At 72.1% G+C, this 56,216-nt stretch carries 51 protein-coding genes (2 of these 51 only partly in view); 31 read left to right on the plus strand and 20 right to left on the minus strand.

The window, feature by feature from the left end; translation table 11 throughout:
- Together BM424_RS19885 and BM424_RS19890 are read left to right on the plus strand one after the other, a co-directional pair.
- Positions 1 to 188, plus strand: the 3' portion of a protein-coding gene (locus tag BM424_RS19885; RefSeq protein WP_175548180.1) for an STAS domain-containing protein. It extends 133 nt beyond the left edge of the window; the window shows 188 of its 321 coding nt (coding positions 134–321); its start codon lies off the left edge, out of view; it ends in the stop codon at positions 186 to 188.
- 36 nt (positions 189 to 224) lie between these two features.
- Positions 225 to 1,424, plus strand: coding sequence for a hypothetical protein (locus BM424_RS19890; protein WP_245775994.1), 1,200 nt, complete (start codon positions 225 to 227; stop codon positions 1,422 to 1,424).
- Here BM424_RS19890 and BM424_RS19895 read toward each other — a convergent pair.
- The 6 genes from BM424_RS19895 to BM424_RS19920 form a co-directional block, all read right to left on the minus strand.
- Positions 1,421 to 2,248 carry a methylenetetrahydrofolate reductase gene (locus BM424_RS19895; protein WP_245775995.1) on the minus strand — a complete coding sequence of 276 codons (828 nt, stop codon included), beginning with the start codon at positions 2,246 to 2,248 and terminating at the stop codon, positions 1,421 to 1,423. The two genes, BM424_RS19890 and BM424_RS19895, sit on opposite strands and share 4 nt — an antisense overlap.
- Positions 2,245 to 2,868, minus strand: coding sequence for an MBL fold metallo-hydrolase (locus BM424_RS19900; protein ID WP_093420294.1), 624 nt, complete (start codon positions 2,866 to 2,868; stop codon positions 2,245 to 2,247). Before BM424_RS19900 ends, BM424_RS19895 begins: the two co-directional genes overlap by 4 nt.
- 105 nt (positions 2,869 to 2,973) lie before the next feature.
- Positions 2,974 to 3,564, minus strand: a complete 591-nt coding sequence (locus BM424_RS19905; RefSeq protein ID WP_093420297.1) for a sarcosine oxidase subunit gamma — start codon at positions 3,562 to 3,564, stop codon at positions 2,974 to 2,976.
- Positions 3,557 to 6,373: a sarcosine oxidase subunit alpha family protein gene (locus tag BM424_RS19910; RefSeq protein ID WP_093420299.1), complete on the minus strand. Its 2,817-nt coding sequence runs from the start codon at positions 6,371 to 6,373 to the stop codon at positions 3,557 to 3,559. The genes BM424_RS19905 and BM424_RS19910 overlap by 8 nt, the downstream gene beginning before the upstream one ends.
- Complete coding sequence (locus BM424_RS19915; protein WP_093420302.1) at positions 6,370 to 6,633, minus strand: sarcosine oxidase subunit delta; 264 nt, start codon at positions 6,631 to 6,633, stop codon at positions 6,370 to 6,372. Before BM424_RS19915 ends, BM424_RS19910 begins: the two co-directional genes overlap by 4 nt.
- 11 nt (positions 6,634 to 6,644) lie before the next feature.
- Positions 6,645 to 7,874 (minus strand): sarcosine oxidase subunit beta family protein, encoded by a 1,230-nt coding sequence (locus tag BM424_RS19920; RefSeq protein WP_093420304.1) that lies wholly within the window; start codon positions 7,872 to 7,874, stop codon positions 6,645 to 6,647.
- A gap of 434 nt (positions 7,875 to 8,308) precedes the next feature.
- Here BM424_RS19920 and BM424_RS19925 point away from each other — a divergent pair, with 434 nt between their 5' ends.
- From BM424_RS19925 to BM424_RS19940, 4 genes are all read left to right on the plus strand, one after another.
- Positions 8,309 to 10,774 (plus strand): GcvT family protein, encoded by a 2,466-nt coding sequence (locus tag BM424_RS19925; RefSeq protein WP_093420307.1) that lies wholly within the window; start codon positions 8,309 to 8,311, stop codon positions 10,772 to 10,774.
- A gap of 111 nt (positions 10,775 to 10,885) precedes the next feature.
- Positions 10,886 to 12,238: an L-serine ammonia-lyase gene (locus tag BM424_RS19930; RefSeq protein WP_093420310.1), complete on the plus strand. Its 1,353-nt coding sequence runs from the start codon at positions 10,886 to 10,888 to the stop codon at positions 12,236 to 12,238.
- Between the two features lie 10 nt (positions 12,239 to 12,248).
- On the plus strand, positions 12,249 to 13,082 hold the full coding sequence (gene purU / locus BM424_RS19935; protein WP_093420313.1) for a formyltetrahydrofolate deformylase: 834 nt from the start codon (positions 12,249 to 12,251) through the stop codon (positions 13,080 to 13,082).
- A 45-nt stretch (positions 13,083 to 13,127) separates the two neighbouring features.
- Complete coding sequence (locus BM424_RS19940) at positions 13,128 to 14,276, plus strand: aromatic ring-hydroxylating oxygenase subunit alpha (protein ID WP_093420316.1); 1,149 nt, start codon at positions 13,128 to 13,130, stop codon at positions 14,274 to 14,276.
- Positions 14,277 to 14,327: 51 nt separating this feature from the next.
- On the opposite strand, the gene BM424_RS19945 is transcribed toward BM424_RS19940, so the two are convergent.
- Positions 14,328 to 15,758 (minus strand): MFS transporter, encoded by a 1,431-nt coding sequence (locus BM424_RS19945; RefSeq protein ID WP_093420318.1) that lies wholly within the window; start codon positions 15,756 to 15,758, stop codon positions 14,328 to 14,330.
- 328 nt (positions 15,759 to 16,086) lie between these two features.
- On the opposite strand from BM424_RS19945, the gene BM424_RS19950 reads away from it, so the two are divergent.
- Both BM424_RS19950 and BM424_RS19955 read left to right on the plus strand, forming a co-directional pair.
- Positions 16,087 to 16,434: a bifunctional 3-phenylpropionate/cinnamic acid dioxygenase ferredoxin subunit gene (locus tag BM424_RS19950; protein WP_093420321.1), complete on the plus strand. Its 348-nt coding sequence runs from the start codon at positions 16,087 to 16,089 to the stop codon at positions 16,432 to 16,434.
- Positions 16,434 to 17,597, plus strand: a complete 1,164-nt coding sequence (locus BM424_RS19955; protein WP_093420323.1) for an NAD(P)/FAD-dependent oxidoreductase — start codon at positions 16,434 to 16,436, stop codon at positions 17,595 to 17,597. Before BM424_RS19950 ends, BM424_RS19955 begins: the two co-directional genes overlap by 1 nt.
- An 8-nt stretch (positions 17,598 to 17,605) precedes the next feature.
- Here BM424_RS19955 and BM424_RS19960 read toward each other — a convergent pair whose 3' ends face one another.
- The gene (locus BM424_RS19960) at positions 17,606 to 18,262 is read right to left on the minus strand and encodes a GntR family transcriptional regulator (protein WP_425442040.1); all 657 of its coding nucleotides are present in this window, start codon (positions 18,260 to 18,262) and stop codon (positions 17,606 to 17,608) included.
- A 241-nt stretch (positions 18,263 to 18,503) separates the two neighbouring features.
- Between BM424_RS19960 and BM424_RS19965 the strand changes: the two genes are divergently transcribed.
- Positions 18,504 to 19,430, plus strand: a complete 927-nt coding sequence (locus BM424_RS19965; protein ID WP_093420328.1) for an aldo/keto reductase — start codon at positions 18,504 to 18,506, stop codon at positions 19,428 to 19,430.
- A gap of 37 nt (positions 19,431 to 19,467) precedes the next feature.
- Here BM424_RS19965 and BM424_RS19970 read toward each other — a convergent pair whose 3' ends face one another.
- Positions 19,468 to 20,061, minus strand: a complete 594-nt coding sequence (locus BM424_RS19970; protein WP_093420331.1) for a TetR/AcrR family transcriptional regulator — start codon at positions 20,059 to 20,061, stop codon at positions 19,468 to 19,470.
- 115 nt (positions 20,062 to 20,176) lie between these two features.
- Between BM424_RS19970 and BM424_RS19975 the strand changes: the two genes are divergently transcribed.
- Positions 20,177 to 21,364: an NADH:flavin oxidoreductase gene (locus tag BM424_RS19975; protein ID WP_093420333.1), complete on the plus strand. Its 1,188-nt coding sequence runs from the start codon at positions 20,177 to 20,179 to the stop codon at positions 21,362 to 21,364.
- Between the two features lie 150 nt (positions 21,365 to 21,514).
- Here BM424_RS19975 and BM424_RS19980 read toward each other — a convergent pair whose 3' ends face one another.
- Positions 21,515 to 22,315: a crotonase/enoyl-CoA hydratase family protein gene (locus BM424_RS19980; RefSeq protein ID WP_093420336.1), complete on the minus strand. Its 801-nt coding sequence runs from the start codon at positions 22,313 to 22,315 to the stop codon at positions 21,515 to 21,517.
- 144 nt (positions 22,316 to 22,459) lie between these two features.
- Here BM424_RS19980 and BM424_RS19985 point away from each other — a divergent pair, with 144 nt between their 5' ends.
- From BM424_RS19985 to BM424_RS19995, 3 genes are read left to right on the plus strand one after another with little or no spacing between them, the layout of a single operon-like run.
- On the plus strand, positions 22,460 to 23,578 hold the full coding sequence (locus tag BM424_RS19985) for an acyl-CoA dehydrogenase family protein (RefSeq protein ID WP_093420338.1): 1,119 nt from the start codon (positions 22,460 to 22,462) through the stop codon (positions 23,576 to 23,578).
- Positions 23,578 to 24,849 (plus strand): acyl-CoA dehydrogenase family protein, encoded by a 1,272-nt coding sequence (locus tag BM424_RS19990; protein WP_217649768.1) that lies wholly within the window; start codon positions 23,578 to 23,580, stop codon positions 24,847 to 24,849. The genes BM424_RS19985 and BM424_RS19990 overlap by 1 nt, the downstream gene beginning before the upstream one ends.
- A complete protein-coding gene (locus tag BM424_RS19995; RefSeq protein ID WP_093420341.1) occupies positions 24,846 to 26,039 on the plus strand; it encodes a CaiB/BaiF CoA transferase family protein in 1,194 nt (397 codons plus the stop codon). Before BM424_RS19990 ends, BM424_RS19995 begins: the two co-directional genes overlap by 4 nt.
- On the opposite strand, the gene BM424_RS20000 is transcribed toward BM424_RS19995, so the two are convergent.
- Complete coding sequence (locus tag BM424_RS20000; protein ID WP_093420343.1) at positions 26,026 to 26,631, minus strand: class I SAM-dependent methyltransferase; 606 nt, start codon at positions 26,629 to 26,631, stop codon at positions 26,026 to 26,028. The two genes, BM424_RS19995 and BM424_RS20000, sit on opposite strands and share 14 nt — an antisense overlap.
- A 66-nt stretch (positions 26,632 to 26,697) precedes the next feature.
- Complete coding sequence (locus BM424_RS20005; RefSeq protein WP_245775996.1) at positions 26,698 to 27,528, minus strand: PaaX family transcriptional regulator; 831 nt, start codon at positions 27,526 to 27,528, stop codon at positions 26,698 to 26,700.
- Between the two features lie 191 nt (positions 27,529 to 27,719).
- On the opposite strand from BM424_RS20005, the gene BM424_RS20010 reads away from it, so the two are divergent.
- The 3 genes from BM424_RS20010 to BM424_RS20020 all read left to right on the plus strand — a co-directional run bounded on the left by BM424_RS20010 (position 27,720) and on the right by BM424_RS20020 (position 31,949).
- A complete protein-coding gene (locus BM424_RS20010) occupies positions 27,720 to 29,084 on the plus strand; it encodes an alpha/beta hydrolase family protein (RefSeq protein ID WP_093420346.1) in 1,365 nt (454 codons plus the stop codon).
- A 61-nt stretch (positions 29,085 to 29,145) separates the two neighbouring features.
- Positions 29,146 to 30,447: an MFS transporter gene (locus BM424_RS20015; protein WP_093420348.1), complete on the plus strand. Its 1,302-nt coding sequence runs from the start codon at positions 29,146 to 29,148 to the stop codon at positions 30,445 to 30,447.
- Complete coding sequence (locus tag BM424_RS20020; RefSeq protein ID WP_093420351.1) at positions 30,447 to 31,949, plus strand: acyl-CoA synthetase; 1,503 nt, start codon at positions 30,447 to 30,449, stop codon at positions 31,947 to 31,949. Before BM424_RS20015 ends, BM424_RS20020 begins: the two co-directional genes overlap by 1 nt.
- Here BM424_RS20020 and BM424_RS20025 read toward each other — a convergent pair.
- Positions 31,946 to 32,815: a universal stress protein gene (locus tag BM424_RS20025; protein ID WP_093420353.1), complete on the minus strand. Its 870-nt coding sequence runs from the start codon at positions 32,813 to 32,815 to the stop codon at positions 31,946 to 31,948. The genes BM424_RS20020 and BM424_RS20025 overlap by 4 nt on opposite strands.
- 82 nt (positions 32,816 to 32,897) lie before the next feature.
- The gene (locus BM424_RS29760) at positions 32,898 to 33,272 is read right to left on the minus strand and encodes a response regulator transcription factor (RefSeq protein WP_093420355.1); all 375 of its coding nucleotides are present in this window, start codon (positions 33,270 to 33,272) and stop codon (positions 32,898 to 32,900) included.
- Positions 33,273 to 33,531: 259 nt separating this feature from the next.
- On the opposite strand from BM424_RS29760, the gene gad reads away from it, so the two are divergent.
- Complete coding sequence (gene gad / locus BM424_RS20035; protein WP_281248785.1) at positions 33,532 to 34,809, plus strand: glutamate decarboxylase; 1,278 nt, start codon at positions 33,532 to 33,534, stop codon at positions 34,807 to 34,809.
- Between the two features lie 12 nt (positions 34,810 to 34,821).
- Positions 34,822 to 35,754, plus strand: coding sequence for a nitrilase-related carbon-nitrogen hydrolase (locus BM424_RS20040; protein ID WP_093420361.1), 933 nt, complete (start codon positions 34,822 to 34,824; stop codon positions 35,752 to 35,754).
- 1 nt (position 35,755) lies between these two features.
- Here BM424_RS20040 and BM424_RS20045 read toward each other — a convergent pair whose 3' ends face one another.
- Complete coding sequence (locus BM424_RS20045) at positions 35,756 to 36,526, minus strand: LamB/YcsF family protein (RefSeq protein ID WP_093420363.1); 771 nt, start codon at positions 36,524 to 36,526, stop codon at positions 35,756 to 35,758.
- A gap of 168 nt (positions 36,527 to 36,694) precedes the next feature.
- Here BM424_RS20045 and BM424_RS20050 point away from each other — a divergent pair, with 168 nt between their 5' ends.
- From BM424_RS20050 to BM424_RS20065, 4 genes are read left to right on the plus strand one after another with little or no spacing between them, the layout of a single operon-like run.
- Positions 36,695 to 37,597 carry a 5-oxoprolinase subunit B family protein gene (locus tag BM424_RS20050; protein WP_093420365.1) on the plus strand — a complete coding sequence of 301 codons (903 nt, stop codon included), beginning with the start codon at positions 36,695 to 36,697 and terminating at the stop codon, positions 37,595 to 37,597.
- Complete coding sequence (locus BM424_RS20055) at positions 37,594 to 38,574, plus strand: 5-oxoprolinase subunit C family protein (RefSeq protein ID WP_093420368.1); 981 nt, start codon at positions 37,594 to 37,596, stop codon at positions 38,572 to 38,574. The genes BM424_RS20050 and BM424_RS20055 overlap by 4 nt, the downstream gene beginning before the upstream one ends.
- A gap of 13 nt (positions 38,575 to 38,587) precedes the next feature.
- Positions 38,588 to 38,827 (plus strand): acetyl-CoA carboxylase, encoded by a 240-nt coding sequence (locus BM424_RS20060; RefSeq protein ID WP_175548181.1) that lies wholly within the window; start codon positions 38,588 to 38,590, stop codon positions 38,825 to 38,827.
- On the plus strand, positions 38,824 to 40,167 hold the full coding sequence (locus tag BM424_RS20065) for an acetyl-CoA carboxylase biotin carboxylase subunit (RefSeq protein WP_093420370.1): 1,344 nt from the start codon (positions 38,824 to 38,826) through the stop codon (positions 40,165 to 40,167). The genes BM424_RS20060 and BM424_RS20065 overlap by 4 nt, the downstream gene beginning before the upstream one ends.
- A 93-nt stretch (positions 40,168 to 40,260) precedes the next feature.
- On the opposite strand, the gene BM424_RS20070 is transcribed toward BM424_RS20065, so the two are convergent.
- From BM424_RS20070 to BM424_RS20085, 4 genes are read right to left on the minus strand one after another with little or no spacing between them, the layout of a single operon-like run.
- Positions 40,261 to 40,920: an alpha/beta fold hydrolase gene (locus BM424_RS20070; protein WP_093420373.1), complete on the minus strand. Its 660-nt coding sequence runs from the start codon at positions 40,918 to 40,920 to the stop codon at positions 40,261 to 40,263.
- 3 nt (positions 40,921 to 40,923) lie between these two features.
- Positions 40,924 to 41,244, minus strand: coding sequence for a biotin/lipoyl-containing protein (locus tag BM424_RS20075; protein ID WP_093420375.1), 321 nt, complete (start codon positions 41,242 to 41,244; stop codon positions 40,924 to 40,926).
- Positions 41,237 to 42,226: an alpha-ketoacid dehydrogenase subunit beta gene (locus BM424_RS20080; protein WP_093420378.1), complete on the minus strand. Its 990-nt coding sequence runs from the start codon at positions 42,224 to 42,226 to the stop codon at positions 41,237 to 41,239. The genes BM424_RS20075 and BM424_RS20080 overlap by 8 nt, the downstream gene beginning before the upstream one ends.
- Positions 42,219 to 43,190: a thiamine pyrophosphate-dependent enzyme gene (locus BM424_RS20085; protein ID WP_245775997.1), complete on the minus strand. Its 972-nt coding sequence runs from the start codon at positions 43,188 to 43,190 to the stop codon at positions 42,219 to 42,221. The genes BM424_RS20080 and BM424_RS20085 overlap by 8 nt, the downstream gene beginning before the upstream one ends.
- A 186-nt stretch (positions 43,191 to 43,376) precedes the next feature.
- On the opposite strand from BM424_RS20085, the gene BM424_RS20090 reads away from it, so the two are divergent.
- The 4 genes from BM424_RS20090 to BM424_RS20100 all read left to right on the plus strand — a co-directional run bounded on the left by BM424_RS20090 (position 43,377) and on the right by BM424_RS20100 (position 48,392).
- Positions 43,377 to 44,990: a PucR family transcriptional regulator gene (locus BM424_RS20090; protein WP_093420381.1), complete on the plus strand. Its 1,614-nt coding sequence runs from the start codon at positions 43,377 to 43,379 to the stop codon at positions 44,988 to 44,990.
- Between the two features lie 2 nt (positions 44,991 to 44,992).
- On the plus strand, positions 44,993 to 46,225 hold the full coding sequence (locus BM424_RS20095; RefSeq protein ID WP_093420384.1) for an NAD(P)/FAD-dependent oxidoreductase: 1,233 nt from the start codon (positions 44,993 to 44,995) through the stop codon (positions 46,223 to 46,225).
- Positions 46,222 to 46,377: a hypothetical protein gene (locus tag BM424_RS28940; protein WP_175548182.1), complete on the plus strand. Its 156-nt coding sequence runs from the start codon at positions 46,222 to 46,224 to the stop codon at positions 46,375 to 46,377. Before BM424_RS20095 ends, BM424_RS28940 begins: the two co-directional genes overlap by 4 nt.
- 209 nt (positions 46,378 to 46,586) lie before the next feature.
- On the plus strand, positions 46,587 to 48,392 hold the full coding sequence (locus tag BM424_RS20100) for a flavin-containing monooxygenase (protein ID WP_093420387.1): 1,806 nt from the start codon (positions 46,587 to 46,589) through the stop codon (positions 48,390 to 48,392).
- Here the strand turns inward: BM424_RS20100 and BM424_RS20105 are convergent.
- Positions 48,389 to 49,615 (minus strand): lipase family protein, encoded by a 1,227-nt coding sequence (locus tag BM424_RS20105; RefSeq protein ID WP_245775998.1) that lies wholly within the window; start codon positions 49,613 to 49,615, stop codon positions 48,389 to 48,391. The genes BM424_RS20100 and BM424_RS20105 overlap by 4 nt on opposite strands.
- A gap of 257 nt (positions 49,616 to 49,872) precedes the next feature.
- Between BM424_RS20105 and BM424_RS20110 the strand changes: the two genes are divergently transcribed.
- The 5 genes from BM424_RS20110 to BM424_RS20130 all read left to right on the plus strand — a co-directional run.
- On the plus strand, positions 49,873 to 51,450 hold the full coding sequence (locus BM424_RS20110; protein ID WP_175548183.1) for a CocE/NonD family hydrolase: 1,578 nt from the start codon (positions 49,873 to 49,875) through the stop codon (positions 51,448 to 51,450).
- Entirely contained in the window at positions 51,447 to 52,421 is a 975-nt protein-coding gene (locus tag BM424_RS20115) for a R2-like ligand-binding oxidase (RefSeq protein ID WP_093420391.1), read from the plus strand. Before BM424_RS20110 ends, BM424_RS20115 begins: the two co-directional genes overlap by 4 nt.
- A 3-nt stretch (positions 52,422 to 52,424) precedes the next feature.
- Complete coding sequence (locus tag BM424_RS20120; protein WP_342742639.1) at positions 52,425 to 53,861, plus strand: MFS transporter; 1,437 nt, start codon at positions 52,425 to 52,427, stop codon at positions 53,859 to 53,861.
- 102 nt (positions 53,862 to 53,963) lie between these two features.
- Positions 53,964 to 55,706, plus strand: a complete 1,743-nt coding sequence (locus BM424_RS20125; protein ID WP_093420393.1) for a fatty acyl-AMP ligase — start codon at positions 53,964 to 53,966, stop codon at positions 55,704 to 55,706.
- Positions 55,706 to 56,216, plus strand: the 5' portion of a protein-coding gene (locus tag BM424_RS20130) for a type I polyketide synthase (RefSeq protein WP_245775999.1). The gene runs 5,951 nt beyond the window's last position; 511 of the gene's 6,462 nt are visible here — the first part of the coding sequence; it begins with the start codon at positions 55,706 to 55,708; the stop codon falls past the right edge of the window. Before BM424_RS20125 ends, BM424_RS20130 begins: the two co-directional genes overlap by 1 nt.

Below are 56,216 nucleotides of genomic sequence, written 5' to 3' on the forward strand. Positions count from 1 at the left end.
ACCTCTCCCACGTCACCTTCATCAACTCCGAGGGCGCGGCCGCACTGGTCGAGGCGCGTCGTCTCGCCGAGGGGCGGCGCACCGAGCTGGTGCTGGTCTCCTCCCGCGCCGTCGACCGCCTGCTGCGGCTGCTCGAGCTCACGGGCCGCTTCAACTACGCGGCCCGCGAGGAGTCGTCGGCCCGATGAGCCATCCTGGAGGGGACGATCACGGAGAGGAGGAGCATGAGCGACCAGGACGACGCCCCGGAGGAGGACGCCGAGCAGGAGGACGCCGAGGCGGTCGACTCCGGACAGGGGGACCAGGACCAGGACGAGGGGGAGCGGCTCGCCGAGCGCGGTGAACCCGAGGAGGGCACCCCGGACCGGCGGCTCGGGCTGATCGCCGACCCGGACATGCCCGAGCAGGTCACCCGGCGCCTGGCCGACGATCTTCCCGAACTGCTCGGCGACGAGCAGCACTCCTGGGCCGTGGAGGTCGACGTCGACCCGGTGACCGCCGGCAGGCGCAGCACCCGCGACATCCTGGCCTCCACCCGCGAGCGGATGGACGAGCACAGCTGGGACCACGCGGTGTGCCTGACCGACCTGCCGGTGCGCGCCGACGGCAAACCGGTGGTCGCCGAGGCCGATGTGGACCGCGGGGTGGCGGTGGTGTCGCTGCCCGCGCTGGGCGGCACGGGCGTGTACCGGCGGGCGCGGCAGGTCGTGCTGCAGATCGTCGACGAGCTCACCGGCCGCCGGGGCGGCGGCGACAACCGCTACGGCCTGGACAGCGGCCCGGCCCGGCTGCTGGCGCCCGTGCTGCGCCGGGAGCTCGATGAGGACCACGAGGCCGACGTCCGCTACAGCACCACCCGCAGGCGCGGCCGAATCCGGCTGCTCAGCGGCATGGTGCGCTCCAACCAGCCCGCGCAGCTGGTGTTCGGGCTGCGCAGCGCGCTGGCGGCGGCCGTGGCCACCAGCGCCTTCGGGTTGTCGTCGAGCACCATCTGGCAGATCGGCGACCAGCTGGGCGTGGTGCGGCAGGTCATCGCCGCGGTGGTGTCGGTGGTGCTGCTGGTGTTCTGGCTGATCAGCGCGCACGGGTTGTGGGAGAAGCCGCGCCGCGGCGGTGATCGCGAGCAGGTGCTGCTGTACAACACCTCCACGGTCGCGACGCTGACCATCGGGGTCGGCGTGATGTACGTCGGGCTGTTCGCGATCAACCTCGCCGTGGCGCTGTTCATCGTCCCGCCGAACCTGCTGGCCAGCAGCCTCGGACACCCCGCCGACTTCACCCGCTACCTCGCCCTGGCGTGGGGTTTCACCACGATGGGCGTGATCGCGGGCGCCCTGGGCTCAAGCCTCGAATCCGACCGGGCCGTCCGGCAAGCCGCTTACGGCTACCGCGAGGAACAGCGCCGCAACGAGCAGGAGCACTAGAGCTTCGCGAGCTGCTTCTGGCGCCAGCGCTCGGTTCCTTCGACGTCGTTGAAGGTGAAGACGTGGAACCCGCTGATGGCGTTGGTGGGGTCGAGGATCTGGTCGGACAGGGCGCCGACGAGCTTGTCCGGGCGGTATCCGCTGGGCAGGAAGAACCGCCAGAACATCGCCGACTGCTTGGCCAGGAACCGCGCGGACTGGCCGAGTCCCAGGCCCGCGGAGACGCGGATCAGCTTCTGCCGGTTCACGCAGCCCGGGATGCCCACCCGCACCGGCGTGGTGATGCCGTCGGCGTGCAGGCGGCCGGCCCAGTCGACGGTGGTGGCCGGGGTGAAGCAGAGCTGCGTGACGATCTCGTGGGCGTGATCGGCCTTGCGCCGCAACGCTTCCGAGATCACCGCGTCCGGGATCGTGCCGTGGCCCTCCGGGTAGCCGGCGATGCCGAGGTGCGCGAAGTCGTGCCCGGCCTCGGCGAGGGCGAGCAGCAGGCTCTCGGCGTCGGGGAACTCCCCGGCGGGCTCGGCGGCGTCCCCGCCGATCACGAACAGCCGCCGCACGCCCGATTCCAGCAGCCGCGCGGCGATCTCGTCGAGCTCCGCGCGGTCGCGCACCAGGCGGGCCGCCAGGTGCGGGGCGGCGGTGTAGCCGTTCTTGCTCAGCCGCACCGCCAGGTCCAGCGTCGGTTCCAGACCCCGGGCCTCGGTGGTGGTGATGGTCAGCGGCACGTCGCAGGGCACGTGCGCGAGCACCTTCTCCTCGGTGCTGCGGAACGGCAGCACCTCGTAGGAGGCGTTGCGCAGCGCGGCCGCCAGCGCCGCGCTCACCGCGCCACCCACTCGTCGAACTGCGCCACGACCTCGGCGATCGTGGTGCTCGGGCCGTGACCGGGGTGGACCCGGGTGCGCGGTGGCAGCGGCAGCAGCCGGTCCCGGATCGAGTCGATGATCGCGTCCCGGTCGGAGAACGAGCGCCCGGTGGCGCCCGGCCCACCGGCGAACAGGGTGTCGCCGGTGAACACGGTCGCCAGGTCCGGGCTGTACAGGCACACCGACCCCGGCGTGTGGCCGGGCGTGTGCATGACCTGCACGCTCAACCGTCCGATGTGGAACGTCTGGCGGTCCACCAGTCGCGCGTCGGGCTGCCGGGCCGGGTGCGTGAGCTCCCACACCGGCCGGTCGGCCGGGTGCAGGTGGACCGGCGCGGCCACGGCGTCGGCCAGGTCCGGGGCGACGCGCACGTGATCGTCGTGGGCGTGGGTGAGCAGCACCGCCACCACCTCGCGGCCGGCGACCAGCTCGCGGATCGCCTCGACGTCGTGCGGTGCGTCGATCACCAGGCACTGGTGGGCGTCACCGACGACCCACAGGTTGTTCTCCACCTCGTGGACCTCGCCGTCGAGGGAGAACTTGCCCTCGACGACGGCGTGGTCGATGCGGATGCTCATCGAAAGGTCACCACCGAACGCAGCTGCACCGCGGTCCGGCTCGTCGAAGACCGCTTCGCGGCCATCCTAAGCGCGGACTCGCACCGTCCGACCGGGGCCGTCACCTCAAGGCTCCCGGTACTCGGCCGCGGCGTCGCAGAGCCAGTCGGCGAGGTAGCGGGCGAAGGAGGCGCGCACGAACACCCAGTAGGACGGCGGTTCGGCGTCGCGGCCGACCAGCAGCACGCCGGTCCGCGCCAGCAGCGTTTGGGCGCAGGAGTCCGGCCCGAACGCCCGCCGGTGCAGGTCCAGCGCGCAGCCCTTCGCCAGCAGCTCGGGCGCTTTCGGCCCGCTGACCTGCAGGATCGTGCGGTGCGCTGAGACGTCGACCACGGCGCCGTGCTCGTCGCCGAGCGCGTCGGTGAGCGTGCTCTCGAGCTGCTCGGTCTCGCCCTCGGGTGCCACCAGCAGCCACTCGTCGGGCCCGAGCCAGGCCACCAGCAGCCGCTCGGTGCGGGCCACCTGCCCGGCCTGGTTGGGCAGCATCACGCCCAGCGCGGTGCCGATGCGTTCCGCGGCGGGGCTTTTCGGGTCGACGCGGAGCGTGACCTGAGTGGTGAAGGCCACTTCCGACAGGGTCAGGGTTGCGGGGACGGAGGCGTCGGCCAGCGCCTCGGCGCGGGCGGCCAGCGGGGATTCGCCGTAGGGCTCAGCCATCGCGGCGGGCTCCTTCCTTGTCGTAGAAGACCGGTTCGGTGATCTCCACGGGCACCAGGCGGTCCCCGACGTGGCTGTAGATCGTCTGCCCGATGCGGTCGCGCCCGCTCTTGACCAGGGCCAGGGCGAAGGGGCGACCGAGCGCGGCGCTGCGGTAGCTGGAGGTGACGTGGCCGAGCATCGGCACCGGCGGTTCCGGCAGCAGCTCGGTCTCCACCAGCTGCGAGCCCTCCGGCACGACGGCCTCGTCGGCCGGCGGCAGCAGGCCCACCAGGTGCTTGCGGTCGGAGCGGGCGGTGTCGGCGCGGCTGAACGAGCGCATCCCGAGGAAGTCGTCCTTCTTCTTCGACACCGCCCAGCTCATCCCGAGGTCGTGCGGGGTGACGGTGCCGTCGGTGTCCTGCCCGACGATCGGGAAGCCCTTCTCGGCGCGCAGCACGTGCATCGTCTCGGTGCCGTAAGGCGTGATGCCGTAAGGGGTTCCGGCGTCGTGCAGGGCTTCCCACACCTCGCGGCCGTACCAGCGGGGCACGTTGATCTCGAAGGCGAGCTCGCCGGAGAAGCTGATCCGGCACACCCGAGCGCGCCTGCCCGCGACGATGCCGTCCTCCCACGCCATGAACGGCAGCGACTCGTTGTCCAGCGCGATGCCGGAGGTCACCTGCGCCAGGACCTCGCGGGAGCGCGGCCCGGCCAGCGCGATCGTGGCCCACTGCTCGGTGACCGAGGTCAGGTGCACCCGCAGGTGCGGCCACTCGGTCTGCAGCCAGTCCTCCAGCCACTCCAGCACGCCGGCCGCGCCACCGGAGGTGGTGGAGATGAGGTAGCGGTGCTCGCCGGTGCGCATCACCGTGCCGTCGTCGAACACCATCCCGTCGGCGGTGCACATCAGCCCGTAGCGGATGCGGCCGACCTTCAGGGTGCTCATCTTGTTGGTGTAGACGAGATCCAGGAACTCGGCGGCGTCCGGTCCCTGCACGTCGATCTTGCCGAGCGTGGACACGTCCTGGATGCCGACCCCGGTGCGCACGGCCTCGCACTCGCGCAGCACCGCGGCCTCCATGTCCTCGCCGGGCTGCGGGTAGTACCAGGGCCGCTTCCACTGGCCGACGTTCTCGAACGGCGAGCCCTGCTGGACGTGCCAGTCGTGCATGGCGGTGACCCGGATCGGGTCGTAGAGGTCGCCGCGGTCGCGTCCGGCCAGCGCCGCGAACGCGACCGGCGTGTAGGGCGGGCGGAACGTGGTGGCCCCGACCTCGGAGAGGTCCACGCCCAGCAAGTGGGCGATGACGCCCGAGGACAGGATGCCGGAGGTCTTGCCCTGGTCGTGGGCGGTGCCGATGGTGGTGAACCGCTTGATGTGCTCCACCGAGTCCATCCCGGCCCCGACGGCCTTGCGGACGTCGGTGACGGTGGCGTCGCGGGCGAGGTCCACGAACTGCTCGGCCTCGTCCACCCCGGTCAACAGCCAGGTGGGCTGCGGCGGGACGGTCGGGCGAGCGACGGCGGTGGGCACCTCGGCGAAGTCGGCGTCGAACCCGGCGTCGCGCGCCGCGTCGCTGCCGGCCTCCGACCCGGTGCGCAGGCAGTCGTAGGTGCCGAGAACGCCTGCGGCGGCGCCGATCGAGCGCACCCGCTCGGCGCTGCGGTCGGGCACGAACGCGCCGATCTCCTCGCTGTAGCGCAGGGTTCCGCGCGACTGGCTGTGCAGGTGCACGGCGGGGTTCCAGCCGCCGGAGACCAGCAGCACGTCGCAGTCGAGCTCGCGGGTGGTGCCGTCGTCGAGGCGCTGCAGCGTCGCCCCGGTGACGCGCTCGTCGCCGGAGGTGCCGATCAGCCCGCAGCGGTGGTGGATGGGGATGCCGCGCTCGACGCAGCGCGCGGCCCACGCCGTCGACACGATCGGCCGGACGTCGACGATCGCGGCGATCTCGACACCGGCGTCGTGCAGGTCGATCGCCGCGGCGTAGGCGCTGTCGTTGGTGGTGAAGGCGACCGCGCGGCGGCCCGGCAGCACGCCGTAGCGGTGCAGGTAGGTGCGGGCGGACCCGGCGAGCATGATGCCGGGCCGGTCGTTGCCGGGGAACACCAGCGGCCGCTCGTGGGAACCGGTGGCCAGCACGACCTCGCGGGCCCGGATGTGCCAGGTGCGCTGCCGGATCGGCGAGTCCTCGCCCTTGTGCTCGACGGCCACCAGGTAGTTGTGGTCGTAGTGGCCGAACACGGTGGTGCGCGGGAGGACCGTGACCTCCGGTGCTTCGGTCAGCTCGGCCACGACGCGGGAGATCCAGTGCGCCGCCGGGCGGCCGGACAGCTCCTCGCCGGAGCCCAGCAGGCTGCCGCCGAACTCGGTGCCTGCGTCGGCGACGATCACCCGCGCGCCGCTGCGGGCGGCGCTGAGCGCGGCGGCCAGCCCGGCCGGTCCGGCGCCGACGATCAGCACGTCGCAGTGCGCGTTCGTCGCGTCGTAGCGGGCCGGGTCGGGTTCGGTCGCCAGCCGCCCCTGCCCGGGCAGCCCGGTGGCGGCCAGGCCGTCGCGCAGCTCGACGGTCGTGGCGGTCAGCATCGGCTCGGGGAACGGCTCGTCGATCTGCACCAGCGCGTTGGGTTCCTCCGGGCCCGCGGCCATGATCCCGCGCGGGCGCCCGTGCTTGATGCTGGTGGTGACCTGGTGGACGCCGTTGGCCAGCAGCGCCGAGGCCAGCGTGTCGCCCTGGTAGCCGGTGTAGTCGCGCCCGTCGTAGCGGAAGCGCAGCACGCTGTCCCGGTCGATCCGGCCGCCTTCGGGGAGCCTGAACTCGTCGCTCACCTCGTCACCGCCCTGTCGTCGTGGAGGATCTCGTTGGTCCGGGTGTCCCGGCGGATGTCGAACCAGCGGCGGCAGCCCGCCTGGTGGTTCCAGCGCTCGGCGAACACGCCCTTGGGGTTGGCGCGGAAGAACAGGAACTCCGCCCAGTCCGCGTCGGACGTCGCGTGCGGCTCGGCGGGGTAGGACACCTCGGCCTGACCGCCGTAGTGGAACTCGGTCTCGTTGCGCGGCCCGCACCACGGGCAGGGGATCAACATCATGGCGGTCTCCTTCAGTGCGCCACGCCGGCGGCGCCGTGCTCGTCGACCAGGGCGCCGGTGGTGAAGCGCTCGAGGCCGAAGGGGGCGTTGAGGGGGTGGGGTTCGTCGTGGGCGATGGTGTGGGCGTAGCACCAGCCGACGCCCGGCGTGGCCTTGAAACCGCCTGTGCCCCAACCGCAGTTGATGTAGAGGCCGTCGAACGGGGTGAGGCCCATGATCGCCGAGGCGTCCGGGGTCACGTCCACGACACCGGCCCAGGTGCGCAGCACGTGCGCGCGGGCGAACATCGGGAACAGCTCCACGGCGGCGGTCAGCTCGCGCTCGATGGTGTGGAACGAGCCGCGCTGGCCGTAGGAGTTGTAGGCGTCGATGCCGGCGCCGAGGACGAGTTCTCCCTTGTGCGCCTGGGAGACGTAGACGTGCACGGCGTTGGACATGACCACCGTCGGGTGCACGGGTTCGAGCAGTTCGGACACCAGGGCCTGCAGCGGGTGGCTCTGCAGCGGCAGCCGCAGCCCGAGCTCGTCGGCCAGCACCGAGGTGTGCCCGGCGGCGGCGAGCGCGACCTTGCCGGTGGCGATGTCGCCGCGCGTGGTCCTCACCCCGACGATCCGGTCGCCGATCCGGTCGAAGCCGGTGACCTGGCAGTTCTGCACCAGGTCGACGCCCATCCGGTCCAGCGCGCGGGCGAATCCCCAGGCGACGTGGTCGTGCTTGGCGATGCCGGCCCGCGGCTGCCAGGTGGCGCCAAGCACGGGGTAGCGCAGGTCGGGGGAGGTGTTGAGGATCGGGCAGATCTCGGCCACCTGCTGCGGGTCGAGCCACTCGGCGTCGATGCCGTTGAGCCGGTTGGCGCCGACGCGGCGGACGCTGTCGCGGACCTCCTGCAGCGAGTGGGCGAGGTTGAGCACGCCGCGCTGGGAGAACAGCAGCGGGTAGTCCAGCTCCTCCTCCAGGCCCTCCCACAGCTTCAGCGCGTGCTCGTAGAGCCCGGCGCTCTCGTCCCAGAGGTAGTTGGAGCGGATGATCGTGGTGTTGCGGGCCATGTTCCCGCCCGCCAGCCACCCGCTCTCCAGCACCGCCATGTTGGTGATGCCGTGGTTGACCGCCAGGTAGTAGGCGGTGGCCAGGCCGTGGCCCCCGCCGCCGACGATCACCACGTCGTAGGACGGTTTCGGATCGGCCGAACCCCAGAGCCAGTCCGGGTGCTCGGGCAGATCGGCACCGGGTGTTCGAGGCATGAGAGCCCTCCGTTCGAGATGCGGGAGCGAGTGCTCAACAAGGGGGAGAGGCGCTGAAAGCCAACTGACATATCAGATGGACACCAAGGTAACAGCGAACGCCGCCCGGTCAACCCCTCGTGCCCCATCCGGTCGAAAACCCCGGTTTTCACGCGTCGAAAACCCCGGTTTTCGCGCGATGGATGTTGCGGTTTTTGACGGGGGTGGGGGTGTTCGGTCGCGGTGGTGGGGGAATTTTCGGGTCACGTGTTGACCGCGGGGGTGTGGGCGCTTACCTTGATGCGCAGTTGATATATCAGTCCTCCATCAGAGGTCGCTGATCCCCTCGTCTCGGTTCCGCCGTCCGGCGGAACTCCCTCTCCCGCAACGTCTTTCCGCCTCGCCGGAGGCGGGACCCCCAGCTTCAGACTCCGCCGCTCCGTTAGGAGATCAGCATGAGCACGAGTCCTCGCGTCGTCATCATCGGAGCCGGGATCGTGGGTGCGAACCTGGCCGACGAGCTCACCAGCCGCGGGTGGAACCAGGTGACCGTCCTCGACCAGGGACCGCTGCCGCTCACCGGTGGTTCGACCTCGCACGCGCCCGGGCTCGTCTACCAGACCGGTCCGTCGCAGACGATGACCCGGTTCGCCACCTACACCGTCGAGAAGTTCCTGGAGCTCGACGACGACGGCGACCGCTGCTTCAACCAGGTCGGCGGCCTGGAGATCGCCACCACCCCCGAGCGCCTCGCCGACCTGCACCGCAAGCAGGGCTGGGCCACCTCCTGGGGCGTGCCCGGCGAGGTCATCGGGCCCGACGAGTGCGCCAAGCTGCACCCGCTGCTCGACGCCGACCAGGTCCTCGGCGGCTTCCACACGCCCACCGACGGCCTCGCCAAGGCCGCGCGGGCCGTGGTCGCGCTGGCCCGGCGGGCCGTCTCGCGCGGGGCGCGGTTCCGCGGCGCGGTGACCGTCACCGGCATCAACCACAGCGGCGGCCGGGTCACCGGCGTCGAGACCGACCACGGCGAGATCCCCGCCGACATCGTCGTGTCCTGCGCCGGGTTCTGGGGGCAGGCGATCGGCGAGATGGTCGGCATGACCGTGCCGCTGCTGCCGATGGCCCACCAGTACGCCAAGACCGCGCCGCTGCCCGAACTCGCCGGGCGCAACGACGAGCGCACCGAGGCCAACCTGCCGATCCTGCGCCACCAGGACCGCGACCTCTACTACCGCGAGCACGTCGACCGGCTCGGCATCGGCACCTACGCCCACCGCCCGATCCCGGTGCGGCTGAGCGACCTGCCGCAGGACGGCGAGACCTCCGAGCGGGCGATGCCGTCGATGCTGGCGTTCACCGAGGAGGACTTCGCGCCGTCCTGGGAGCACAGTAAGCGCCTGCTGCCCGCGCTGGAGACCGCCGAGATCGAGACCGGGTTCAACGGCGTCTTCTCCTTCACCCCCGACGGGGGACCGCTGGTCGGGGAATCCCCGGACGTGCAGGGGTTCTGGGTCGCCGAGGCCGTGTGGGTGACGCACTCGGCCGGCGTCGCGCGGTCGGTGGCGCAGCTGCTCGTCGACGGCCGCAGCGAGATCGAGCTGCACGGCTGCGACGTGCACCGCTTCGACGAGATCGAGACGACGCCCGACTACGTCGAGGAGACCTCCTCGCGCAACTTCGTCGAGATCTACGACGTCAAGCACCCGCTGCAGCCCAAGTTCTCGCCGCGCGACCTGCGGGTCAGCCCCTTCCACGCCCGGCAGAAGGAGCTCGGCGCGGTGTTCCTGGAGGCTCACGGGTGGGAGCGCCCGCACTGGTTCGAGGCCAACGCGCCGCTGGTCAAGGACCTGCCGATGGAGTGGCAGCCGCCGTCGCGGGACGCCTGGTCGGCGATGTTCCACAGCCCGGTCGCCGCGGTGGAGGCCTGGAAGACCCGCACCGCCGTCGCGCTCTACGACATGACCTCGTTGAAGCGGCTGGAGGTCAGCGGGCCCGGAGCGCTGGCGTTCCTCGACCGGATGACCACCAACAAGGTGGACAAGTCGGTCGGGTCGGTGACCTACACGCTGATGCTCGACGAGGCCGGCGGCGTGCGCAGCGACCTCACCGTCGCGCGGCTGGGCGAGCAGCGGTTCCAGATCGGCGCCAACGGCAACATCGACCACGAGTACCTGCGGCGCAACCTGCCCGACGACGGCGGCGTGACGATCCGCGACATCACCGGGGGCACCTGCTGCATCGGCGTGTGGGGACCGCTGGCCCGTGACCTGGTGCAGCCGCTGAGCGGCGACGACCTCTCGCACGAGGGGCTGAAGTTCTTCCGCTGCAAGCAGATCCGCATCGCCGGCATCCCGGTGACCGCCATGCGGGTGTCCTACGTCGGTGAGCTGGGCTGGGAGCTCTACACCAGCGCCGAGTACGGGCAGCGGCTGTGGGACGTGCTGTTCGAGGCCGGGCGCGACCTCGGGGTCGTGGCGGCCGGGCGGGCGGCGTTCAACAGCCTGCGGCTGGAGAAGGGCTACCGCGCCTGGGGTGCGGACATGACCACCGAGCACAACCCGTACGAGGCCGGGGTCGGGTTCGCGGTGCGGATGAACAAGGGCGACTTCGTCGGCCGCGACGCGCTGGCCGGGATCGACCCGGACGCGGTCGAGCGGCGGCTGAGCTGCCTGACCGTCGACGACGGGCGCAGCGTCGTGCTCGGCGCCGAACCGGTTTTCGTCGACGGCGAGCCCGCCGGCTACGTCACCTCGGCGGCGTTCGCGCACACCCTCGGCACGCCGATCGCCTACGCGTGGCTGCCGTCCTCGGCGATGCCGGGGACCCGGGTCGAGATCAAGTACTTCGACCGCATGATCGCCGCGACCGTCGCGGCCGAGCCCCTGGTGGACCCCGAGATGCACCGCATCCGCCGCTGAGTTCCGGGAGCGGGGCAGTTTTTCCTCGAATCACCCATGATCGATATCCGTTTTGTCCGGGTAATTCGAGGAAAAACTGTCTCCTGCCCCCACCTACCCCCGGGAGCACCCATGACTCTGTCCGTCTTCGACTTGTTCAAGGTCGGCATCGGGCCGTCGAGCTCGCACACCGTCGGGCCGATGCGGGCGGCGCACCTGTTCGTCGAGCACCTGCGCGCCACCGGCGCGATGGCCCGGGTCGCGCGGGTGCGCTGCGAGCTGTTCGGCTCGCTCGGCGCCACCGGGCACGGGCACGGCAGCGTCAAGGCCGTGGTGCTCGGGCTGACCGGCGAGCAACCGCACCTGGTCGACCCCGTCGCGGTCGAACCGCAGGTCGCCGCGGTGCGGGAGGAGCACCGGATCAGCCTCGGCGGCGAGCACAAGATCGCCTTCGACCTCGACCGCGACGTCGTGCTGCACCGCCGCAAGCGGCTCGACTTCCACAGCAACGGCATGGCCTTCGAAGCCCTCGACGACGACGGCGCCCGGGTGGTGCGCCGCGAGTACTACTCCGTCGGCGGCGGTTTCGTGCTCGACGAGGACGACACCGGCAACCCGGTCCTCGTCGAGGACGCCACCCCCGTCGCCCACCCGTTCCGCACCGGCGCCGAACTGCTCACCCAGGCCGCGAGCCTCGGCCGCATCAGCGACGTCGTGCTGGCCAACGAGGCCTCCTGGCGGCCCGAGGCCGAGACCCGCGCGCACCTGCTGCACCTCTGGCAGGTGATGCGCGAGTGCGTCGACCGGGGCACGCGCACCGGAGGAGTGCTGCCCGGCGGGCTCAAGGTCCGCCGCCGGGCCCGGGACCTGGCCGCGAGCCTCGACGAGCACGCCGACCCGATGGAGTGGGCGACCCTCTACGCGCTGGCGGTCAACGAGGAGAACGCCGCGGGCGGCCGGGTCGTCACCGCCCCGACCAACGGCGCGGCCGGCATCGTGCCCGCCGTCCTGCACTACGCCCACCGGTTCCTGCCCGGCTTCGACGACGACCACGCGGTGCGCTTCCTGCTCACCGCGGGCGCGGTCGGCGTGCTGTTCAAGGAGAACGCCTCGATCTCCGGTGCCGAGGTCGGCTGCCAGGGCGAGGTCGGCTCGGCCTGCTCGATGGCCGCCGCCGGGCTCGCCGAACTCCTCGGCGGCACCCCCGAGCAGGTGGAGAACGCCGCCGAGATCGGCATCGAGCACAACCTCGGCCTGACCTGCGACCCCGTCGGCGGGCTGGTGCAGATCCCGTGCATCGAGCGCAACGCGGTCGCCGCGATCAAGGCCATCACCGCGGCCCGGATGGCGCTGCGCGGCGACGGCGAGCATCACGTGTCGCTGGACAAGGCCATCAAGACGATGCGCGAGACCGGCGCCGACATGAAGGACAAGTACAAGGAGACCGCGCGCGGCGGACTCGCGCTCAACATCGTGGAATGCTGAGGAGAATCCCGTGACGTTCACCCTCACCCTGAGCTGCCCCAACCGCACCGGCATCGTCCAGGCCGTCAGCTCGTTCCTGTTCGCCCACGGGTGCGACATCGGCGAGTACCGCCAGTTCGACGACCCGGTGCGCGGCCGGCTGTTCCTGCGCGTGCAGGCCACCGGCGAGGACACCGACCACCTGTCGCGCGAATTCGCCTCGGTGGCCACCGATTTCGAGATGGACTACGCCTTCCACCCGGATCGCCCCGCCCGCGTGCTGGTGATGGTGTCCAAGCTCGGCCACTGCCTCAACGACCTGATCTACCGCTGGCGGGCGGGCGCGCTGGGCGCCGAGATCGTCGCCGTGGTCTCCAACCACGAGGACCTGCGCCCGATGGCCGAGGCCGCGGGCCTGCCGTTCCACCACGTGCCGGTCACGCCGGAGACCAAGCCGGAGGCCGAGGCGCAGCTGCTGCGGCTGGTCGACGACCACGCCGCCGACCTGGTCGTGCTCGCCCGCTACATGCAGGTGCTCTCCGACCAGACCTGCAAGGCGCTGCACGGCCGGGCGATCAACATCCACCACTCGTTCCTGCCCGGGTTCAAGGGCGCCAAGCCCTACCACCAGGCCTACGAGCGGGGCGTCAAGCTCGTCGGCGCCACCGCCCACTACGTCACCCCCGACCTGGACGAGGGGCCGATCATCGAGCAGGAGGTCATCCGCATCGACCACACCCACGACCCGAAGGCCCTGCAGACCGTCGGCCGCGACGCCGAAGCGCTCGCCCTGTCCCGCGCGGTGCGCTGGTACTGCGAGCACCGCGTGCTGCTCAACGGCACCAGCACCGTCGTCTTCCCCTGAAACCCCTTCCCGTGCCCCGGAAATCCCCTGCGCCGAGGAGAAACCATGACCACCGGTGAGCTCCCGACCACCGACCTGTCCGACAACGCCCTCCCGGAGAGCCTGCGCGAGACGCTGCCCGGCCACTACTACACCGACGAGGGGATCTTCCGCCTGGAGCAGGCGACGATCTTCGAGTCCGGCTGGTTCTGCGCGGTGCTCAGCGCCGACCTCGACAAGCCCGGCAAGTTCGAGACCGTCCAGATCGGCCGCGAGAGCGTGCTGGTCACCCGCAACCGCTCCGGCGAGATCCGCGCTCACCTCAACGTGTGCCGGCACCGGGGCGCGCGGCTGTGCACCGAGGAGTCCGGCGAGGTGCGGCGGTCCTTCCAGTGCCCGTACCACGCCTGGACCTACTCCTTCGACGGCGATCTGATCGCCGCGCCGAACCTCAACGCGATGGACGACGTGGACCGCACCCAGTACGGCCTGCACCGGGTGCACGTGCGCGAATGGCTCGGCTACGTGTGGTTGTGCCTGGCCGACGAGCCGCCGTCGTTCGACGACACCGTCATCGCCGACGTGAGCAACCGGCTCGGCACCCCGGACGCGATCGTCGGCTACCAGGTCGCGGATCTGAAGCTGGGCAAGCGGATCGAGTACGACGTGAAGGCGAACTGGAAGCAGATCGTCGAGAACTTCATGGAGTGCTACCACTGCGCGACGATCCACCCGGAGCTCACCGAGGTGCTGCCGGAGTTCGCCGACGGGCTGGCCGCGCAGTACTTCGTCGGCCACGGCGCCGAGTTCGGCGAGGACGTCGAGGGCTTCACGGTCGACGGCTCGGCGGGTCTGGCGAAGCTGCCGGGCGTGAGCGAGGAGCAGGACCGCCGCTACTACGCGATCACGGTGCGCCCGCAGGTGTTCATCAACCTGGTGCCCGATCACGTGGTGTTCCACCGGATGTTCCCGCTCGCGCCCGACCGGACGCTGGTGCGCTGCGACTGGCTGTACCTGCCGGAGGTGGTCGACTCCGGCGCCGACATCGACCGCTCGGTGGAGTTGTTCCACCGGGTCAACCAGCAGGACTTCGACGCCTGCGAGCGCTGCCAGCTGGCGATGGACTCCCGCTCCTACGCCTCCGGCGGAGTGCTGGTGCCCAGCGAGCACCACATCGCCGAGTTCCACGACTGGGTGCGCGAGCGCATCGGCTGATCCCGGCCACGAAAGAGGCCCCGCACCTCGGTGCGGGGCCTCTTCGCGCGTTCAGCGGGGGAGTTCCAGCGGGACGCCGTCGTCGGACAGCGGGGGAGGCGGCAGTTCCGCGCTGGAGGTCAGTGGGGCGGCCCCGTCGAGGGGCTTGCCCGCGTGCTCGCGCAGGAAGTGCGTGGCGGCGACGCCGATGACGCCGGCCCCGATGAGGTAGTAGCCCGGCCAGTCCAGGTTGCCGGTCGCGGTCACCGCGGCCTCGATGATGGTCGGCGCGGTCCCGGCGAACAGCGACACCGCGAGGTTGAAGATGACCGCGAGGCTGCTGTAGCGGATCATCGTCGGGAACAGCGCGGGCAGCGTGGACGGCGACACGGCCGCGAAGCACAGCAGGCACAGGCCGATGATGAGCAGGCCGAGCACCTGGGCCACCGGGCCCTCGCGCAGCAGCCACACCGCGGGAAGCCCCAGCAGCACCAGGCCGACGCTGCCGGTCATGAGCACGGGTTTGCGGCCGATGCGGTCGCTGAGCCTGCCCACGCCGGTGATGGCGCACAGCATCACCAGCATGACCGCGACCTGCATCCCGGTGGCCGCGGCACCGGAGGTGGCGTGCTCGCCGTGTCGCTGCAGCGTGCTGGTCAGGTAGGTGGGCGCGTAGTTGGTGAGCACGTAGTTGGTGACGTTCCAGGCCACCACGATCCCGGCCGCCACCAGCGCCGGGGTGCGGTAGTGGCGGCGCACGATCTGCACCGCGCGCCGCGTGGTCATCGTGGCCAGCACGGGGGAGCGCTCCATGAGCTGCCGGAACGCGGGGGTGTCCTCCAGCCGGATCCGCAGGTACAGCCCCACGATCCCCAGCGGCAGGGCGAGCATGAACGGGATGCGCCAGCCCCAGGCGAGCAGCGCGTCGGTGGGCAGCAGCGCGATGACGGCGCCGCAGGTGCCCGCGCCGAGGGCGTAGCCGGCCAGGGTGCTGAACTCCAGCCAGCTGCCGAAGAACCCGCGCCGCCGGTCCGGCGCGTACTCGGCGATGAGCGTCAGCGCCCCGGTGTACTCACCTCCGGCGGAGAAGCCCTGCAGCATCCGCACGAGCAGCACCAGCAGCGGCGCCAGCAGCCCGACGGCGCCGTGGCCGGGGACCAGGCCGAGCAGCACGGTGGCGGCGGCCATCATGAGCACGGTCGCCGAGAGCACCTTGGTGCGCCCGTAGCGGTCGCCGAGGCGTCCGAACACGAACCCGCCCAGCGGGCGCATCAGGAACGCGGCGGCGAACGCGCCGAGCGTGTAGACCCCGGCCCACGGGCCGAAGTCGGGGAAGAAGACCTGGTCGAGGACTCCGGCGGCCAGGTAGGAGTAGATCCCGAAGTCGTACCACTCGGCCACGTTGCCGACGGCTGCCGCGCCGACCGCTCGCTGGACCGTGCGCTCCTCTTGCACGACAGGCGGTCTCAGGCCTCGGCGAGGCCGTCTGGGGCGATCGGTCATGGGGCTCTCCCGGGTGCGACGCAGCGCTGGGGGCCGCGGGTCCTCGTGGCGGCGTCGCGGTTGTGACCGCGATCGACTACTGATATATCTGTTGGCGAGAAGGTAAACCCTCGGCATCGCCGAATCAAGGCCTCAGTCACCCCACCGCTCCGCTGCCGGGGCCGCGACGCTTCCCTCCGCGGTCTCGCGATCACGCGCGCCCGCGTGCTTCCACCTGCGAAAACCTCGTGTTTCCTGCTGGATTTCCCCATTGACGAGCGGCCTGCGGACCCCCATCCTGTTGTTGCGCATAGCACGCGGTGTTCCGCTATCTGCAACAGGAGGCGTCATGATCTTGGTTGGTGAGCTGGTCGACCTGCCGCCGGGGGAGTCGGTTCGCGTGCACGGCGACGTGGCGATCGCGGTGTTCAACGTCGACGGCGAGCTCTACGCCATCGACGACACCTGCTCGCACCAGGACGCGTCGCTGTCCGACGGCTGGCTGGAGGGCTGTGCCGTCGAATGCCCGCTGCACGCGGCCTGTTTCGACCTCAAGACCGGGATGCCCAGCGGGCCGCCCGCCAAGAAGCCGGTCCGCACCCACGCGGTGACCGTCGAGGACGGCGTCATCTACGTGCACGAGTCCACCCGCGTCGAGGCCGGCGCCCCGAGCGCGCCCGCGGAGGAGGTCGTCTGATGCGGCACATCACCGTGGTCGGCGCCTCGCTGGCCGGCCTGTCGGCGATCCGCGCCCTGCGCGAGCAGGGCTTCGACGGCCGGATCACGGCCGTCGGCGACGAGGTGCACGCGCCCTACGACCGGCCGCCGCTGTCCAAGGAGTTCCTCGCCGGGACCGCGAGCGAGGACGACATCCGGCTCACCGACTCCGACGACGACGCGCTGGAGGTCGACTGGCTGCTCGGCCGGTCCGCCGCGGCGCTGGACACCGCCGACCGCGCGGTCGTGCTCGCCGACGGCACGCGCATCGGCACCGACGGCGTCGTGCTGGCCACCGGAGCCCGGGCCCGCACCCTGCCCGGCGGTCACCTGACCGGGGTGCACGTGCTGCGCGGCCTCGACGACGCGCTCGCGCTGCGCGCCGACCTCGTGCCCGGGGCGCGCGTGGTGATCGTCGGCGCGGGGTTCATCGGGGCCGAGGTCGCCTCGACCGCCGTCGGCCTCGGGTGCGAGGTGGACGTGGTCGACAACGGGCCGGTCCCGCTGCGGCGGGCGCTCGGCGCGGAGATGGGCGAGATCTGCGGGCGGCTGCACGCCCGCAACGGCGTCCGGGTGCACCCGCTGGCCGGCGTCGCCGAGCTCGTGGGCACCGCGCGGATCACCGCGGTGAAGCTGGCCGACGGGCGCGAACTGCCCGCCGACGTCGTCGTGGTCGGCATCGGCGCGGAACCCAACACCGAGTGGCTGTCCGGATCCGGCCTCGACGTGGAGCACGGCGTGCGCACCGACGCCGACGGCCGGACCGCGCTGCCGGAAGTCGTCGCGGCGGGCGACTGCGCCCACTCCTACCGCGACTACACCGCGCGCCCGATGCGGCTGGAGCACTGGACCAACGCCCTGCAGCAACCGGCCGCGGCCGCTGCGGCGCTGCTCGGCCGCGAGCACTCCGCGCCCGCGCACCACGCGGTGCCCTACTTCTGGTCCGACCAGTACGGGCACAAGATCCAGTTCGCCGGTCACCGCACCGAGGACTGCACCGTCCAGATCGAGGAGGGCGACCCGGAAACCGGCGACTTCCTCGCCCTCTACCTCGACGCCGCCGAAGAACCCGTCGGAGTCCTGGCCGTGGACCGGGCCCGCCCGTTCGGCCAGTGGCGCCGGAAGTTGGCCAAGCGCTTGTAGGCAGCGGCTCAGACCAGGGAGCGCATCGCCTTGTCGAAGTTCAGGACGTGCTCCCTGGCGAGCTGCTCGGCCTTGTCGGGTTGCTGCGCGGCGATGGCGCGCAGCAACGCCGAGTGCTCCATGACGTGGCTGTCGAAGTCCTGCATCCGGTCGAGGAACACGCAGAAGATCCGGGTGGCGAGGTTGTCGTAGCGGATCAGCGTGTCCTCGAGGTGCGGGTTGCCCGCGACGCGGTAGATCGTGCGGTGCACGTGCAGGTCCCAGCGCATGATCTCGTCGCGCTCCATCGAGCGGAGGTCCACGCCGTCGAGGTGGTCGACGAGCTCGCCGATCTCCTCCAGCTCCGCCTCCCCGGCGACCTCGGCGGCGCGCCGGGCGGCCAGCGGCTCCAGGTTCATCCGGATGTCGGAGATGTAGGCGAGGTCGGTGATGTCCACGGCCGTGGCGAACGTGCCGCGACGCGGGTAGGACACGACCAGCCGGTCGATCTCCAGGCGCTTGAGGGCCTCGCGCACGGGGGTGCGGCCGATGTCGAGCGAGCGGGCCAGCGCCGCGTCGTCGATGGCGGTCATCGGCGGGATGTCCAGCATGATCAGCCGGTCCCGGATGGCCAGGTAGGCCTTCTCGGCCATCGACAGGGCCGGTTGCTCCTCGCTCGCAGTCATCATCGCCTCGACTTCGGCAGAACGCGGTTCTGGCGCATCGCAATTCTGGTACATCAGTAGTATAGCAGAAAGCGGTCCGGAAAAGTTCGAATGATCCGGGTTATGCGATTGAAACCATTGCGCATCGTGATTTCCCGGTGTTCGACAGCGCGATTCGGCGATCCGCGCGTGGCGCTTCCCGCCTCGCCTGCGACCGCGGCGATACCGTCGCGTGGGAGCTGCGACGAGCGGAGGTGGCGAGATGGATGAGCGACGGCTGGGCACCGGCGGACCGGCGCTGTCGGTGATCGGCTTGGGCTGCAACAACTTCGGGATGAAGCTGGAGCTGGAGGATTCGCGCGCGGTGCTCGAGGCCGCGCTGGAGGCCGGGATCACGCACCTGGACACCGCCGAGATGTACGGCGGCGGCCGGTCCGAGGAGATCATCGGCGAATGCCTCGGTTCCCGGCGCGATGACGTGGTGATCGCGACGAAATTCACGCCCCGGCCCAAGGACGAGACCTACCGGCCGGGCGCGCTGGCCGAGCGGATTCGCGAGGCGTGCGAAGGAAGTCTGCGGCGGTTGCGCACCGATCGCATCGACGTCTACTACCAGCACTACCCGGACGCCGAGGCGCCCGAGGACGAGGCGCTGGAAGCGCTCGACGAGCTGGTGCGGGCCGGGAAGGTGCTGCACGTGGCGTCGTCCAACGTCTCGGCGCAGCAGATCGCGCGCTCGCAGGAGATCTCGCAGGAGCGGTCGTGGACGCGGTTCACCGGCACGCAGATCGAGTGGAACCTGCTCCACCGCGAGGTGGAGGCCGAGGTCGTGCCGGCCGCGCGGCGCAACGGCCTCGGGGTCGTGCCGTACTTCCCGCTGGCCTCCGGCCTGCTGACCGGGAAGTACCGCAAGGGCGCGGCCTTCCCGGAGGGCAGCCGGTTCGACAAGCTGAGCGCGCTGGCCGACCGGGTCGTCAGCGACGAGAACTTCGACGCGGTCGAACGCCTCACGGCCTTCGCCGAAGAGCGCGGTCACACGATCCTCGAACTCGCGGTGGCGTGGCTGCTCGCGCAGCGGGACGTCACCTCGGTGATCACCGGCGCCACCAGCCCGGACCAGGTCCGCGCCAACGTCGCCGCGGCGGGGTGGCACCTCAGCGCTGACGACCTCGCCGCGCTCCCGGCCTGAGGTCCGGAATCGCGGGGGTTTCGAGGGGAACCGCTCCTCACGCGCTCGCGATGGAGATCCAGGCGAGGGCCTGCTCCGCGGCCGTGGCGGCGCGCTCGTCGGTGTCGGATTCGCTCCAGGCGACCAGGGCGGCGACGGTCGCGGCCTGGTAGCCGCTGGCCAGGGCCATCGCGGCGGCCCGGGGCATGCCGGGGGTGCGGCCGGCGATGAACTCGGCGAGCTCCTCGATCCACGGGCGGTAGGCGGTGGGCGCGGTGCCGGCGAGCTCGGGTTCGGTGCACACCAGGCGAATCCAGTCCGGACCTGCCGGCGACATCGGATCGTCCGACATGGACGCGACGATCGCGCGGCGCACGGCGTCGTCGACCGGCACGTCGCCCGGCGTCTGCTCCAGCGCCTCGCGGAGCCGCCGGGTGGCGGTCGGCACGCCGACCCATGCGATGTCGGACTTGCGTGCGAAGTGGCGGACCAGCGTGCGGACGCTGACGCCGGTGGCCTCGGCGATGTCCTTCCACCCGACGGCGGCGTAGCCGCGCTCGCTCCACAGGCGGAACGTCGCGGCCGCGATGGCGGGGGGATCGAGCACGGTCGGGCGTCCGCGCTGCGGCGCGGGGGCGTCGCTGGGGGTCACGCGCCCGAGCCTAGTCGATCCCGATGCTGGTCAACGCCCAGCCCGACAATTTTTGGCCAGTAGCGCCAAAACTCTGGTAGCGTCACCTCGCGCAACGCCGCGGGAGGAGAATGCGATGCGCGACAAGGCCGTTCCCGACGTCCTCGCCCCTGCGAAGCTCGGCCCGGTGCGACTGCGCAACCGGATCCTCAAGGCCGCGACCTACGAGAAGCGCGCGCGGCGAGGCCTGGTCACCGACGAGCTCATCGACTTCCACGTCCGGCACGCCGCCGGGGGAGTGGGCATGACCACCGTCGCCTACTGCGCGGTGTCGCCCGAGGGGCGCACCGACGGCCACCAGATCGTGTGGCGCGACGAGGCGGTGCCGGGACTGCGGCGGCTGACCGAGGCCGTGCACGCCGAGGGCGCGGCGATCTCCGCTCAGGTCGGCCACGCCGGGCCGGTCGCCGACTCCACCAAGACGAAGCTGCCCGCGCTCGGTCCGAGCCGGTCGCTGAGCCTGCAATCGCTGCGGCAGGTCAAACCCGCCACCCTCGCCGACATCGACCGGGTCGTGCAGGCGCACGGCGACGCCGCGAAGATGGCCGTGGAAACCGGTTTCGACGCGGTCGAAGTCCACTTGGGACACAACTACCTGACGAGCTCGTTCCTGAGCCCCAAGCTCAACAAGCGCACCGACGACTACGGCGGCGACCTCGCCAACCGCGCCAGGCTCGCGCTGCGGGTGATGCGCGCGGTCCGGGAAGCCGTGGGCGACCGGATCGCGATCCTGGCCAAGCTCAACATGGATGACGGTGTGCCGGGCGGGTTCTGGCTCGACGAGGCGATCACCGTGGCGCGGTGGCTGGAGGCCGAGGGCACGGTCGACGCCCTGGAGATGACCGCGGGCAGCTCGCTGCTCAACCCGATGTACCTGTTCAAGGGCGACGCCCCGGTCCGCGAGTTCGCGGAGGTGATGCGGGAACCGATCCGCACCGGCGTCAAGCTCGTCGGTGGCCGGTTCCTCCGCGAATACCCGTACCAGGACGGCTATCTCCTCGACGACGCGCGTCAGATCCGCGCCGCCATGGACCTCCCGATGATCCTGCTCGGCGGGATCACCCACCGCGAGATCATGGACCGCGCCATGCAGGAGGGCTTCCAGTACGTCGCGATGGGCCGAGCCCTCCTCCGGGAACCCGACCTCGTCAACCGCATCGCCGCCGATTCCGCGACCCGCTCCCTCTGCAACCACAACAACCGCTGCATGGTCACGATCTTCACCGGCTCCCGCTGCGTCCTCGCCCCCGAAACCCCCTCCTGACTCCCGAAAACCCCACCCTCACCCGACCAGGTGGACTTCCTCAAGGCGAATACCGCAGGTTTTGACCCGACGAATACCGCAGGTTTTGACCGGTCGAAACCTGCGGTATTTGACCCGATGAAAACCGGGGTGGTCGACCGGTTGGTGGGGTCAGTGGCCTTGGTAGGTGGCGGGGCGTTTGGTGAGGAGGGCGTTCATGGCTTCCGCGTGGTCCTCGGTGTGGTGGGAGAGGGCCTGCATGGTGGCGGAGAGTTCGAGGACGTGGCGGAGGTCGTTGGTGCGCGACTCCTTGAGCAGGCGCTTGGCCATGCGGGTGGCGTGCGGCGGGTTCTTGGCGATCCGGGCCGCGAGGGCGTTCGCCTCGGTGAGCAGGTCCTCGGGTTCCACGACGTGGGCGACCATGCCCCACTCCAGGGCCTTCCGGGCGTCGACGCGGTCGCCGGTGAGGGCCATCTCGGCGGCCTTCTGCGGGCCGATGGCCTGGGTGAGGAACCAGGCGCCGCCGTCGCCGGGGATGATGCCCAGCTGCACGAAGGACTCGGCGAACCAGGCCTGCGTGGAGGCCACCCGCAGGTCGCACATCATGGCCAGGTCGCAGCCCGCGCCGACGGCGGGCCCGTTGACGGCGGCGACCATCGGCACCTCGCACTCGGTCAGCGCCAGCGGGATGCGCTGGATGCCGTCGCGGTAGCCGTTGCGCATCTCCCACGGGCTGCCGCTGAACATCCCGGCCTTCTCGCGCATGTCGTTGACGTTGCCGCCCGCGGAGAACGCCTTGCCCGCGCCGGTCAGCACCACGCACCGCACGTCCAGGTCCTGCTGAACCCGGCGGGCGTGGGTCTCGAACGCCTCGATCACGTCCGCGCCGGAGATCGGGTTGCGCTGGTCGGGCAGGTTGATCGTCCAGGTCTCCACGTGATCGGCGCGCTCGACCAGCAGCACATCGGACATGAGTGGCGTTTCCTCCCCGCCGTGCGGACTCGGTTCGGCGACACCCTACGTGCGCGGACGCGTCCCGGTCACCAGGAAGGTCCGTTGACCGGGAACGTGCGCACGGGTTACGTGGGAGGAACCCGTCGGAGTGCAGGAGGGTCGATGCCGTCGCTGATGCCGCCACCGGTCCAGGAGGACGCGGCGCTGCTGTCGCTGCGCCGGCAGGTGCGGGAGTTCCTCGCCGAGCAGGTCGGTTCCGGCGGGTTCACGCCGACGGTGGACAGCTGGCTCAGCGGCTGGGACCTGGACTTCACCCGCGCGCTGGCCCGCCGCGGCTGGCTCGGGATGACGGTGCCCGAGGAGTACGGCGGGCACGGCCGCACGTTCCTGGAGCGCTTCGTGGTCACCGAGGAGCTCCTGGCCGCCGGGGCGCCGGTCGCCGCGCACTGGATCGCCGACCGCCAGGTCGCGCCGAACCTGCTGCGCTTCGGCAGCGAGGCCCTCAAGCGCGAGTACCTGCCGCGCATCGTCGCCGGCGAGGCGTTCTTCGCGATCGGGATGAGCGAACCGGATTCGGGCTCGGACCTGGCCAGCGTGCGCACCCGCGCCGAGCGCGACGACGGCGGCTGGCGGGTGACCGGCACGAAGCTGTGGACCTCGGGTGCGCACGTCGCCGACGCCTTCATCGTCCTGGCCCGCACCTCCCCGCCGGGCGAGGACCGGCACGGCGGGCTGAGCCAGCTGCTGGTGCGACTGGACTCGCCGGGGCTGACGGTCCGCCCGGTGATCTCGGCCAACGGCGCGCACCACTTCAACGAGGTGCACCTGGACGGCGTGCTCGTGCCCGACGACCACGTGGTCGGCGAGATCGGGGACGGGTGGCGGCAGGTCACCTCGGAGCTGTCGTTCGAGCGGTCCGGGCCGGAGCGGTTCCTGTCGACCTACCAGCTGGCGCGTTCCCTGCTGGGGAGCCTGGATCCGGCCGAGGCGGGCCGGATCACCGGCAGGCTCGCCGGACTGCACCAGATGTCGCTGTCGGTCGCGGCGGCCCTGCAGCGCGGCGAGCGCGCCGACGTGCCCGCCGCGCTGGTGAAGGTGCTCGGCACGACCCTGGAGGGCGATCTCGCAGAGATCGCCGACCTGGACACGCTTGCCGGTGCCGACGGCGAGCTCGCCGATCTGACCCGCCGGGCCGTGCAGCAGCGGCCGGGGTTCACGTTGCGCGGCGGGACGAACGAGATCCTGCGCGGCGTCATCGCACGCGGATTGGGGATGCGCTGATGAGCACCGACCAGGACCTGCGGGACGTGCTGCGCGACGTCCTCGCGGGTGAGCTCACCGACCGCCTCGACCAGGCCGTCACCGGCGTCGGCTTCGACGCCGAGCTGTGGGCGAAGCTCAGCGACCTCGGCTTCACCGCCCTCACCGCCCCCGAGGCTCACGGCGGTTCCGGCGCCGGCTGGCCGGAGGCCGCCGCCCTGCTGACCGAGAGCGCGGCCGCGGCCCGACACCTCCCGTTCGCCGAGAGCGACCTGCTCGCCCACTGGCTCCTCCGCACCACCGGAATCCCGGACCCCGACCCGACCACCCCACTCACGGTCGCCCTTTTCCACACCGACGGAACCGCCCGATCAGTCCCCTGGCTCGGCCACGTCCCCACCCTCCTCGTCATCCCCCACCCCAACGCCACCTGGACCCTCCACACCCCCGAATCCCCCGGTACTCCGTCACCGGATTCCTCCGGTAGTCGGTCACCGGAATCCTCCGGTAGTCGGTCACCGGATTCCTCCGGTAGTCGGTCACCGGAAAACTCCGGTAATCCGTCACCCGAAAACGGCGGTAATCCGTCACCGGAACACTCCGGTAATCGGGAACCCGAAAACTCCGGTAATCGGGGGCCCGAATACTGCCGTAATCGGGGGGTGGAATACGGCGGTATTCCGGGGGTGGAGCGGTGGAGGGGGCGGGTTTCGCGGTCGGGGTTGCCTCGGGGGGATGCGTTCGGAGTGTCGGTGGGGGACGGGGTGGTCGTGGGGGTGGACGTGGTGGATCAGTTGGTGTTGCGGGGTGCTCTCGCGCGGGCCGTGCAGGTGGTGGGGGCGTTGGAGCGGGCCGTGGATCTGTGCGTGGAGCACGCGCGGACGCGGGTGCAGTTCGGGCGGCCGTTGGCGAAGTTCCAGGCCGTGCAGCACCTGGTCGCCGACGCCGCCGCGGAGGCCGCGCTGGCGCGGGCGGCGGTGGACGCCGCCGTGCTCGACGCCGCCGAGACCGAGCTGACCGGTCCCGCATCGGCGACGAAGGTCGCCGCGGCGCGGTCCTGCGCCGGGCACGCCGCCTCGGTCGTCGTGCGCAACGCCCACCAGGTCCACGGCGCCATCGGCACCACGCAGGAGCACCCGCTGCAGCTGGTCACGCTGCCCGCGCTGGACTGGCGCGGCGAGTTCGGCACCACCCGCGACTGGGACCGGTTCCTCGCGGCGAGCGGTCCGCTGTGGGACGTCGTGCAGGGCGCGCCCGCCGAGCACCCGCCGATCCCGGGAGGACACCGATGAGCGGCGACCTGCTCGCCGGCGTGCGAGTCCTGGACCTGTCGACGGTGTTCATGGGCCCCTACGCCGCCCAGGTGCTCGCCGAGTGGGGCGCCGACGTGATCAAGGTCGAATCGCTGCGCGGCGACCAGGTTCGCGGCATCGGCGACACCTCCGGCAACGGCGTCGGCCCGATCTTCGTCAACGCCAACCGCGGCAAGCGCTCGGTCGCCGTCGACCTCAAGGACACCGGGGCGCGCGAGGTGCTGCGGGCGCTGGTGCGCGGAGCCGACGTGCTGCTGCACAACATCCGCCCACCCGCCGCCGCCCGCCTCGGCCTGACCTGGGAGGAGCTGCGCGAGATCAACCCGGGGCTGGTGCTGTGCGCGTTCCGCGGCTACGGCAAGGACGGCCCGCACGCCGACCGGCCCGCCTACGACGACGTGATCCAGGCGGCCTCCGGCATCGCCGCTGCTCAGGGCGCCGCCGGGGGAGAACCCGAGTACTGGCGCTCGGCCGCCTCGGACAAGATCCTCGGTCTCTACGGCGCGGCGGCGACCTGCGCCGCGCTGCGCGCCAAGGAGGCCGACGGTCGGGGACGGCCGGTGGAGGTGCCGATGTTCGAGGGGATGGCCTCGTTCATGCTCCTGGACCGGCAGGGCGGCTGGCTCACCGACCCGCCCTCGGGCCCCACCGGCTACCCGAGGACGGATTCGCCGCACCGCAGGCCCTACGCCACCAAGGACGGCCACCTGGCGGTGATGATGTACGCCGACAAGCACTGGACGGTGTTCTTCGACCTCATCGGCCGCCCGGAACTGGGCGAGGACCCGCGCTTCCGCGACATCGGCGCCCGCACCCGGCACATCGACGAGCTCTACGCGCTGCTGGCCGAGGAGATGGTCACCCGCACCTCGGCGGAGTGGAGCGAGGCGTTCGCCCGCGCCGACATCCCGCACGGCCCGGTGCACGACGTCGAGGACCTGTTCGCCGACGAGCACCTGGCCGCCACCGGTTTCTTCCAGACCGTCGAGCAGCCCGGCGTGGGGCCGGTGCGGCTGGCCCGCAGGCCGATCGACTTCGGCGAACCCGCGCCCCCGCCGCGACCGGCCCCGCTGCTGGGCCAGCACACCCGCGAGGTCCTGGCCGAGGCCGGGATCCCGGACGAGGAGGTGCAGCGGCTGCTCGACTCAGGTGCGCTCAGCCAGCGCTGAGCACGGCCACCAGGAAGTCCGAGTCCTCGCGCAGCGGGCGCAGGTCCCAGGTGCTCAGCGCCAGGTCGGTCCGCAGACCGGCCTTCTCGGCGTCGGCGAAGAACTCGGCGGGCTCGTAGCCGCGGCCGGTGCCGAAGCCCACCGCCACCCGGCCCTCGGGCGCCAGGTGCGCCCGAAACCGCTCCAGCACGGTGCCGCGGGTGCTGGGCGCCAGGAACGTCATCACGTTGCCCGCGCACACGATCAGGTCGAACGGCTCGGTGACGCCGTGCGCGGGCAGGTCGAGCTCGGCGAGGTCGCCGACGATCCAGCGCGGCCCCGGGTGGTCCTCCTCCGCGGCCTCGATCAGCGCCGGGTCCACGTCGACGCCGACGACGTCGTGGCCCACCGACGCCAGCCACCCGGCGACCCGCCCCGGGCCGCACCCGGCGTCGAGGATGCGGGACCCGCGCTCGGCCATCGCGTCGATCATCCGGGCCTCCCCGGCGAGATCGGTGCCCGCCTCGGCCAGACCCCGCATCCGGTTGATGTACCAGGATGAATGCCCCGGATCAGCCGCGACCTTCTGCATCCACAGACTCTGCTCGACCATGCCCCCATTGTGCGCCGCGCACGCCCCCGCACGGCCGGGGACGCCGAGCGGCGGGATCGCGGCTCGTCAGAGCTCGATCTGGTCGATGGTCGTTTCGGCGAGGTCGGCGGTGGTGTCGTGGTAGTGGTGGGCGAGCTGGCGGAACAGCGTTTCGGCGCGGATGGCCGGCCAGTCGGTGTCGAGCAGGTCGGCGGGCAGGTGCGGGTCCTGGCGGACCAGCTGCAGCCAGTCGGTGTGCAGGACCAGCTGGCGCGCGAGGTCGTCGGGGGCCCAGGGCAGCGGGTGGGGGCTGTCCCAGCGGGTGAGGAACGCGCGGTAGCGGGCGGCGATGGCGTCGAGGTCGAAGGCCTTGCGGACCAGGTCGGCGGATTCGGTGGGCTTGCCCTGCTGCGCGGTGAACACGGTGACGTGGTCGTTGAGGCCGAGCTCGTCGACGATCTCGGTGACGTCGTGCGGGCCGGGGGCGATCCACAGCCCGTTCTGCAGCAGCCCGAACCCGGCCCAGATCAGCTGCGAGCGCAGGTCGTGCCGGTCGCTGCGCCGGGTGTCCGGCAGCGAGAAGGCCACCAGCGTCCAGGTCCCGTCCCAGTCGCGGTTGACGGCGCCGGTGTCCCAGATCCGCCGCTCGCCGTCCTCGAGGACCTGCTCGGCGTGCTCGGTGAGCCCGAAGTAGACGCGGCGGCCCCGGCGGTGGCGGGTGAGCAGGCCGCGGTGCGCCATCCGGCTCAGCGTCGAGCGCACCGCCTCCTCGGAGATCGAGATCCGGCCGAAGACGTCGATGATGCTGCCCGAGTACGCCGCCGAGGAGCGCCCGAGCACGTGCAGGCCCAGGAAGCTCAGCATGAGCGACTGCGGTCGGGCCGAATAGGTCAAAGCGGCGTCGTCGGCGGAACTCACGATGACCAGCGTAGTCGTTCGAATGTTGGGCACAACGTTGACGGCCGTCACTGCGACGCCGTACTTTTTGCCGGGTCGGCACGCTCGTCCACCGAGGAGTTCTCGATGCAGAACGTGCACCACGCCCACTCCCCGCTGCAGCGCGAGATCCTGCTCGGGCTCGGATGAGCCCCGGAACGGGGAGGTTTCGCATGATCACCGCCCGCACGAGCGGACGGCTGGCGGCCCTGGTCGCGGCCGCGCTGCTGGCCGCGTCGGCACCCGCTCTCGCCACCGAGACCCCCACCCACGTCGAGGGCGAGCTCGCCAGCGGCGCGACCTGGGTGATGGACGTTCCCGAGAACTGGAACGGCACGCTCCTGCTGTTCAGCCACGGCTACCAGGCCGCGGGCGGCCCCAACCCGGCCGAGAACGCGCCCAGCGACGAGGCCGCCCGGATCGCGCTGGACGAGGGCTACGCCCTCATCGGCTCCTCCTACGCCACCACGGGCTGGGCGGTCGAGCAGGCCGTGCCCGACCAGCTGGCCACGATCGACGAGTTCACCGCCCGGTTCGGGCCCGCCCGCCGCACCATCGCCTGGGGCCAGTCCTACGGCGGCCTGGTCACCACGACCATCGCCGAGCGCCACCCCGACCGAGTCGACGCGACGCTGTCGATGTGCGGCCTGGTGCAGGGCGGCGTCGCCAACTGGAACAGCACCCTCGACCCCGCCTACGCGGTGAAAACCCTGCTGGCGCCCGAATCCGACTACCCGCTGACCGGTTTCGCCGACGCCCAGCAGGCCTCGCAGGCCGCCACCGCGATGACCGGCGTCGTCGAGCGCGCGCAGACCACTCCGCAGGGCCGCGCCCGGATCGCCCTGGCCGCCGCCCTGCACAACATCCCCGGGCACAACGACCCCGCCCAGCCCGAGCCGGGCGAGCGCGACTGGGAAGCCCAGCAGCGCAACCAGTACGAGGTGATGACCCGGTTCCCGGTCACGGCGATGCAGTGGCGGCAAGAGGCCGAATCCCGCGCGGGCGGGAACATGTCGTGGAACACCGGCGTCGACTACGCCCGGATGCTCGCCGACTCGCCGCACGCCCCCGAGATCGCCGCGCTCTACGACGCCGCGGGCCTGTCGCTGCGCGACGACCTGGACGCGCTGGCCCGCGCACCGCGCATCGAGGCCGACCCCGGCGCCGTGGACTACATGACCCGCCACGTCGCCTTCACCGGGCGGCTGAGCGCTCCGCAGCTCGACATCCACACCACCGGCGACGGCCTGGTGCCCGTGCAGGTCACCAGCGCGCACCGCGACGCCGTCGAGCGGGCCGGAAGCGGCGACCTGCTGCGCCAGGCCTTCGTGGACCGGCCCGGGCACTGCACCTTCACCGCCGGCGAGCAGCTCGCGGCCCTGCACGCGCTGGAAACCCGCCTGGACGACGGGGTCTGGCGCGGCACCGACCCGGCCGAGCTCAACGCCGCCGCCGAGGCCGAGCAGCCCGGCGCCGGCCACGCCTACCTCCGCTTCCGCCCCACCCCCTACCCGCGCCCCTACGACCTAGCCGAGTGATCACTCCGTCCGCAGTGGACGGTCCTCCTGTTCCGCACCCCCAACGACGAGGGCGATCGGCATGACAGATTCGGTCACAGCCGGGAGGCAGCTCCGACGCGCGGTCGCGTCCAGCTTCCTGGGAAGCGTCATCGAGTACTACGACTTCCTGCTCTACGCCACGGCTTCCGCGGTGGTGTTCAGCCAGGTGTTCTTCACCAACCTCGACCCGCTGGTGGCCACCGTCGCCAGCTTCGGCACCTTCGCCACCGGCTACCTCGCGCGCCCGCTCGGCGGCCTGGTGTTCGGCCACTTCGGCGACCGGCTCGGCCGCAAGCGGATGCTGGTGCTGACGATGCTGCTGATGGGCATCGCCAGCTCCCTGATCGGCCTGCTGCCCACCTACGAGCAGATCGGCGCGTGGGCGCCGCTGGGGCTGGTGCTGCTGCGCGTCGTCCAGGGCGTCGCCGTCGGCGGCGAGTGGGGCGGGGCGGTGCTCATCTCCGCCGAGCACGCCCGCACGCGGCGCGGGCTGTGGGCGAGCTTCACCAACGCCGGAGCGCCCTGCGGGATGGTGCTGTCCACCGCCGTGCTCACCGGAACCGCCGCCGTCCTCGGCGAGGAGGCGTTCCTGGGCTGGGGCTGGCGCGTCCCGTTCCTGCTCAGCATCGTGCTGCTCGCACTCGGGCTGTTCGTGCGCCTCAAGGTCGCCGAACCCCGGATGTTCCAGGAGTCGCGGCGCAGCGAGCGGGCCCCGCTGCTGGCGGTGCTGCGGAACCGGCCGCGCCAGCTCGCGCTCGGCGTCGGCGTCGGGCTGGCCGCCTTCGTCGCCCAGTCCACGCTGACCACGTTCGTGCTGGCCTACGGGGTGCAGGCCGGGTTCAGCAGGCAGACCGTGCTCAACGCCATCACCCTGTCCTCGGTGACGGCCGTGGTGGGGATCATCGCCTGGTCGGGCTTGTCCGACCGGCTCGGCAGGCGCCCGATCGTGCTGGTCGGGGCGGTGATCATGGCCGCCTACAGCTTCGCGCTGTTCCCGATAGTCGACAGCGGCAGCGGCGCGCTGCTGGTCCTCGCGCTGGTCCTCGGCCAGGGCGTCGTCCACCCGATGATGTACGGGCCGCTGGCCGCGCTCTACACCGAGCTGTTCAGCACCGAGACCCGCTACACCGGCGCGTCGCTGGGCTACCAGCTGGCCGGGCTCGGCGGCGGGCTGGCGCCGGTGCTGTTCGCGCAGCTGCAGAGCAGCGGCTTCGGGACCACCGCGATCTCCGGGACCATCACCGCGTTCTGCGCGCTGACCGTCGCCTGCGTGCTCGGGCTGCGCGAGACCAGCCACCAGAACCTCGAAACCCCCGACGGCGCACGGGAAGGAGCACGGTGATGCGCGACCTCGGCCTGGGTGCGTGGCCCGCCCGGCGAGCACTCATGACCCCGGACCGCACCGCCTTCGTCTTCGACGGCACCGAGATCAGCTACGCCGAGTTCGCCGAGCGCACCGCGCTGGTCGCCCAGCGGTTGCGCGCCGACGGCGTGTCCCGCGGCGACCGGGTCGCCTACCTCGGGCCCAACCACCTCGCGTTCGTCGAGACGATGTTCGCCGCGCACCGGCTCGGCGCGGTGTTCGTCCCGCTGAACTTCCGGCTCGCCGCACCCGAGATCGACTACGTGCTCGCCGATTCCGAACCCGAGGCGCTGATCTACGCGCCCGAGTGCGCCGGGACCGTCGCGGCGCTGGAGAACCGGCCGCGCCGCCTCGTCGCGCTCACCGACCCGAGCCCGGGCGAGCAGGAGTACGAGAGCTGGCTCGCCGCAAGCACTCCCGAGCCGATCGAGGAGGAGGTGGGGCTGGCCGAGGTCGCGCTGATCCTCTACACCTCCGGCACCACCGGACGCCCCAAGGGCGCGATGCTCACCCATGGCAACCTGGTGTGGAACACCGTCAACCTGCTGGTCGGCGTCGACGTCGCCTCCGACGACGTCACGCTGATCACCGCGCCGCTGTTCCACGTCGCCGCGCTCGACCAGACGCTGCTGCCGACGTTCATCAAGGGCGGCTGCTCGGTGATCGCCCCGGGCTGGGACGTCGACGCCTGCTACGACCACATCGAACGCCGCGGCATCACCTGGATGTTCGGCGTGACCACCATGTTCGCCGAACTGGCCGCCTCACCCCGCTGGGCCGAGGCCGACCTGTCGTCGCTGCGCATCGTGATGAGCGGCGGCGCGGCCATCCCCGAAGCGCTGATCCGCACCTACCAGGAGCGCGGCCTGGTGTTCTGCCAGGGCTACGGCATGACCGAGACCGCGCCGGGCGCCACGTTCCTGGAAGCGGGGGAGAGCCTGCGCAAGGTCGGTTCGGCCGGGGTGCCGGTGTTCTTCACCGGCGTCCGCGTCGTCCGCCCCGACGGCACCGACGCCGATCCGGGCGAGCCGGGGGAGGCGCTCATCAAGGGGCCCAACGTCAGTCCCGGCTACTGGCGCAACCCGCAGGCCACCGAGGCCGCGTTCGAGGACGGCTGGTTCCGCTCCGGCGACCTGGCCACCTTCGACGACGAGGGCCACCTGCACGTGGTGGACCGGGTCAAGGACATGTTCATCTCCGGCGGCGAGAACGTGTACCCGGCCGAGGTGGAGAGCGCCCTGTTCGAACACCCGGCGGTGGCCGAGGCCGCCGTCATCGGCATCCCGCACGAGCGCTGGGGCGAGGTCGGCCGCGCCTTCGTCGTCTGCCACCCCGACACCGCGCCCACCGGCGACGACCTGCGCGAGTTCCTGCGCACCCGACTCGCCCGCTACAAGGTCCCGGTCCAGGTCGACCTCGTCGACCACCTGCCCCGCACGGGCTCCGGCAAGATCCAGAAGTCCGAGCTGCGGAAGCGCTAGCCCTTGCTCGGGTGCACGACCAGCACCGGGCACTCGGCGTGGTGCAGCAGGGCTTGGCTGGTGGAGCCCAGGAGCATCCCGAGGAAGCCGCCCCGGCCGCGGCTGCCCACGACCACGAGCTGAGCGGACCTGCTGCGCTCGATGAGCGTGTCCCGGGGGCGCTCGTTGACGGTCACGCGTTCGACCGGCACGTCCGGGTGCTGCTGCTGGAGGCCGGCCAGGGCCTCGGCGAGGACGCGCTCGCTGGTGGCCATCTCCGGTTCGAGGTGGCCCAGCCCGACCTCGCGGATCGAGGGCTCGCGCGAGGCGTGCACGGCCACCAGACCGACCCCGCGCCAGGCCGCCTCGGCGAAGGCCGCGGCCAGCGCCTCGGTGCTGTTGTCGCTGCCGTCGACACCGGCCACGACCGGACCACCCGGGGCGCTCGGTTCGCGCACCACCGCCACCGGGCAGGCCGCGTGCGCGGCGGCCGACACGGCGGTGGAGCCCAGCAGCATCCCGCCGAAACCGCCGTGCCCGGAGGCGCCCAGCGCGAGCATCCGGGCCTCCTTGGCCATCCGCAGCAGCAGCGCGACCGGCTGCTCCTGCGTGTACTCGGTGGTGAACTCCAGTCCCGAGGCGACCGAGTTCACCCGGTCGGTGGCCGCGCTCAGGTGGGTGCGCGCCAGCTCGTCGATCTCGGCGAACGCGTCGGGCGGCACCGGCATCCCGGCGCCGTAGAACCCGCGGAAGTAGGGCTCGGTCGAGGTCACCAGGTACAGCGACAGCTTCCGGGCCGAGGCCACCGACGCGGCCCACGCCGCCGCGCTGAGCGCCTGGTCCGATCCGTCGATCCCGACCACGATCGCGTTGCTGAGATCCGTCATCGTCGCTCCCCTCGCTCGGGCACCGCTTCGACCATGCCGGAGACGGGCGCCGGGCGCTCGGTGAGCACGCGAAAGGCGTTCGCTAGTCGTGGTGCCCCAACGCCTTCACCACCGCGGAGGTCCGGTCGCCCACGCCGAGCTTGGTGAAGATGTTGCGGAGGTGGTTCTTCACCGTGCGCTCGGAGATGCCGAGGGCACGGCCGATCTGACGGTTGGAGCGGCCGCGAGCCAGGTGGTCGAGGACCTCCTTCTCGCGCTTGGTCAACGGTGAGAGCACTTCGGACAGATCCGGCTCGGAAGGTTTCTCGGGTTCTTCGCCCGAGACCGCGCTGATCCGCGCCGAAGCGAGCTGACCGACCTGGTTGAGGACCTGGCGCATCGCGCGCGAGTGCTCGACGGCCTCGTGCAGCAACGCGGTGATCGCCCGGTCCAGCGGCCGGTCAGGGGGACGGGCCATGAAGCGCCTCCACTCGGGGTTCGTTCCGGGCCACCCGGAACCCGTGGATTCCTACTCTCCATTTCGCCACAGGATTACGCGCGAATTACGACCCAGCCGCCGAATCCCCCGGTAGAGGCGGTTTATAGCCCGGGTGGACCAAGACCCGTCGACGGGACTAGTGCGGAAGGTGTGGGGCGAATTGTTCATGGCGGCCCGGTCCATTGCGGACTTAGCGTTGATCGTGTTCAGCACATCAACAGAACAGGAGCTCCCGACGATGTCTGCTTTACCGGAGGCGTGCGAGGAAACGTCGGTTCTCTCGACGCAACTTCGGGGCGGAATACCACTTTTCGGCATGGACGCGGACACGGCGCTCGACGTCGTCACGGACAAACTGGGGCTCGGCTGCCCGCCCGAGCGCAACCTCGCGACGTTCCTCACCACGTCGATCGAGCCGGAGGCCCAGCGGCTCTACCGCACCTACCTTAACCACAACCTCGTCGACCGCGAGCAGTACCCGTCGATCGACGCGATGCTGCGGGAGTGCGTCGGCATCATCGGGTCGCTCTGGCACGGTGATCCGCGCCGGGTCGCGGGCAGCGCGACCACGGGTTCCAGCGAGGCGGCGCTGCTGGCCGGTGCCTCGATGCTGCGCAACTGGCGGGAACGAGCCGGGGGACAGCGGCCGAACCTGGTCCTGGGGGCCGGGGCGCACGCCTGCTGGACCAAGTTCTGCCGGCACTGGGGCGTGGAGGCCCGCGTGGCCCCCGCGCGCGGCGACTCCCCGTCGCTGGAGCCGGACGCGGTCGAGGAGCTGTGCGACGCGGGAACCATCGGCGTCGTCGGCATACTGGGGTCCACTCTGGACGGGCGGTACGAGCCGATCGCCGGGATCGCCGAGGCGCTGGACGGGGTGCAGGAGCGCACCGGGCTCGACATCCCGATCCACGTCGACGCCGCGTCGGGAGGGTTCCTCGCACCGTTCCTCGACCCGGAGCTGAGCTGGGACTTCCAGCTCCCCCGGGTGGTGTCGATCAACGCCTCCGGGCACAAGTCGGGGATGGTGCCGCCCGGCCTGGGCTGGCTGCTGTGGCGCGACGAGGACGACCGGAACGCGGGACTGGGGGTCCGGGTCAACTACCTCGGCGGTGACGACGCCCATCACGAGCTGACCTTCTCGCGTTCGGCGGCACCCGTGGTGCTCCAGTACTACAACTTCCTGCGCTTCGGGTTCGCCGGGTTCCACGCCGTGCACGCCCGATCCCGCGCCCTCGCGCGGCGGCTGGCCGGCCGGCTGCGGGCGACCGGGCGGCTCCGGCTGCTCGGTGACGGCGAGCAGCTGCCCGTCGTGGCCGTCACCGCGCGGCCCCCGGTGTCGCTGCGGGAACTGGCCGCCCACCTGGCCGAACACCGCTGGGCCGTCCCGGTGTACCACCTGCCGCCGCGCCTGGAGCACGTCGAGGTGATGCGCGTGGTCGTGCGCGGCGACCTCACCCCCGCCTCGGTCGAGGAGCTGGCCTCGATCGTCGAGGACTACGTCACCAGCGTCGAGTGAACAGGAGAACACATGCGTCCCATCCGCATCGTCAGCCGGTTGACCGACCGCGAACCCCCGGAACGGGCGAGCGGGCTCCGCCTCGCGCTCTTCCAGGGCGAGAACCCCTCCGGAACCCCGGCGGCGGTGGCCGAGAACCTCGCCAGGATGGAGCAGGTGGTCGCGCTGGCCGCGAGCTACGGCAGCCAGCTGTGCGCGTTCCCCGAGTGCTTCAACACCGGGTACGCCCTGGACCGCCGGCAGTGCGAGGAACTCGCCGAACCCAGCGACGGCACGTCCGTCGAACTCGCCCGCAAGCTCTCCACCCGGCACGACGTCGCCGTCGTGCTGCCGTACGTGGAACGCGCCGCCGACGGGGCGCTGCACGACTCGGTGGCGCTGGCCGCCGACGGGGAGCTGGTGGCCAACTACCGCAAGACCCACCTCTACGGCGCCGCCGAGCGCGCGAACTTCACGCCCGGGCAGGAGCTGCCGCCGGTCGTGGAGATCAACGGCTTCCCGGTCGGGCTGCTCAACTGCTACGAGTGCGAGTTCCCGCCGCTGTACCAGTACCTGGCGGGCAGGGGAGCGCGGCTCATCGTCGGGCCCACGGCCGCCGACCGGCACTTCACGTTGCGCAGCGGGGAACCGACGCTGGTGGCCTACCCCGACGCGACCGAGCACATCATCCCCGCGATGGCCGCCGTGTGGCGGGTTTTCGTGGCCTACGCCAACCGGCGCGGCTGGGAGAGCTCCGAGCACGGCCAGTGGGAGTACCGGGGCAACTCGGGCATCTGGGCGCCCGACGGCAGTACCGTGGTCACCGCGGGACCGGAGGAGCGCGCGGTGGACTCGCTCCTGCTCGCCGACTGCCTGCCCGACTCGGTGCCCCCGTTCAGCCCGGAGGGCGACCACCGCAGCGACTCCCGCATCGCCGCCGCCGACCGGCTGCTCCCGGCCGGGTGAGTCACCCCCGGGAGTCGGCGACCTCGGCCATCGGCGCGAGACGCACACCGGCGGAGGCGAACCGCTCGCGGATCGCCTCCGCGATCTCGACCGCGTTGGGCCGGTCGCCGTGCAGGCAGATCGTGTCCGCGTCGACCTGCACGGGCACGCCGTTGACCGAGCGCACCTCGCCGCGCAGCACCGCGTCGGCCTGGTCGGCGCAGGCCTCCGGGGACTTCGCCCGCGGGTTCGGCTCGATGATGATGTGCCCGTTGTCGTCGTAGTCGAGATCGGCGAAAGCCTCCCGCATGACGGGAAAACCGCGCTCGGCCAGGCGTTCCGAGACCGGCCCGGCCAGCAGCACCACCCGCACGCCCGGCGCGGCCGTCGCGAAGGCCGACACCACGGCTTCGGCGACGGCCTCGTCGCGGATCGTCAGCCCGTAGAACGCGCCGTGCGGCTTGACGTGCGCGATCGGCACGCCCCGGTGCGCCGCGATCGCCTGCAACGCCCCGAACTGGTACAGGCAGGCCTGCGCGGCCTCGGCCGGGCTCAACGACATGGCGCGCCTGCCGAATCCGGTCAGATCGGGGAAACCCGGGTGCGCGCCGACGGCGGTCCGCCCGTCGCGTGCCAGTTCGACCGAACGGCTCATCGTCGCCGGATCACCGGCGTGCCAGCCGCACGCGATGTTCACCGAGGTCACCAGCGGGATGAGTCGGGCGTCGTCACCCAGTTGCCAGCGTCCGAAGCTCTCCCCGGCATCGGCGTTGAGATCGACGAGAGTGCGCACGGATCACCTCCAGATCGGGCGTCCACCATAGTTTTCGGTGTTTGCGCACGCAGATCACGCAGCCTACTCTCTCACTCGAAAGTGGTCGATTGGTGAACGACGCGCTGCGTCGAACCGTCCCGCAGCGCATTCTCGACGAGCACTCGTCGGTGGCTGCGGAGGTGCGCCGTGACCGTTCAGGAGGTTCAGCTACCGCCCGCGCGGTACGAATTCGGCGGCGACGAGTTCGTCTTCGTCGAGATCGACCGCGAGATGAGCCTGCAGGCCAACCTCAAGGCGATGGCCATCACCGGCGCGCTGCGCGGGGAGAGCATCGACGGGGTCATCGACATCTGCCCGTCGAACGCCTCCTACCTGGTCCGGCTGGACCCGGAGCGGCTGCACCCGGCCGACCTCGTCGAGGAGCTCAAGCGGCTGGAGAGCACGGCCGGTGAGCTCAGCGCCGAGGATGTCGTGCGCACCCGGATCGTCGACGTGCCGGTGCTCTTCGACGACCCGTGGACCCGGGAGACGCTGCTGCGGTTCCGCGACCGGCACCAGGACCCGGAGGCCACCGATCTCGAATACGCCGCGCGGATCAACGGTTTCGACGACGTCCCCTCGCTGATCGAGGCGATCACCGCCGCGCCGTTCCTGGTCACCATGCTCGGTTTCGTGCCGGGGCTGCCGTTCTGCTACCAGATGGTGCCGCGCGAGAAGCAGATCGAGGTGCCCAAGTACGTGCGGCCCCGGACCGACACCCCGGAACGCGCTTTCGGCTACGGCGGCGCGTTCTCGGTGGTCTACCCGGTGCGCGGGGCCGGTGGGTACCAGCTGTTCGGGATCGCGCCCGCCCCGGTGTTCGACCTCGCCCAGCGGCTGCCGGACTTCGCCGACGACATCGCCTTCCCGCGCCCCAGCGACGTGCTGCGCTACCGGGCGATCGACCGCGACGAGTACGACCGCACCCGCTCCGAGGTCGAGGCGGGCACCTTCCGCTACCGGATCCGGGACGCGGAACTGGTTCCCGCCGAACTGCTCGCCGACCCGGACGGGGTCAACGCGCGACTGCTGGAGGTGCTGTACCGGTGAACTCCCTCATCGTGCGCAAGGGCGGGCTGTCCACGACCGTGCAGGACTCCGGCCGCGACGGCCGCTACGCCATCGGCATGCCGCCATCCGGGGCGATGGACCGCTACTCGGCGTTGGCGGGCAACATGCTCGTCGGCAACCCCGACGGCGCGGCCGTGCTGGAGGCGACCTACCTGGGGCCCGAGCTGGAGTTCACCGACTCCCGCACCGTGGCCGTCACCGGCGCCGACACCGCCGTGTCGCTCAACGGCGAACCCGTGCCGCCCTGGCAGGCGGTGGCCGTCTCGGCCGGTGACGTGCTCGCCGTGCAGGCGGTGCGCGCCGGTGCCCGGCCCTACGTCGCGGTCGGCGGCGGCATCGACGTGCCGCTCTACCTCGGGTCCCGCTCGACCTACATGCTCACCGGCATCGGCGGGTTCGAGGGCCGCGCGCTGGCCGACGGCGACCGGCTGCCGCTCGGCGAAGCGCCACCCGCACCGGCCTCCGGCACCGAGGTGCCGGAGGAGCTGCGCCCGGAGCTGCCCGCGACGACCTTGCTGCGGCTGGTCGTCGGGCTCTGCGCCTACCGGCTGACCGAGCGGGCGCTGGCCTCGTTCCTGGGCACCGAGTGGAAGGTGACCAAGGACGCCGACCGCGTCGGGTACCGGTTGCGCGGCGGCGAGCTGGAGTTCATCGAGCGCGAGCAGCCCTTCGGCGCGGGCAGCGACCAGGCCAACGTCGTCGATCTCGGCTACCCGATCGGCTCGGTGCAGGTACCCGGTGGCGACGAGCCGATCGTGCTGCTCAACGACGCGGTGACCGGCGGCGGCTACGCCACCATCGGCACCGTCATCTCGGTGGACCGCGACCGGATGGCCCAAGCCAGGACCGGCGGCGCGGTGGTGTTCGAGCAGGTCGACGTCGAGGCCGCGGTGGCGGCCCGGCGAGAACGACGCGCTCGGCTGGAGAAGGTGCGGGCGGCGGTCGCGACCGCCTAGGAGGGGAGAGCCGATGTCCACAGTGGATGCTCAGATGCCCGGGGTGTTCTACCGGCGCCCGTCGCCGGAGGCCGATCCCTACATCGAGCCGGGCGACGACGTGCGGCCCGGCCAGACGATCGGGCTCATCGAGGTGATGAAGACCTTCAACGAGGTCAAGGCCGACAAGGCCTTCCGCGTCGCGAAGATCCTGCTCGACGACGGCGAGGAGGTCGACGTCGGCCAGTCGATGTTCGAGGTCGACGAGCCATGAGCGGGCTGCGCAGGGTCCTGGTCGCCAACCGGGGCGAGATCGCCGTCCGGATCATCCGCGCCTGCCACGCGGCCGGTCTCGAAGCGGTGGCGGTGTACTCCGACGCCGACGAGCACTCCCGCTGGGTGGCGCTGGCCGACGACGCCGCGCACATCGGGCGTTCGGCCGCGCAGAAGTCCTACCTCGACCCGGACGCGCTGCTCAAGGCCGCGCGCTCCACCGATGCCGACGCCGTGCACCCGGGCTACGGGTTCCTGTCGGAGAACGGCGGTTTCGCGCGGGCCATCGAGGAGGCCGGGCTGGTGTTCATCGGGCCGCGCGCGTCGGTGCTGGAGCGGATGGGCGACAAGGCCGCCGCGCGCAGCGCTGCCGTCGCCGCGGGGGTGCCGGTCGTGCCCGGCACCGAGCCGATCGCCGAGCCCGGGGACGTGGCGCGGCTGGCCGACGAGGTCGGGTTCCCGTTGCTGCTCAAGGCCGCCGCGGGCGGCGGTGGCCGGGGCATCCGGCCGGTGACCTCGCTCGACGAGCTGCGGGACGCGCTGCCTGCGGCGCAGGCCGAGGCCCGGTCGGCGTTCGGCGATCCCGCGATCTACCTGGAGAAGGCGGTGTCGCGGGCGCGGCACGTGGAGGTGCAGGTGCTCGCCGACGACCACGGCGGGGTGGTGCACCTGTTCGAGCGGGACTGCTCGGTGCAGCGGCGCAGGCAGAAGCTCCTCGAGGAGGCCCCGGCGCCGGGCTTGCGGGAGGAGACGCGGCAGGCGATCACGGCGGCGGCGGTGCGGCTGGCCGAGCACGTCGGCTACCGGGGTGCCGGGACCGTGGAGTTCCTGGTGGACGGGTCGGGGGAGTTCTACTTCATCGAGATGAACGCGCGGGTGCAGGTCGAGCACCCGATCACCGAGATGATCACCGGCGTCGACGTCGTCGCCGAGCAGCTGCGCATCGCCGGGGGTGAGCCGCTGTCGCTGGATCAGGCGTCGATCCAGCGGCGGGGTGCTGCGGTCGAGCTGCGGATCAACGCCGAGGACCCGGAGCGCGACTTCGCCCCGACGCCGGGCGGGATCGAGGCGTTGCGGCTGCCCGGCGGTCCCGGCGTGCGGGTCGACACCGGGATCACGCAGGGGGACCGGATCAGCCCGTTCTACGACTCGCTGATCGCCAAGCTCGCCTGCTGGGGCGAGGACCGGGAGCAGGCCTACGCCCGGGCGCGCCAGGCGCTCGCCGAGTTCCACGTCGAGGGGGTGGCGAGCACCGCGGGGCTGCACCGCCGCCTCACGGCGGACCCGGAGCTCATCGCGGGGCCCGTGCACACCACCTGGCTGGAGGAGCGCCTCGGCTGAGGACAGTTTTAGCCATAATCACCCATGATCAACATCCGTTTTGTCCGGTCAATTATGGCTAAAACTGTCCACTGCCAACGACCGTTGACACCGTTACCCGCCGACGGTTCCGGTGTTGAAGAAGTCGAGCGCGGCGGTTTTGAAGGCGCGGCTGGAGACTGCGTTGAGGTGGTTCCGGCGGCCCAGGGAGATGTGCGGGGCGTCCACGGATTCTGCGAAAGCTCGGGATTCCGGGGCTATTTCGTCCTGGTCTCCGGAGGCGAAGAGGACCGGGGCCGGAGGTGGTGGGGTGAGGTGGTGGCCTGCCACGGCGTCGATGCAGGGGGTGAGGTCGTCGGCGGTGAGGGCTCGTTGGACTTCCAGCATCGTGGTGCGGTCGACGGGCCGGCCGTCGAGGCCGCCGAGGGCCATCGCGCGGACTCGGTCGGGAGCCAGGGCGGCCAGGGTCCAGGCCACGAGGCCGCCCATCGAGTAGGCGACCACGTCGGCCCGCCGCACCTCGGCCGCGTCGAGGACCGCCAGGACGTCCCGGGCTAGGTCCTCCGGGCTGTAGCCGGTGTCGGGGCGGTCGCTGCGGCCGTGCCCCCGGAGGTCGGTGACGACGTGCCCCCGGTCGGCGACGGCGCGGAGCCAGCCGGTGCGCTCCCACGTGAGCTCCGCGTCGGAGGCGAAACCGTGCAGGAGCAGCACCGGCCGCGGGCCGGCAGCGGCGTCGTACCAGAGCTTGACGCCCTCGCGCTCGGTGAACGGCACGGCTCAGTCCTCCGGCGGCGTGAGGCGGACGCGGCGGCGCGGGGCGCGCTCCTCGGGCACCGTGCCGACGATGCCGGCCTGGTCGGTGACGGTGAACGTCACCAGCGGGGCGCCCACGTCGAGCTCCTCGTCCTCGCCGACGTGCAGCCGCGACACGCGACCCGTCTGCGGTGACGGGATCTCCACCGCCGACTTGGTGGTCTCCAGTTCCACCAGCGGCGCGTTGCGCTCCACCCACTCGCCCTCGGCGACGAGCCATTCCAGGATCCGGGCGCTGATCAGGCCCTCGCCCAGATCCGGCAGCGGGAAGGTCACCTCAGCCACGGCGGTACTCCAATGCGGTCTGCACGGCGGTCAGGATCCGGTCGACGCTGGGCAGGTACTCGTCCTCCAGCGCCCCCGACGGGTAGGGCACGTCGAACCCGGCGACCCGCTGCACGGGCGCGCGCAGGTCGCCGAAGCAGCGCTCGGTGATCAGCGCCGACACCTCCCCACCGAGCCCGGCGGTCAGCGGCGCCTCGTGGACGACCACGGCGCGGCGGGTGCGCGACACCGACTCGACGAGCCCGTCGGCGTCGATCGGCTTGAGCCAGCGCAGGTCCAGCACCTCCAGCTCCACGCCGTCCTCGGCGGCGAGCTCGGCGACCTGCTCGCAGCGCGACACCATCGCGCCCCAGGCCACCAGCGTCGCGTGCTTGCCCCGGTGCACGACGCGGCTGGAGCCGACCGGATCCGGTTCGACGGGTTCGGCGGGGTCGAAGTCCTCCCGCTGCCAGTAGCGGGACTTGGGCTCCATGAACACCACCGGGTCCGGGTCGGCGATGGCCTGCCGCAGCAGGTGGTAGCCCTCCGACGGCCCGGACGGGGCGACGACCTTGAGCCCCGGCACGTGCGCGAACAGCGACTCCAGGCTCTCGCCGTGGTGCTCGGGAGCCCGGATGCCGCCGAAGCTGGGCAGCCGCAACGTGATCGGCATCCCCAGCGATCCGCGGCTGCGGTAGTGCATCCGGGCGACCTGGTTGACGATCTGGTCGATCGCGGGATAGCCGAACCCGTCGAACTGGATCTCCGGCACCGGCCGCCACCCGGCCATCGCCAGGCCCACCGACATGCCCATGATCGCCGACTCGGCCAGCGGCGTGTCGAACACCCGCTGCGCGCCGAACTTGTCCTGCAGGCCGTCGGTCACCCGGAACACGCCGCCGAGCGCGCCCACGTCCTCGCCGAAGATCAGCACCCGGTCGTCGTCCTCGCACGCGTGGCGCAGCGCGGTGTTGAGGGCCTGCTGCAGCGACAGCTCAGGCATCCTGCGACTCCTTCCAGGCGCGGTGCTGGGCGAGCAGCGCGGCGGTCGGTTCCCGGTGGACGAAGCGGAACATGTCGTCTCCCGCAGGGGTTTTCAGCGCTCGCAGGCCCTCGGTGGTGCGGGCGACGACGGTCGCCGCGTGCTCCTCGGCGTCGGCGATGTCCTCGGCCGACAGCGCCGCCGTCGCGGTGCTGATCGGGTCGCGTTCGGCGCGGGCGCGTTCCTCCTCGGCGCTGCGGTAGCGTCCCGGATCGTCCGATGTGGAGTGCGGGCCCAGCCGGTAGGTCATCGCCTCGACGACGGTCGGGCCGCCGCCGGAGCGGGCGCGGTCGAGGGCCTGGCGGGTCGCGTCGAACACGGCGGTCACGTCGTTGCCGTCGACCTGCACGCCCTCGAAGCCGTAGCCGGCGGCGCGGGCCGCCACCGACCCGCCCGCGACCTGGCGGGAGGTGGGCAGCGAGATCGCCCAGCCGTTGTTCTGGCAGAAGAACACCACCGGGAGCCGGTACACCCCGGCGAAGTTCATCGCCTCGTGGATGTCGCCCTGCGAGCTGGCGCCGTCTCCGAAGTAGGTCAGCGCGGCGCCGCCGGTGCCGTCGAGCTGCGCGCCCATCGCCCAGCCCACGGCGTGCAGCACGGGCCCGCCGACCACGGCGTTCGGCGGCGCCAGGCGCGCGGCGCTCGGGTCGTAGAGGCCGCCGTGCCAGATGTTGAGGTGCATCGCCAGGTAGGCGACGGGGTCCACGCCCATGGCCACCGCCGCGCCCAGCTCGCGGTAGGTGGGGAAAGCGAAGTCGCGGGAGAGGTCCAGCGCGGCCGCGCTGCCGACCTGCGCGGCCTCCTGACCTCGGACGGGGGCGTAGGCGGGCAGCACGCCCTGGCGTTGCAACGCGATGGCCTCCTCGTCGAGGCGCCGCGTCACCAGCATCCGGCGGAAGAGGTCGCGGAACTCTGCGTCGTCCATGGTCGGAAGCGTGCGCATCAGGAGTTGTCTCGTGCAACAGTGCTGTTTTCGACTGCTCAGGTTGTTCGCTCTGCCGATCGTCTTCGGGTCTGTGCTGTGCAGGTTGTCCAGTCGGCGGCGGGCGGTACTCCGTTCGCGTGGCACCCTGCCGCACGGGTTGTGAGCGGTCTGGCCGACGATGTCCGAATGGTCAAGCTGGACCGTCTGATCAACGTGCTCGGCGGCTACGGCGCGCGGCTGGTGTGCGCCCCGCGCAGCCGGGCGACCGAGCTGCGCGCGGTGGCGCTGCACGACCCCGGCGAGGAGCTGCCGGGCGGCGACGAGGTGCTGCTGGCGGTCGGCCTCGACCGGCGCGGTGCCGCCGACCTGCTGGCCCGCACCCGCGCCGTCGTCGTGGTGTTCCGGCTCGACGACCTCGACGCCGACGCCCTGGAGCGGGCCCGGCAGCGCGAGGTCGCGGTGCTGCTGGTCGACCCCGCCGTGTCGTGGGGCCAGCTCGCCGGCGTCGTCTACGGGCTCGTGCTGGAAGGCCGCGAGACCGAGGCCGGTCGCGGCCCGACGGACCTGTTCGCGCTGGCCGACGCCCTCGCCGAGTCGGTCGGCGGGCCGGTCACCATCGAGGATCACCGGTCGGGCGTGCTGGCTTACTCGCAGCGACAGGAGAGCGCCGACCAGGCCCGGCTGGAGACGATCCTGGGCAGGCGGGTGCCGGAGCAGATCCGCCGGGAACTCGTCGAGCGCGGCGTGTTCCGGCACCTGGCGGTCTCTGACGAACCGCTGTTCGTCGAGCCCTCCGGCGCCCGCCGGGGCAGGGCCGTGGTGGCGGTGCGCGCGGGCAAGGCGCTGCTCGGGTCGATCTGGGTGGGCACCGCCGCACCGCTGGACGCCGCGCGGAAGGCCGCGCTGGTGCAGGCCTCCCGCACCGCAGCGGCGCACCTGCTGCGCACCCGCGCCAGCGCGGACCTGGAGCGGCAGGTCGAGTCGGACCTGGTGATCGGGCTGGTCGAGGGCCACTCCGACGTCGCGACCGCCGTGAGCCGCCTGGGGTTCCGCGGCGAGACGTTCCGCGTGGTGGCGGTGCAGGCGCACAACCGCGGCGAGCACGACGCGGCGGCGCTGCTGGCCTTCGAACTGGCCACGGTGGGTTTCGGCTGGTCGCGGCCGGGCCGCAGCGCGCTGTTCGCCAACACCGTCTACACGATCCTGCCCGGCGACGACGGCGAGCAGGCGCGGGAGTGGGTGCGTTCGCTGGCGCGCGAGATGCCCTCCGGCGTCGAGGTCTTCGCCGGGATCGGCGGACCGGCCGGGCCCGACGGGCTCGTCGACAGCCGCCGCGAGGCCGACGAGAGCCTGGCCGTGCACGCCGCGAAACCGGACGGGGCGGCGGCCGTCGTCTACGACGAGTCCTGGCACGAGATCCTGCTCCGCCGCCTCCAGCACGTCGCCGCGAGCGGTCGCGCGCCCGAGCGCGGTCCGCTGGCCCGGCTGCGGGCGCACGACCGCGAGCAGGGCGCTCGGCTGGTGGCCACGCTGCGGGCCTGGCTGGAGGTGCAGGGCGACCTCGGCGCCGCGGCCGCGCGGCTGGAGATCCACCCCAACACCGTCCGGAACCGGATGCGCAAGGTCGCCGAGGTCGGTGCGCTGGACCTGGACGATCCGGACACCCGGTTGGCGCTGATCATCGCCCTGGCCGCCGAGCCGCAGTGGATTCCGCACAACCGGGGCGGGCGCGGTTGTGCCGAATCCACATCGCTCGGGACGTCGGCGTCGCGCATGATTTCGGGCGACGAACAGGAGTGAGCATGGGTGCTGCAGCGAGCGCGCCGCGCACGGCGGTGGTCGTGGGTGCGGGCGTGGTCGGGTTGTCGACCGCCTGGTTCCTGCAGGAACGCGGCGTCGAGGTGACGGTGGTGGACCGGCGCGGGGTCGCGTCCGGCGCGTCGTGGGGCAACGCGGGTTACCTGTCCCCGGCGTTCTGCGTGCCGCTGCCCGAGCCGGAGGTGCTGCGCGACGGCCTGCGCTCGCTGTTCGACCCCGCCGCGCCGCTGTTCGTGCCCAAGACCGTCGACCCCGGGCTGTGGCGGTTCCTGGCGGGTTTCGCGCGCCGCTGCACGCGCGGCCGGTGGCGGCGGTCGATGCGCGCGCTGGCCGAGCTCAACGCCGACTGCCTAGACGCCTTCGACGAGCTGACCCGGGGCGGCGTGGACGCCCCGACCCGGGCGGCGCCGGTGGTGGCGGCGTTCGAGGACCCCGCGCAGTCCACCGGGCTGCGCGAGGAGTTCGCGCGCGCCGGGCAGGGGACCCGCTACCGGGAATCCGACGGCGGCGATGTGCCGCAGCTGTCGTCGCGGGTGCGCACGGTGCTGCGCGTGGAGGACCAGCGCCACGTCGACCCCGGCGAGTTCACCCGGGCGCTGGCGGCGGCGGTGCAGGAGCGCGGCGGCACGATCCAGGCCGGGTTCACCGCCCGCGACGTGGTCCGCGACGGCGGTCGCGTCCTGGTGCGCTCCGACCGCGGCGAGCACGTCTCCGGCGAGAACGTGGTGCTGGCGACCGGGGCGTGGCTGCCGGAGCTGGCGGCCTCGGTCGGGGTGCGCCGCGACGTCCGCGCCGGACGCGGCTACTCGTTCACGGTCCCGACCGAGGAGACCGTGCCGTGCCCGATCTACCTGCCCGCCGCGCGGGTGGCCTGCACGCCGTACCAGGGGGCGCTGCGGGTGGCGGGCACGATGGAGTTCCGCAAGCCCGACGCCGCGCTGGACCGCGCGCGGATCGAGGCGATCGTGCGCTCGGCGAGGCCGCTGCTGCGCGGCGTCGACTGGGACGCCCGGCGCGACGAGTGGGTCGGGCCGCGGCCGGTCACGGTCGACGGGCTGCCGCTGATCGGCGCCTCGGCGATGCCCGGCGTGCACGTCGCCGGTGGTCACGGCATGTGGGGGCTCACGCTCGGTCCGATCACCGGGCGGCTGCTGTCCGAGCAGATCGTCACCGGCGAGCGGCCTGCCGCGTTGAAGCCCTTCAGCCCGCTGCGATGACGGGAGCGCTGTCGGAGTCCGAGCGCGGCGAGCTCGACCGGCTGCGCAAGGAGAACCGCTTGCTGCGGGTGGAGAAGGAGATGCTGCTGCGGATCGCCCGGGAGTACGCCCTGGAGCGGATGCCGCCGCCGGAGCGGGAGAACGGGAGGTGAGGGAGATCCCCATGTCGGACTGGTGCCAGTTCGGGCTGGCCGTGCTGGCCTTCGGCCTGCTGGGCGCGAACCACTGGCTGACCCGGCGGGCCCACGGCCTGCGCGAACGCCGCTGAGCGGGGCGCGGCGAGCGACGTGCTAACTTGGACTAAGTCACATGACTTAAATCCGAGGTGCCCGAGCGGTGGGCGCGCACGAGAAAGGCCGCGATGTCGACTCCTTCGCTCCCCGAGGTCCCCGAGTTCGCCGAGCCGGAGCTGGCCGCGCTGCGCGAGCGCTACCGCGCCGAGCGCGACCGCCGCGTCCGCCCCGACGGTGCCGCGCAGTACCGGCGGGCGGAGGGCGGGTTCGGCTACTACGCGGCGGACCCGTACGCCGAGGAGATCACCCGCGAACCCCTGGCCGACCGGGTCGACGCGATCGTGCTCGGCGGCGGGTTCGGCGGCCTGTGCGCCGCCGCGCGGCTGCGGCAGCAGGGGCTGGAGCGGATCCGGATCATCGAGAAGGGCGGCGACTTCGGCGGCACCTGGTACTGGAACCGCTACCCGGGCATCCACTGTGACATCGAGTCCTACGTCTACCTCCCGCTGCTGGAGGAGGTCGGCTCGGTGTCGCGGTGGAAGTACTCGCCGGGCGAGGAGATCCGGCAGCACGCGCGGGCGATCGGGCGCACCTTCGACCTCTACCGCGACGCCTGCTTCCAGACCGGCGTCACCGAGCTGCGCTGGGACGACGGCGAGTGGGTCGTGCGCACCGACCGCGCCGACGCGATGCGCGCGACCTACGTGGTCGTCTCCCACGGCACCCTCGACCACCCGAAACTGCCCGGGATCCCGGGCATCGAGTCGTTCCGGGGCCACACCTTCCACACCAGCCGGTGGGACTACGGCTACACCGGGGGAGGGCCGGACGGCGGGCTGACCGGGCTGGCCGACAAGCGGGTCGCGATCATCGGCACCGGGGCCACCGCCATCCAGGCCGTCCCGCACCTCGCACGAGACGCCCAGCAGCTCTTCGTCTTCCAGCGCACACCCTCCTCAGTGGACGTCCGGGACAACCGGCCGACCGACCCGGAGTGGGCGGCCTCGCTGGAGCCGGGCTGGCACGCGCGGCGGCGCGAGAACTTCCAGGCCGTCGTGACCGGGCAGCCGGTGACCGAGGACCTGGTCGACGACGCGTGGACCGCGAGCGCCGCCGTCCTCGGCAAGATCATCTCCACCGATGCCCGCGCCGGCTGGGACCCCGAGGAGTGGGAGCGGGCCGAGGAACTGCTGGACTTCGCGACGATGAACCGGCTGCGCGCCCGCGTCGAGCAGGTCGTCGACGACCCGGCCACCGCCGAGCTGCTCAAGCCCTGGTACCGCTACGGATGCAAGCGCCCCACCTTCAGCGACGAGTACCTGCCCGCGTTCAACCGGGACAACGTCACCCTCGTCGACACCGCCGATTCCGGCGGGGTGGAGCGGTTCACCGACGACGCCGTGGTCGTCGGCGGCCGCGAGTACGCGGTGGACTGCGTGATCTTCGCGACCGGCTTCGAGGTCGGCAAGTCCGACGTCATGACCGGCAGGCTGCCGGTCCACGGCCGCGACGGCATCCGGCTGCTCGACGTCTGGCGCGACCGCGGAGTCCGCACCCTGCACGGGTTTTCGAGCAACGGCTTCCCGAACCTGTTCCACCTGGGCCCGTTGCAGAACGCCTCCTCGGTGAACTACGTGCACGTGCTCGACGAGCAGGCGATCCACGTCGCCGAGGTCGTCGCCGAAGCCCGCAGGCGCGGGGTGAAGGCGGTGGAACCGACCGCCGAAGCCGAGCTGGAATGGGTGGAGACGATCACGGCGTCCTCCCCGGACCGAGCCCGCTTCGACGCCGAGTGCACCCCCGGCTACTACAACAACGAGGGGTCGGCCCGCCCCCGGATCACCTTCCCCGCAGGGCCTGCCGCCTTCCAGCGGCTGCTGCGCGAGTGGCGATCCGGGGACGGCATCAACGACGTCCTCGGCGACGAGGGCTAGCAGTTCGGCTCGGGCGGCTTGCCCTCGAACCGGTCGGCGAGGAACTGCCCCGCGTCGGCGTTGCCCGCGAAGATCCCGGCGAGGTGATCGACCGGGTAGGTCTTCCAGGTCACCGGCACGCCCTGGTCGCAGTAGCGGCGGTGCAGCGCCTCGGCCTGCGGCGTGTTCACGATCTCGTCGATCGCGCCGTGGTACTGGAACACCGGGACCCGGATCGGCCTGGTGCCCAGCTCGTTGTCCTCGATGCGGGCCTGCCACCGCGGCGTGGGCAGCGGGTCGCGGTCGGTGTAGTCGCTGATCTTCTTGCCCGGGTACTTCGCCAGCAGCTCGACCACGCAGTCCTGCTGCTTGGCCTCGGCGATCGCCCGCCTGCCGGTGTCGTTGAGGTAGGAGTCCAGGTCCAGGTCGGGATAGGCGGCGTCGAGACCGACGGCGGCGAAGGCCAGGAAGCCGAAACCGGCGTAGCCGTCGAGCCCTTCGGCGACCTCGTTGAGATCGCCCGGAACGCCACCGCCCGCGACGCCGACCAGGTTCAGCTCCGGCGCGTAGGACGGCTGCAGCTCACCGGCCCACATCACCGCGCCACCGCCCTGCGAGTAGCCCTGGAACGCCACCTGCGCGTCCGGCGAGAGCTTCGCCTGCGGGAAGCGCTGGGCCGCGCGGACCGCGTCGATGACCGCCGGCCCCTCGGCGCGCCCGGTGATGTAGGTCGGGGTGGTCTCCGGCGAGTAGCCCTCGTAGTCGGTGACCGCGACCGCGTAGCCCCGGCCGATCAGGTCGTTGACCGCGGGCTGGTCGTAGAGCGTGCCGCGCTCGATCGCCTTCGACGCCGCGCACTTGAACGCCGGTCCCTGCGTGCCGGGCGCGTACCCGACGATCGGGGCCTTCGCCGGATCGGCGCCCTTGGGAACGAGAACCGTTGCGGTGACGGCGTTGCGCTCGCCGCGCGCGTTCGTCGACAGGTACATGACCTGCCACGCGTCGGCGTTGGCGGCGTTGAGCGCGGGTAACGCCGGACGCCACCGGATGACGTCCCCGGGCTCGCCCTCGGGAAGCGTTCTCGGTGGCACGTAGAAGGAATCGTCGAACGGGCCCGGCTGCTGCGCGGCGGCGGAAACCCCGGCGGGGCGCTGGTCGGCGGCGACCGGGGCCGCGGCCGCGGTGACGCCGAGCGCGGCCACCACCAGCGCCACGAATCTGGTGCGATGCGCGAATTCGGGCACGTGCCCACCTCCGTTGTGAGACCTGCTGCGATGGGCGGAGATTAGCGGAGCGAGCCGCGTTGTCGAGTCCTTGACCGATTAGTTGTACGGCGCATGACAAAAACGAGAAGACGCGTTGTCACGGCGTCCGGAACGGAAATTCGAGTCCTTGCCCGGCCCCGAATTCCGTGCTTATGGTTCCGCCCCGTCGCCGGGAGTCGCGAAATGGCGCACAACGAAAGGCGGACGCAATGCACAGCCGCAGGACGTTTGTCTCGATGTCGGCGTTGGCCTGCTTGGTGGCGGCCGCACCGGCCGCGTACGCGGAAACGGGCTTCACCACGCGCTTCGTCGACATCGTCGCCGCCGACGGCGTCGCGCTGAAGGCCATGGTGATGGAGCCGAGGACGCCGGGCCCGCACCCGGTCGCGGTGCTGATCAGCGCGTGGGGCGGTGGGTGCACCCAGAACGTGATGCCCGCCCGCGACCTCGCCGCCCGCGGCTACGTCGTGATCGCCTACGGGGCGCGGGGTTTCGGCGAATCCGGCGGCGAGGTCGACACCGCCGGCCCGAAGGACATCGCCGACGTGAGCACCGTGCTCGACTGGACCACCGGCAACACCGCCGCCGACCCCGCGCGCATCGGCGTCGCCGGGGTGTCCTACGGGGCCGGGATCGGTGTCATCGCAGCCGCTTTCGACCCGCGGATCCGCTCGGTGGTCTCGCTCAGCGGCTGGTTCGACCTGGTGCACTCGCTCTACGGCAACCAGACCCGGCGCGGGCTCGTCGCCCTGATCCTCTACACCTCCGGGTGGGGGCACGGCAGGCTCAGCGCGGAGACCGACTGGATGCTGCGCACCTACTTCGACCCCACCCCGGACCCGGTGGACCGGGAGGTGATCAACGAGTGGGCCCGGGTCCGCTCGCCCAGCCGCTACTTCGACCGGCTCAACGACAACCGGCCGGCGCTGCTCATCGGGCACACCTGGAGCGAGACGGTGTTCCCGCCGGACCAGATGGTCGAGCTCTACGAGCGCTACGACGGGATCAAGCGCATCGACCTGATCCCCGGCGAGCACGCCTCCGCCGAATCCGGCGGCCTGCTGGGACTTCCCAGCGAGACCTGGGACACCGTGCTGCGCTGGTTCGACGCCACCGTCGCCGGCACCGACACCTCGATCCTCGCGGAACGACCGGTCGTGCTGCGCGCCCGCCCCGGTACCCACGACCCCGAGCCCCACCCGGACTGGCGTTCGGCCGAAGGCGAGCCGCGGCGCTACTTCCTCGGCCCCGGGCAGGACGACGGGGTGATCGGCGACGCGCCCCGGCCCGGCTGGCGCGTGGAGATCGACGCCGACCGCGACACGATCGCCACCGGCGGGGTGCCGCTGGCGACCTACAGCTTCGAAGCCCTCAGCGGCGAACCGCCGCGGACCTGGCTGCCGGGGATCGACCGCGCGCACGGCGCGGTGTGGACCAGCCCGGAGCTCCCGGACGGGCTCCGGGTGCGCGGATCGGTGAGCGCGCACCTGACGGTGATCCCGCCCGGCCAGACGGGCACGATCGTCGCCTACCTCTACGACGTGGACTCCACCGGCACCGGGCGGCTGATCAACTACCTGCCGCTGAGCTGGACCGACGCGGTGCCCGGTGAGGCGATGCCGGTCGACCTGCGGTTCTCGCCGACCGCCTACGACGTGCCCGCCGACAACGCGCTGGCGCTGGTGATCGACACCAAGGACCCGCTGTTCCTGGACTGGAACACCGGCGGGGGACGGGTGGCGCTCACCTCGCCGGACACCGATCCGTCCTTCGTGGACGTACCCGTACGACGTGGAGAGGAGTCAGCACGATGACCGGGAACGTGATCGACGCGCGTCCGCGCGGGGGCTTCCACGCGCTGCGGGAAGGCGGGCTGAACTGGGACTCGCTGCCGCTGCGGCTGTTCGACAAGGGCAACGCCCGGTTCTGGAACCCCGCCGAGCTCGACTTCAGCCAGGACGCCGACGATTGGGCCTCGCTCGACGAGCAGCAGCGCTTCGCCGGGACCATGCTCTGCGCCCAGTTCCTCGGCGGCGAGGAGGCCGTCGCCCAGGAGATCCAGCCGTTCCTGGCGGCCATGCGCGCCGAGGGACGCATCGCCGACGAGATGTACCTGACGCAGTTCTGCTTCGAGGAGGCCAAGCACGCCCAGGTGTTCCGGCTGTGGCTGGACGCCGTCGGGCTCACCGGCGACCTGCACCACCACGTCGCCGACAACCCCGGCTACCGCGCCATCTTCTACGACGCGCTGCCCACCGCCCTGTGCCGGCTGCACGATGACCCGAGCCCGGAGAACCAGATCCGCGCGTCGGTGACCTACAACCACATCGTCGAAGGCGTGCTGGCGCTGACCGGCTACTTCGTGTGGAACAAGGCCTGCAAGCACGCCGGGATCCTGCCCGGGATGCAGCAGCTCATCCGGCGCATCGGCGACGACGAGCGCAGGCACATGGCCTGGGGCACCTTCACCTGCCGCCGCCACGTCGCCGCCGACGACGCGAACTGGGCGATCGTGCAGGACCAGATGGACGCCCTGCTGCCGCACGTGATGACCCAGATCCAGCACTCGCTGGACCAGCTCGACGACGACCCGTTCGGCTTCGACCTGGGCGACGTGTTCGGCTACGCCACCGACCGCGCGGCCCGCAGGCTCAGCTCCATCGAGGCCGCGCGCGGCATGGAGCTGGCCGCCATCGACGTCGACTACAGCCCGGAACGGCTGGAGGACCAGTTCGGCGCCGAGGACGACGCCGCGCTGGCCGAGCACGAGAACCCGGAGGGCTGAGCCGTGCTGCCCGGCAGGACCACCGGCCCCGTCGGCCTCGCGCAGCCCCGGGGCGCGGCGGTGCCGACGCTGGTGATCATCGCCCTGGTCGCGTTCGTCACCACGCTGGACAACAACATCGTCGCCGCGGCGGTGCCCTCCATCGGCCGCGAGCTGGCGCTGGGGCTCACCGAGCTGCAGTGGATCAGCCTCGGCTACATCCTGCCCTTCGCCGGGCTGCTGCTGGTCGCCGGGAACCTGGTGGACCGGTGGGGGCAGCGCCGAACCCTGCTGCTGGGGCTGCTGGTGTTCGGAACCGCCGCGCTGGCAGGCGGTTTCGCCCGCGACGCGGTCACCCTCATCGCCGCCCGGGTGGTGCAGGGCTGCGCCGCGGCGGTGCTGGTGCCCGCGACGCTGAGCCTGCTGCGCACCAACCTCGACGTGCGCGGACGCGCGATCGGCGCGGGCATCTGGACCGCGGCGCTGGCCGTGGCGATCGCGGTCGGCCCGGCCACCGGCGGCCTGCTCAGCGAGCACCTGCACTGGAGCTGGATCTTCTTCAGCAACGTGCCCTTCGCGATCGCCGCGGCCGCCCTGACACCCGCCGCGGCCGTGGTCACCGGGCGCTCCGCACCGGGCCGGGTGGACGTGCGGGGGATGCTCCTGGTGACCGCCGCGATGCTGCTGTTCCTGATGGCGCTGGTCGGCACCGGCGAGGACACCCCGGGCCCGGCGGGCCGGTTCGTCCTGGCCGGGCTGGGCGCGGTGTCGCTGGCCGGGTTCGCGCTGGTGCAGCGCCGCTCGCCGAACCCGCTGCTGCCCCGGGCGCTGGTGGCCGAGCGGGCCTTCCTCGGCGGGGTGTCGGTGCAGCTGCTCTGGGGGCTGGGGGTCAGCGGCGTCTTCTTCTTCACGCCGCTGCTGCACCAGGAGTCGCTGGCGCTGACCCCCACCGAGGCCGGGCTGCCGCTGGTGCTGGTCGCCGTCGCCATCGTCGGCGCGACCCCGCTGGTGGCGCCCGCCGTCGAGCGGTGGGGACCCCGCTACACCGTGCTGGCCGGGCTGATCCTGGTCAGCGCGGGGCTGGTGGCGATCGCGGTGATCAACCACATCCCGGCCGTGCCGCCCCGGATCCCGGGCCTGCTGCTCATCGGCGCGGGCTCGGCGCTGACGACCCCGCTGACGTCGTTCTCGCTGGAAGTCGTCGCCGCCCGGGACGCGGGCATCGCCTCCGGCGTGCTCACGGCCTCCCGCGAGCTCTCCAGCGCGCTGGGCGTGGCGCTGATCGGGCTGGTGCTCACCGTTCGCCAGAACGCCGAACTGGCCGGGGGAACGCCCGCTCCGCACGCGCTGGCGTCCGGGTTCACCGCCGGGCTGATCACCGCCGCGATCGTGGAACTGCTGGCGGCGGTGGTGACCTTCGTCTGCTTCCGATCGCGCACCGCTGAACTCGTCGCCGACTGACACAGGCGCGGGAATTCCCCGCCGCCGGAATCGCACTCCGCCGAATCGCGTCCGGGACCGAACGCGCCCGGAAACGCGTTCCGCACGATTGTTGGGAGAACCATGCGAGCGACCGCCGCCGAGATTTCCAACGCCGCGGATTCGTGGCTTCCCGAAGTCGAAGGGGAGACGCTGTCCGCGCTGCTGTCCCGGTGCGGCCGGGACCGCGGGGACCGACTGGCCGTCACCCACCTCGACTTCACCGAGAATCCGGACGGCCTGGCCGTGTCGCTGACCTGGTCCGACCTCGACCGCAGGGCGGGCTCGGTCGCGGTCGCGCTGCGCCGGGTCGCGCTGGACGGGGACCGGGCGGCGATCCTGGTGCCGCAGCGCGCCGACTACCTCGTGGCTTTCCACGGGGCCTGCCGCGCGGGGCTGATCGCCGTGCCGCTGTTCGCCCCGGACCTGCCCGGCCACGCCGACCGGCTCGCCGGCGTGCTCGCCGACTGCGCGCCCAGCGTGGTGCTCACCGTCGCCGACAAGCTCGACGTGGTCGGTGATTTCCTGGTCGAGCGCGGGATCGAGGGCGTCGAGGTGCTCGCCGTGGACGAGGTGCCCGACGCCGAGCACGAGCCGGTGGCCCAGGACCCCGACGAGGTTGCGTACCTGCAGTACACCTCGGGCTCGACGAAGGCGCCCTCCGGCGTCATGATCACCCACCGCAACGTGGTCGCCAACGCGGCCCAGGCCATGTCGGCCTACGAGGCCGACCCCGGCCGCACCCCGACGGTGAGCTGGCTGCCGCTGTTCCACGACATGGGGCTGATGCTGGCGCTGGCCGCGCCCCTGGTCGCCGGAACCCGCACGGTGCTCATCGACCCCGTGGCGTTCCTCGAAAAACCCGTGCGCTGGTTGCGGGCGCTGTCGGCGAACCCGGGCGCGATCACCGCCGCGCCGAACTTCGCCTACGCCTTCTGCGCCGCGCGCGTGGCCGAGGAGGACAAGGTGCGGCTGCGGCTGGACCACGTGCGCGCGCTCATCGACGGCAGCGAACCGGTGCAACCGGCCGCGATCGACCGCTTCCACACCGCCTTCGCCGAGTGCGGCCTGCCCCGCAAGGCCCATCGCAGCTCCTACGGCCTGGCCGAGGCCACCGTGCTCGTCTCCGCCAGCCCCGCCGGGGCGGCGCCGCGCCGCGTCGAGCTCGACCGCGAAGCCCTCGCCGCCGGACGCGCCGAACCCGCCGAGGGCCCGGACACCAGCGCGCTGGTCTCGGCCGGGCACCCGGTGGACCAGCTGGTGCGCATCGTCGACCAGCACACCGAGCAGGACCTGCCCCCGGACCAGGTCGGCGAGATCTGGGTGCGCGGCGAGAACGTCGCGCACGGCTACTGGGGCAAACCGCAGGAATCCGCGTGCACGTTCGTCCCCGACGGCACCGGGCACTGGCTGCGCACCGGCGACCTCGGCGTCATCCACGGCGGCGAGCTGTACGTGACCGGCCGGATCAAGGACCTGATCATCGTCGACGGCCGCAACCACTACCCGCAGGACGTGGAGGAGACCGTCGAGCAGGCGCACCCGGCCGTGCGCAAGCACTCGGCGGCGGCGTTCGCGGTGCCCACCGACGACGGCGAGGCCGCCGTGGTGGCCGTGGAGCGCGCCAGCCACCTCGCCGAGGACGAGGTGGACCTCGACGAGCTCGGCCAGGCGGTGCGCGGCGCGGTCGCCGGGCGGCACGGGCTCGCCGTGCACGAGCTGGTGGTGCTCGGGCCCGGCGAGGTGCCCCGCACCACCAGCGGCAAGATCTCGCGCTCGGCGGCGCGACAGCACTACCTCACCGGAACCCTGCGAGGGAGCGCCTGATGAGCGACGCGATGAGCGAGACCGAGATCCGGCGGTGGCTGACCGACCGGGTCGCCGCCACCGCCGGCCTGCAGCGGGTCGACCCCGACCGGCCGCTGCACGAGTTCGGCCTGTCCTCCCGGGACGCGGTCGCGCTGGCCGCCGAGCTGGGGGAGCGGCTCGGCAGGCGGCTGTCGCCGACCCTGGTGTGGCAGAACCCGACGATCACCGCGCTCGCCGCCCGGCTCTCCGGCGGCGAGGAGGTCGACATCCCGCGCCCCCGCGTCCGGCGGGACGAGCCGATCGCGATCGTGGGCCTGGGCTGCCGCCTGCCGGGCGGGGTGAACTCGCCCGAGCGGTTCTGGCGGCTGCTCGACGACGGGGCCGACGCGATCCGCGAGCTGCCCGAGGGCCGGTGGGCCGACTTCGCCCCGCGCGAGGACTGGCACGACCTGCCTGCGCGCGGCGGATTCCTCGACGACGTCGCGGGTTTCGACGCCGCGTTCTTCGGCATCACCCCCGTGGAGGCCG

It is taken from the genome of Saccharopolyspora flava, assembly GCF_900116135.1.
Classification (GTDB): Bacteria; Actinomycetota; Actinomycetes; order Mycobacteriales; family Pseudonocardiaceae; genus Saccharopolyspora; species Saccharopolyspora flava.

Excerpts from the sequence above, each read along its gene's own strand:
- BM424_RS20085 (WP_245775997.1), bottom strand. The coding sequence starts at position 43,190 with ATGGACGACGCAGAGTTCCGCGACCTCTTCCGCCGGATGCTGGTGACG.
- BM424_RS19930 (WP_093420310.1), top strand. The coding sequence starts at position 10,886 with ATGACTCTGTCCGTCTTCGACTTGTTCAAGGTCGGCATCGGGCCGTCG.
- BM424_RS19985 (WP_093420338.1), top strand. The coding sequence starts at position 22,460 with ATGCCGTCGCTGATGCCGCCACCGGTCCAGGAGGACGCGGCGCTGCTG.
- BM424_RS20010 (WP_093420346.1), top strand. The coding sequence starts at position 27,720 with ATGATCACCGCCCGCACGAGCGGACGGCTGGCGGCCCTGGTCGCGGCC.
- BM424_RS19905 (WP_093420297.1), bottom strand. The coding sequence starts at position 3,564 with ATGGCTGAGCCCTACGGCGAATCCCCGCTGGCCGCCCGCGCCGAGGCG.
- BM424_RS19925 (WP_093420307.1), top strand. The coding sequence starts at position 8,309 with ATGAGCACGAGTCCTCGCGTCGTCATCATCGGAGCCGGGATCGTGGGT.
- gad (WP_281248785.1), top strand. The coding sequence starts at position 33,532 with ATGTCTGCTTTACCGGAGGCGTGCGAGGAAACGTCGGTTCTCTCGACG.
- BM424_RS20015 (WP_093420348.1), top strand. The coding sequence starts at position 29,146 with ATGACAGATTCGGTCACAGCCGGGAGGCAGCTCCGACGCGCGGTCGCG.
- BM424_RS20080 (WP_093420378.1), bottom strand. The coding sequence starts at position 42,226 with ATGCCTGAGCTGTCGCTGCAGCAGGCCCTCAACACCGCGCTGCGCCAC.
- BM424_RS19940 (WP_093420316.1), top strand. The coding sequence starts at position 13,128 with ATGACCACCGGTGAGCTCCCGACCACCGACCTGTCCGACAACGCCCTC.
- BM424_RS28940 (WP_175548182.1), top strand. The coding sequence starts at position 46,222 with ATGACGGGAGCGCTGTCGGAGTCCGAGCGCGGCGAGCTCGACCGGCTG.
- BM424_RS20025 (WP_093420353.1), bottom strand. The coding sequence starts at position 32,815 with ATGACGGATCTCAGCAACGCGATCGTGGTCGGGATCGACGGATCGGAC.
- BM424_RS20090 (WP_093420381.1), top strand. The coding sequence starts at position 43,377 with ATGGTCAAGCTGGACCGTCTGATCAACGTGCTCGGCGGCTACGGCGCG.
- BM424_RS20065 (WP_093420370.1), top strand. The coding sequence starts at position 38,824 with ATGAGCGGGCTGCGCAGGGTCCTGGTCGCCAACCGGGGCGAGATCGCC.
- BM424_RS19965 (WP_093420328.1), top strand. The coding sequence starts at position 18,504 with ATGGATGAGCGACGGCTGGGCACCGGCGGACCGGCGCTGTCGGTGATC.
- BM424_RS29760 (WP_093420355.1), bottom strand. The coding sequence starts at position 33,272 with ATGGCCCGTCCCCCTGACCGGCCGCTGGACCGGGCGATCACCGCGTTG.
- BM424_RS19990 (WP_217649768.1), top strand. The coding sequence starts at position 23,578 with ATGAGCACCGACCAGGACCTGCGGGACGTGCTGCGCGACGTCCTCGCG.
- BM424_RS20020 (WP_093420351.1), top strand. The coding sequence starts at position 30,447 with ATGCGCGACCTCGGCCTGGGTGCGTGGCCCGCCCGGCGAGCACTCATG.
- BM424_RS19945 (WP_093420318.1), bottom strand. The coding sequence starts at position 15,758 with ATGACCGATCGCCCCAGACGGCCTCGCCGAGGCCTGAGACCGCCTGTC.
- BM424_RS20060 (WP_175548181.1), top strand. The coding sequence starts at position 38,588 with ATGTCCACAGTGGATGCTCAGATGCCCGGGGTGTTCTACCGGCGCCCG.
- BM424_RS19950 (WP_093420321.1), top strand. The coding sequence starts at position 16,087 with ATGATCTTGGTTGGTGAGCTGGTCGACCTGCCGCCGGGGGAGTCGGTT.
- BM424_RS20110 (WP_175548183.1), top strand. The coding sequence starts at position 49,873 with ATGTCGGCGTTGGCCTGCTTGGTGGCGGCCGCACCGGCCGCGTACGCG.
- BM424_RS20115 (WP_093420391.1), top strand. The coding sequence starts at position 51,447 with ATGACCGGGAACGTGATCGACGCGCGTCCGCGCGGGGGCTTCCACGCG.
- BM424_RS19995 (WP_093420341.1), top strand. The coding sequence starts at position 24,846 with ATGAGCGGCGACCTGCTCGCCGGCGTGCGAGTCCTGGACCTGTCGACG.
- BM424_RS19975 (WP_093420333.1), top strand. The coding sequence starts at position 20,177 with ATGCGCGACAAGGCCGTTCCCGACGTCCTCGCCCCTGCGAAGCTCGGC.
- BM424_RS19890 (WP_245775994.1), top strand. The coding sequence starts at position 225 with ATGAGCGACCAGGACGACGCCCCGGAGGAGGACGCCGAGCAGGAGGAC.
- BM424_RS19980 (WP_093420336.1), bottom strand. The coding sequence starts at position 22,315 with ATGTCCGATGTGCTGCTGGTCGAGCGCGCCGATCACGTGGAGACCTGG.
- BM424_RS20000 (WP_093420343.1), bottom strand. The coding sequence starts at position 26,631 with ATGGTCGAGCAGAGTCTGTGGATGCAGAAGGTCGCGGCTGATCCGGGG.
- BM424_RS19915 (WP_093420302.1), bottom strand. The coding sequence starts at position 6,633 with ATGATGTTGATCCCCTGCCCGTGGTGCGGGCCGCGCAACGAGACCGAG.
- BM424_RS20125 (WP_093420393.1), top strand. The coding sequence starts at position 53,964 with ATGCGAGCGACCGCCGCCGAGATTTCCAACGCCGCGGATTCGTGGCTT.
- BM424_RS19960 (WP_425442040.1), bottom strand. The coding sequence starts at position 18,262 with ATGACTGCGAGCGAGGAGCAACCGGCCCTGTCGATGGCCGAGAAGGCC.
- BM424_RS19955 (WP_093420323.1), top strand. The coding sequence starts at position 16,434 with ATGCGGCACATCACCGTGGTCGGCGCCTCGCTGGCCGGCCTGTCGGCG.
- BM424_RS20040 (WP_093420361.1), top strand. The coding sequence starts at position 34,822 with ATGCGTCCCATCCGCATCGTCAGCCGGTTGACCGACCGCGAACCCCCG.
- BM424_RS20100 (WP_093420387.1), top strand. The coding sequence starts at position 46,587 with ATGTCGACTCCTTCGCTCCCCGAGGTCCCCGAGTTCGCCGAGCCGGAG.
- BM424_RS19920 (WP_093420304.1), bottom strand. The coding sequence starts at position 7,874 with ATGCCTCGAACACCCGGTGCCGATCTGCCCGAGCACCCGGACTGGCTC.
- BM424_RS20095 (WP_093420384.1), top strand. The coding sequence starts at position 44,993 with ATGGGTGCTGCAGCGAGCGCGCCGCGCACGGCGGTGGTCGTGGGTGCG.
- BM424_RS19900 (WP_093420294.1), bottom strand. The coding sequence starts at position 2,868 with ATGAGCATCCGCATCGACCACGCCGTCGTCGAGGGCAAGTTCTCCCTC.